Source organism: Tissierella pigra, from assembly GCF_018917845.1.
Taxonomy (GTDB): domain Bacteria; phylum Bacillota; class Clostridia; order Tissierellales; family Tissierellaceae; genus Tissierella; species Tissierella pigra.
Genome location: NZ_JAHLPJ010000001.1, coordinates 3,111,577 through 3,169,247 on the forward strand (window position 1 = coordinate 3,111,577; position 57,671 = coordinate 3,169,247).

48 protein-coding genes and 1 riboswitch (2 of these 49 only partly in view) are annotated in these 57,671 nt (G+C 31.3%); of the genes, 8 read left to right on the forward strand and 40 right to left on the reverse strand.

The window, feature by feature from the left end:
• From KQI41_RS15345 to KQI41_RS15405, 13 genes are all read right to left on the reverse strand, one after another.
• On the reverse strand, nt 1-422 hold the 5' portion of the coding sequence (locus KQI41_RS15345; RefSeq protein ID WP_154441785.1) for a lantibiotic protection ABC transporter ATP-binding protein. 286 nt of this gene lie to the left of the window's left edge; only the first 422 of its 708 coding nucleotides appear in the window; the start codon lies at nt 420-422; the stop codon falls past the left edge of the window.
• Between the two features lie 135 nt (nt 423-557).
• Nucleotides 558-1,166 (reverse strand): ECF transporter S component, encoded by a 609-nt coding sequence (locus KQI41_RS15350; RefSeq protein WP_154441783.1) that lies wholly within the window; start codon nt 1,164-1,166, stop codon nt 558-560.
• Nucleotides 1,167-1,399: 233 nt separating this feature from the next.
• A riboswitch (FMN riboswitch) is annotated at nt 1,400-1,518 on the reverse strand.
• 57 nt (nt 1,519-1,575) lie between these two features.
• A complete protein-coding gene (locus KQI41_RS15355; RefSeq protein ID WP_216585608.1) occupies nt 1,576-2,694 on the reverse strand; it encodes an ATP-NAD kinase family protein in 1,119 nt (372 codons plus the stop codon).
• Nucleotides 2,695-2,867: 173 nt separating this feature from the next.
• The gene (locus tag KQI41_RS15360; protein ID WP_216585609.1) at nt 2,868-4,025 is read right to left on the reverse strand and encodes an amidohydrolase; all 1,158 of its coding nucleotides are present in this window, start codon (nt 4,023-4,025) and stop codon (nt 2,868-2,870) included.
• A gap of 206 nt (nt 4,026-4,231) precedes the next feature.
• Nucleotides 4,232-6,331 (reverse strand): Tex family protein, encoded by a 2,100-nt coding sequence (locus KQI41_RS15365; RefSeq protein WP_154441777.1) that lies wholly within the window; start codon nt 6,329-6,331, stop codon nt 4,232-4,234.
• Nucleotides 6,332-6,392: 61 nt separating this feature from the next.
• Nucleotides 6,393-7,500, reverse strand: a protein-coding gene (gene prfB / locus KQI41_RS15370) for a peptide chain release factor 2 (protein ID WP_195838019.1) whose coding sequence is annotated in 2 segments (ribosomal slippage) — nt 6,393-7,424 and nt 7,426-7,500 — 1,107 coding nt in all. Because the reading frame shifts where the segments join, the coding sequence is not laid out codon by codon here.
• Nucleotides 7,501-7,512: 12 nt separating this feature from the next.
• The gene (secA, locus tag KQI41_RS15375; RefSeq protein WP_154441775.1) at nt 7,513-10,245 is read right to left on the reverse strand and encodes a preprotein translocase subunit SecA; all 2,733 of its coding nucleotides are present in this window, start codon (nt 10,243-10,245) and stop codon (nt 7,513-7,515) included.
• A gap of 129 nt (nt 10,246-10,374) precedes the next feature.
• A complete protein-coding gene (hpf, locus tag KQI41_RS15380; protein ID WP_154441773.1) occupies nt 10,375-10,908 on the reverse strand; it encodes a ribosome hibernation-promoting factor, HPF/YfiA family in 534 nt (177 codons plus the stop codon).
• 298 nt (nt 10,909-11,206) lie between these two features.
• On the reverse strand, nt 11,207-11,677 hold the full coding sequence (locus tag KQI41_RS15385) for a flagellar protein FlgN (protein WP_154441771.1): 471 nt from the start codon (nt 11,675-11,677) through the stop codon (nt 11,207-11,209).
• Nucleotides 11,678-11,685: 8 nt separating this feature from the next.
• Nucleotides 11,686-12,075 (reverse strand): flagellar export chaperone FliS, encoded by a 390-nt coding sequence (gene fliS / locus KQI41_RS15390; RefSeq protein WP_154441769.1) that lies wholly within the window; start codon nt 12,073-12,075, stop codon nt 11,686-11,688.
• A gap of 16 nt (nt 12,076-12,091) precedes the next feature.
• The gene (gene fliD, locus KQI41_RS15395) at nt 12,092-13,852 is read right to left on the reverse strand and encodes a flagellar filament capping protein FliD (RefSeq protein ID WP_216585610.1); all 1,761 of its coding nucleotides are present in this window, start codon (nt 13,850-13,852) and stop codon (nt 12,092-12,094) included.
• Nucleotides 13,853-13,863: 11 nt separating this feature from the next.
• On the reverse strand, nt 13,864-14,223 hold the full coding sequence (locus tag KQI41_RS15400) for a flagellar protein FlaG (protein WP_154441765.1): 360 nt from the start codon (nt 14,221-14,223) through the stop codon (nt 13,864-13,866).
• Nucleotides 14,224-14,352: 129 nt separating this feature from the next.
• Nucleotides 14,353-16,050 (reverse strand): M3 family oligoendopeptidase, encoded by a 1,698-nt coding sequence (locus tag KQI41_RS15405; RefSeq protein WP_154441763.1) that lies wholly within the window; start codon nt 16,048-16,050, stop codon nt 14,353-14,355.
• A gap of 197 nt (nt 16,051-16,247) precedes the next feature.
• On the opposite strand from KQI41_RS15405, the gene KQI41_RS15410 reads away from it, so the two are divergent.
• Nucleotides 16,248-17,492 carry a hemolysin family protein gene (locus KQI41_RS15410; RefSeq protein ID WP_216585611.1) on the forward strand — a complete coding sequence of 415 codons (1,245 nt, stop codon included), beginning with the start codon at nt 16,248-16,250 and terminating at the stop codon, nt 17,490-17,492.
• A 215-nt stretch (nt 17,493-17,707) separates the two neighbouring features.
• On the opposite strand, the gene KQI41_RS15415 is transcribed toward KQI41_RS15410, so the two are convergent.
• Both KQI41_RS15415 and KQI41_RS15420 read right to left on the reverse strand, forming a co-directional pair.
• The gene (locus tag KQI41_RS15415) at nt 17,708-18,589 is read right to left on the reverse strand and encodes a transposase (RefSeq protein ID WP_342366215.1); all 882 of its coding nucleotides are present in this window, start codon (nt 18,587-18,589) and stop codon (nt 17,708-17,710) included.
• Nucleotides 18,590-18,635: 46 nt separating this feature from the next.
• Nucleotides 18,636-19,238 (reverse strand): transposase, encoded by a 603-nt coding sequence (locus tag KQI41_RS15420; protein WP_216585613.1) that lies wholly within the window; start codon nt 19,236-19,238, stop codon nt 18,636-18,638.
• A 224-nt stretch (nt 19,239-19,462) separates the two neighbouring features.
• Between KQI41_RS15420 and KQI41_RS15425 the strand changes: the two genes are divergently transcribed.
• On the forward strand, nt 19,463-21,178 hold the full coding sequence (locus KQI41_RS15425; protein ID WP_216585614.1) for a hypothetical protein: 1,716 nt from the start codon (nt 19,463-19,465) through the stop codon (nt 21,176-21,178).
• Between the two features lie 15 nt (nt 21,179-21,193).
• On the opposite strand, the gene KQI41_RS15430 is transcribed toward KQI41_RS15425, so the two are convergent.
• On the reverse strand, nt 21,194-22,045 hold the full coding sequence (locus KQI41_RS15430) for an HDOD domain-containing protein (protein WP_216585615.1): 852 nt from the start codon (nt 22,043-22,045) through the stop codon (nt 21,194-21,196).
• Nucleotides 22,046-22,266: 221 nt separating this feature from the next.
• On the opposite strand from KQI41_RS15430, the gene KQI41_RS15435 reads away from it, so the two are divergent.
• A complete protein-coding gene (locus KQI41_RS15435; protein WP_154441747.1) occupies nt 22,267-24,264 on the forward strand; it encodes a S9 family peptidase in 1,998 nt (665 codons plus the stop codon).
• A gap of 29 nt (nt 24,265-24,293) precedes the next feature.
• On the opposite strand, the gene pcp is transcribed toward KQI41_RS15435, so the two are convergent.
• From pcp to KQI41_RS15480, 9 genes are all read right to left on the reverse strand, one after another.
• Nucleotides 24,294-24,935 carry a pyroglutamyl-peptidase I gene (pcp, locus tag KQI41_RS15440; protein WP_216585616.1) on the reverse strand — a complete coding sequence of 214 codons (642 nt, stop codon included), beginning with the start codon at nt 24,933-24,935 and terminating at the stop codon, nt 24,294-24,296.
• A 159-nt stretch (nt 24,936-25,094) separates the two neighbouring features.
• A complete protein-coding gene (locus tag KQI41_RS15445; protein WP_216585617.1) occupies nt 25,095-26,438 on the reverse strand; it encodes a TldD/PmbA family protein in 1,344 nt (447 codons plus the stop codon).
• Complete coding sequence (locus KQI41_RS15450) at nt 26,438-27,820, reverse strand: TldD/PmbA family protein (protein ID WP_216585618.1); 1,383 nt, start codon at nt 27,818-27,820, stop codon at nt 26,438-26,440. The genes KQI41_RS15445 and KQI41_RS15450 overlap by 1 nt, the downstream gene beginning before the upstream one ends.
• Nucleotides 27,821-27,834: 14 nt before the next feature.
• Entirely contained in the window at nt 27,835-28,791 is a 957-nt protein-coding gene (locus tag KQI41_RS15455) for an ABC transporter ATP-binding protein (RefSeq protein WP_154438320.1), read from the reverse strand.
• Nucleotides 28,784-29,809, reverse strand: a complete 1,026-nt coding sequence (locus KQI41_RS15460) for an ABC transporter ATP-binding protein (RefSeq protein WP_154438322.1) — start codon at nt 29,807-29,809, stop codon at nt 28,784-28,786. The genes KQI41_RS15455 and KQI41_RS15460 overlap by 8 nt, the downstream gene beginning before the upstream one ends.
• A gap of 10 nt (nt 29,810-29,819) precedes the next feature.
• Nucleotides 29,820-30,740, reverse strand: a complete 921-nt coding sequence (locus KQI41_RS15465; protein ID WP_154438324.1) for an ABC transporter permease — start codon at nt 30,738-30,740, stop codon at nt 29,820-29,822.
• A gap of 10 nt (nt 30,741-30,750) precedes the next feature.
• A complete protein-coding gene (locus KQI41_RS15470; RefSeq protein WP_154438326.1) occupies nt 30,751-31,686 on the reverse strand; it encodes an ABC transporter permease in 936 nt (311 codons plus the stop codon).
• 72 nt (nt 31,687-31,758) lie between these two features.
• Entirely contained in the window at nt 31,759-33,462 is a 1,704-nt protein-coding gene (locus KQI41_RS15475) for a peptide ABC transporter substrate-binding protein (RefSeq protein WP_216585619.1), read from the reverse strand.
• 261 nt (nt 33,463-33,723) lie between these two features.
• Nucleotides 33,724-38,691 carry a S8 family serine peptidase gene (locus KQI41_RS15480; protein WP_216585620.1) on the reverse strand — a complete coding sequence of 1,656 codons (4,968 nt, stop codon included), beginning with the start codon at nt 38,689-38,691 and terminating at the stop codon, nt 33,724-33,726.
• A 550-nt stretch (nt 38,692-39,241) separates the two neighbouring features.
• On the opposite strand from KQI41_RS15480, the gene KQI41_RS15485 reads away from it, so the two are divergent.
• Nucleotides 39,242-40,306 (forward strand): winged helix-turn-helix domain-containing protein, encoded by a 1,065-nt coding sequence (locus KQI41_RS15485; protein ID WP_216585621.1) that lies wholly within the window; start codon nt 39,242-39,244, stop codon nt 40,304-40,306.
• 76 nt (nt 40,307-40,382) lie between these two features.
• A complete protein-coding gene (locus tag KQI41_RS15490) occupies nt 40,383-41,237 on the forward strand; it encodes a YihY/virulence factor BrkB family protein (RefSeq protein ID WP_216585622.1) in 855 nt (284 codons plus the stop codon).
• Nucleotides 41,238-41,275: 38 nt separating this feature from the next.
• On the opposite strand, the gene KQI41_RS15495 is transcribed toward KQI41_RS15490, so the two are convergent.
• Nucleotides 41,276-43,312: a methyl-accepting chemotaxis protein gene (locus tag KQI41_RS15495; protein WP_216585623.1), complete on the reverse strand. Its 2,037-nt coding sequence runs from the start codon at nt 43,310-43,312 to the stop codon at nt 41,276-41,278.
• 234 nt (nt 43,313-43,546) lie between these two features.
• Here KQI41_RS15495 and KQI41_RS15500 point away from each other — a divergent pair, with 234 nt between their 5' ends.
• Nucleotides 43,547-44,107, forward strand: a complete 561-nt coding sequence (locus KQI41_RS15500) for a hypothetical protein (RefSeq protein WP_216585624.1) — start codon at nt 43,547-43,549, stop codon at nt 44,105-44,107.
• Nucleotides 44,108-44,160: 53 nt separating this feature from the next.
• Here KQI41_RS15500 and KQI41_RS15505 read toward each other — a convergent pair whose 3' ends face one another.
• Nucleotides 44,161-44,478, reverse strand: a complete 318-nt coding sequence (locus KQI41_RS15505; protein ID WP_216585625.1) for a hypothetical protein — start codon at nt 44,476-44,478, stop codon at nt 44,161-44,163.
• Nucleotides 44,479-44,585: 107 nt separating this feature from the next.
• The gene (locus KQI41_RS15510; protein ID WP_216585626.1) at nt 44,586-46,013 is read right to left on the reverse strand and encodes an aminopeptidase; all 1,428 of its coding nucleotides are present in this window, start codon (nt 46,011-46,013) and stop codon (nt 44,586-44,588) included.
• 286 nt (nt 46,014-46,299) lie between these two features.
• Between KQI41_RS15510 and KQI41_RS15515 the strand changes: the two genes are divergently transcribed.
• Nucleotides 46,300-47,163, forward strand: coding sequence for a response regulator (locus KQI41_RS15515; protein ID WP_216585627.1), 864 nt, complete (start codon nt 46,300-46,302; stop codon nt 47,161-47,163).
• Nucleotides 47,154-47,612: a chemotaxis protein CheX gene (locus tag KQI41_RS15520; protein WP_216585628.1), complete on the forward strand. Its 459-nt coding sequence runs from the start codon at nt 47,154-47,156 to the stop codon at nt 47,610-47,612. Before KQI41_RS15515 ends, KQI41_RS15520 begins: the two co-directional genes overlap by 10 nt.
• Nucleotides 47,613-47,709: 97 nt before the next feature.
• On the opposite strand, the gene KQI41_RS15525 is transcribed toward KQI41_RS15520, so the two are convergent.
• The 12 genes from KQI41_RS15525 to flgL form a co-directional block, all read right to left on the reverse strand.
• A complete protein-coding gene (locus KQI41_RS15525; RefSeq protein ID WP_216585629.1) occupies nt 47,710-47,931 on the reverse strand; it encodes a hypothetical protein in 222 nt (73 codons plus the stop codon).
• Between the two features lie 176 nt (nt 47,932-48,107).
• Nucleotides 48,108-48,473 carry a DnaA N-terminal domain-containing protein gene (locus KQI41_RS15530; protein WP_216585630.1) on the reverse strand — a complete coding sequence of 122 codons (366 nt, stop codon included), beginning with the start codon at nt 48,471-48,473 and terminating at the stop codon, nt 48,108-48,110.
• Between the two features lie 66 nt (nt 48,474-48,539).
• Nucleotides 48,540-48,785, reverse strand: coding sequence for a YjfB family protein (locus KQI41_RS15535; RefSeq protein ID WP_244971112.1), 246 nt, complete (start codon nt 48,783-48,785; stop codon nt 48,540-48,542).
• Nucleotides 48,786-48,942: 157 nt separating this feature from the next.
• Nucleotides 48,943-49,338, reverse strand: coding sequence for a DUF8042 domain-containing protein (locus tag KQI41_RS15540; protein WP_483414788.1), 396 nt, complete (start codon nt 49,336-49,338; stop codon nt 48,943-48,945).
• Nucleotides 49,339-49,469: 131 nt separating this feature from the next.
• Nucleotides 49,470-51,806 (reverse strand): flagellin lysine-N-methylase, encoded by a 2,337-nt coding sequence (gene fliB, locus KQI41_RS15545; protein ID WP_216585632.1) that lies wholly within the window; start codon nt 51,804-51,806, stop codon nt 49,470-49,472.
• Between the two features lie 74 nt (nt 51,807-51,880).
• Nucleotides 51,881-52,723, reverse strand: a complete 843-nt coding sequence (locus KQI41_RS15550; RefSeq protein WP_216585633.1) for a flagellin N-terminal helical domain-containing protein — start codon at nt 52,721-52,723, stop codon at nt 51,881-51,883.
• A gap of 61 nt (nt 52,724-52,784) precedes the next feature.
• A complete protein-coding gene (locus KQI41_RS15555; protein ID WP_216585634.1) occupies nt 52,785-53,627 on the reverse strand; it encodes a flagellin N-terminal helical domain-containing protein in 843 nt (280 codons plus the stop codon).
• Between the two features lie 61 nt (nt 53,628-53,688).
• A complete protein-coding gene (locus KQI41_RS15560; protein ID WP_216585635.1) occupies nt 53,689-54,519 on the reverse strand; it encodes a flagellin N-terminal helical domain-containing protein in 831 nt (276 codons plus the stop codon).
• Nucleotides 54,520-54,747: 228 nt separating this feature from the next.
• On the reverse strand, nt 54,748-56,295 hold the full coding sequence (locus tag KQI41_RS15565; RefSeq protein WP_216585636.1) for a response regulator: 1,548 nt from the start codon (nt 56,293-56,295) through the stop codon (nt 54,748-54,750).
• 32 nt (nt 56,296-56,327) lie between these two features.
• On the reverse strand, nt 56,328-56,552 hold the full coding sequence (csrA, locus tag KQI41_RS15570; protein ID WP_154438390.1) for a carbon storage regulator CsrA: 225 nt from the start codon (nt 56,550-56,552) through the stop codon (nt 56,328-56,330).
• Between the two features lies 1 nt (nt 56,553).
• On the reverse strand, nt 56,554-56,967 hold the full coding sequence (gene fliW, locus KQI41_RS15575; RefSeq protein ID WP_216585637.1) for a flagellar assembly protein FliW: 414 nt from the start codon (nt 56,965-56,967) through the stop codon (nt 56,554-56,556).
• Nucleotides 56,968-57,116: 149 nt separating this feature from the next.
• Nucleotides 57,117-57,671, reverse strand: partial view of a flagellar hook-associated protein FlgL gene (gene flgL / locus KQI41_RS15580; RefSeq protein ID WP_216585638.1) — the 3' portion only. The gene runs 423 nt beyond the window's last position; the window shows 555 of its 978 coding nt (coding positions 424-978); the start codon falls outside the window, past its right edge — the gene reads right to left on this strand; the stop codon is at nt 57,117-57,119.

Here is a 57,671-nt window from a genome sequence, read left to right on the forward strand (position 1 = left end):
CCAAGACCTAATCTTTGTTTCATTCCCATGGAGAAATGCTTTACTTTCTTTTTATCTGATTTTTTAAGGTCTATAATCTCCAACACTTCTTCTGCTCTTATATAAGGAAGTCCATAGAGAGTACAGGCTATTTTTAAATTTTCCATTGCAGTTAAATTATGATAGATTGCAGGACTTTCTATTAATGCACCTATATCCTTTAAATTCTTTCTAGACCATGGATTGTTTTCAAATAATATTTCTCCAGATGAAGGTTTCATAATTCCTGAAATCATTTTTAAAGTAGTAGATTTTCCTGCCCCATTTGGTCCAAGTAGACCCAATATAGAATTTTTTCTTATGGACAAGGAAACGTTATTTACAGCTATTTGAGTTTTGAATTTTTTAGTTAAATCTTTTATTTCTAGAATATAATCTGACATGCTATTTACCTCCTATTTTTTATATTTAATTTATAATCAAAGTATAATAGATAATTATAAGGAATTTATAAGGAATTAAAAAAAGGTGCTTATAACTTAATGAGTTATAAACACCTTTTTTAACTTTCAATGATTTTATTTATGAAGTATCGGTGATACTCTTTTATATATTAGTAATGTTATTGCTGTTACTATAATTCCTTTTACCAAATTAAATGGTACTACTGAAATTAACATTAAAGTTCTTAAATCTGTAATACTTTTATTTATGGCTGTTCCCATATCTACAAATACTTGTATATTTTGTCCCATTAACTTTGCATATAGTGGAAACATTATAAAATAATTTGCTAAAGTAATAACTATGGTCATAACTATAGTTCCTAAAGTAAGCCCTATTACAGCTCTGCCAAAGGTTTTTTTCTTATAATATACAAATCCAGCTGTATAAGCAAATGCTGAGCCTACTACAAAGTTTGCCATCTCTCCTACTCCGCCAGTTGTACTTCCTTCAATTAAAAGATTCAGCACATTTTTTAAAAATTGAATGATTACTCCTGCCATAGGTCCTATGGCAAAAGAGCCAATAAGGGAAGGTAAATCACTAATATCAAATTTCATAAAGGTTGGTGCTAAAAATGGCAACGGTATTTCAAAAAACATTAAAATAAATGAAATTACTCCTAGTACTGAAATCTTTACCATTGTTTTAGTGTTCCATGATTCTCTACTTAATGTGTACATAAAATCCCTCCAAATTTTTTATTTTCTCGGGATTATACCTACATCAACTCAGCTTAGTTCGCCAAGTTAGGTCATATCACGTAGTCTCACTGCACAAATTCATTTGCTCACTGCCCTTCGCATGAATTTGACGTTCGTTACGTTTGACCTACTAAAGCTCACTATCATTCGCTGTGTTAGGTCATAAAAAACCCCGAAGAAAATCTTCGGGGTACAAAAATAGACAAGGTCTATTACATCTTCTTCCATCCAGACTATAACTGTCGGCCTTGGAATCTAACCAAGTCAACCGATTACTCGGCTCGCGGGCTTTACCGCCGGTGAGGATTTGCACCTCCCCCTGAAGATATATCTTAATTTTATTATATGTCTATATATAAGTTATGTCAATAACTTATTATAGTTATTTCTAAAGCCCTTCTACCTTTTCTATGGTTTCAGAATAATAAGTGTTTATGACTTTCATATATCCATTGAACATACTATTTACCTCGTCATTTCCAGTATCTACTAAAAGAGGTCTTCCCTCTAATGATAAAATCTTATTCTTTGGTGCTACAATAAATATATTCTCTTTTCCAACTTTTTTAATTACTTCTGCACTAATTTGTTGATTTCCTCTACCAAAGATATAGCCTTGACCACCTATGACGGTGACTACTATTTTTGCCTTATGTCCATCTATTATATCTAGAATTTCTTTTTCATTTACATCAGAACCTATTAATTCTTTATTCTTTACTATATCTATACCTAATAATGTATTTGGCAAATCTAGCTTCTCCATTATAGGTCTAGTAGATGTTCCTGAACCTATGATAAAAAATGTATCAGGGTTTTCTTCCATTTCTTCTATAATTCTATCTGCAATTCCATCTAATGCCGCCTCTTCTGTACCTAATCCACCTGATTTAGTAGCCTGCATTAGTTCGGGTTCTAATGGAATATTCATATATCCATATAATTTCGCTGTAACTACTCCACCTCTAAAGGCTTCTTCATCTATATCCATTACTTCTGCTTCTTTTATTTTCATCTCTTCATTTTGAAGATATTTAAGAGCCAATTCTCCACCAGCCTTTGGATGATTTGCATATACTCCAGAGTGAATTTTTACTCCTGCTGGTATTCCTACTACTGGAACTGCAGTACCTATAGCATTATAAATATTTCGAGCCGTTCCATCTCCACCTGCAAAAAGGATTAAATCTACTTCTTTTTCTATCATCTTTTTAGCAGCTTCCTCTGTATTTTCTGGTCCGAAATCTTCTTTGTCTTTCTGTAAAACTATTGGTTGAAATCCTACTTCTATGGCTTCGTCTTCTCCCATTGCTCCAGGATAAGTATATATCTCTAATCTATCTTTAATAGGCAGCAACTCCTTTAAGGCTTTCTTTGCCTTTTCAGGAGATTCAGGTAATGCACCCAGACTTTTAGCTTTTTCTAGAACCTCTGGGCCATCAGTGCCTTTAAGTCCTACTCTACCTCCCATTCCTGCAATGGGATTGACTATAAATCCTAATTTCATACAAACACCTCCACAATAAAGTGAATAGTGAATAACTAATATAAGCAGGGTACCAAAATTGTGGTTTTCAATTTTGTGTACATCGCTTAGTTTGTTTATCTAGTGAATAGCTGAAAATATAAGGTTTCTTTAATCTTTTTAACTATTCACTATTCACTATTAACTGTTAATAACTATCTTCTATAAACTACTTCTCCATTGATTATTGTAACATAAGTTTTACAATCTACATCTTTTAATGGATGCCCATCAAATATAACTATATCTGCATCTTTTCCTACTTCTATACTTCCTATTCTATCTTGTAATCCTACTATTTCTGCTGGGTTTATAGTAATAGCTTTAAATGCTTCTATTTCAGAAAGTCCTGCATTATGAGCTAATCCTGCACATAAAGGCAAATGCTGTAAAGGAATTACTGGTGAATCTGTGGTTATGGCAACCTTAATTCCTGCTTCAGTCAACACTTTTGGAGTATCAAAAGATTTATTTTGCAATTCAAATTTTGATCTATTTCCAAAAGTTGGTCCTACTATGGCTGGTTTTTCTTCCTTAACCAATTCATCAACTATTAAATGACCTTCTGTACAATGATCCAGTGTAATATTTACATCAAACTCTTTGGCTATTCTAAGAGCTGTAAATATATCGTCAGCCCTATGAGCATGTGCTTTTAGGGGAATTTCTTTTTTAAGGACTGGTATCAAAGCTTCCATTTTTATATCATAATCTGGCATTTTTGATGCTTCTTCTGCATTTTCCTTTTTTTCCAAATAAGTCTTTGCTTTAAACAACGTATCTCTTAATATGGCAGCTGTGGCCATTCTAGTCATAGGAGTTTTATTTTGTCCATGATATACTCTTTTTGGATTTTCACCAAAAGCAACCTTCATAGCAATTGGATTCTTTATAATCATATTATCTATTCTACTGCCATAAGTCTTTATAGCTGTAAAAGTACCCCCTATTACATTGGCACTTCCTGGTCCTGTTACAGCAGTAGTAACCCCACCTTCATATGCTTCTCTAAAGGAAATATCCATAGGATTGATTCCATCAATTGCTCTCATATGTGGAGTTACAGGATCTGTCATTTCATTGCCATCGCTACCTTCAAACCCTATACCTTCTTCCCACATACCCAAATGACAATGAGCATCTATAAACCCTGGTGTTACTATTCTGCATTCTGCATCAATTATTTCTGCATCTAACGGAGCAATAATATCCTTTCCCACTTCTATAATTTTACCCTCTTTTATAAGAATTGAACCATTTTCTATTACTTCTCCTGCCATAGTATATATTGTACCATTTTTAATAAATACCATTATAAATTCCTCCTTATATTTAGTGAATAACTAATAATTAATAGTGAATAGTTGTGGAGGTTTCTAGTAAACTAGAAACTGAGCTATTATGTTTCGTTACTCTAAGTAATATTATATATATAATATTTGGATAATTCAATAATTATTTGAGGGCGACCAAAGGTCACCCATACTATTCACTATTCACTCTTAACTATTCACTGCTTTTATACTTCTTTCATACTTAATGCAATTCTTCCTCTTTCCATATCTACCTCGATTATCCTAACCTTAACAACATCTCCTACTTTAACTACTTCCTTAGGATGCTTTATAAATTTATTGGAAAGCTGAGATATGTGTACCAATCCATCTTCCTTCACTCCTATATCTACAAATGCACCAAAATCTACTACATTTCTTATGGTTCCATTTAACTCCATACCTTCCTTTAAATCTTCTATTTTAAGTACATCTTGTCTCAAAATTGGCTTTGGCATTTCGTCTCTTGGGTCTCTTCCTGGTCTTTCCAATTCCTTGATTATATCTTCTAATGTTAATACTCCTACATTTAGTTCTTCTGATATTTTTTCTATTTCTCCCTTAGTATAGTTCATCTTTAGTAGCTTTTCTGCTACTTCATAGGATTCAGGATGGACCCCTGTATTGTCAAGGGGATTATCTCCATCTGGAATACGCAAAAATCCTGCACATTGAATAAAAGTCTTTTCCCCTAACCCCTTTACTTTCAAAAGTTCCTTTCTATTGCTGAATTTACCTTTTTCTTCCCTAGCCTTCACTAAACTATTGGCAACCCGAGTGGATACTCCTGCCACATATTTAAGTAGTGATGGACTTGCAGTATTTAAATCTACTCCTACAGTATTTACACAATCTTCCACAACTCCAGTTAAAGCCTCATCTAATTTACCTTGGTTTAAATCATGCTGATATTGACCTACTCCAATATGTCTTGGTTCTATTTTTACCAACTCTGCCATCGGATCTTGTAATCTTCTTCCAATGGATACTGCCCCCCTAATAGATACATCTAAATCTGGAAACTCTTTTATACCTACTTCCGATGCAGAATAAATAGATGCTCCCGCCTCACTAACTATTATATAAGATACTTCCCTATCTATTTCCCTAAGCATTTCAGCCACAACCATTTCAGTTTCACGAGAAGCAGTACCATTTCCAATAGCAATCAAATCCACATTATATTTATTTATCAGTTCCTTTAACTTAGCCTTTGTTTCTTCTACTTTATTTTGAGGTTCTGTAGGATACACAGTAGTAAAGTCCATCATCTTTCCTGTTTCATCTACTACTGCTACTTTACATCCTGTTCTAAACCCTGGGTCTATAGCCATTACATTTTTTCCTTTAATAGGAGGCTGCATAATCAATGGCTTTAAATTCAATGCAAATACCTTTATGGCTTCCTCCTCTGCTCTTTCAGTTAAATTATTTCTTATTTCTCTTTCTAAGGAAGGAAATAAAAGTCTTTTATATCCATCTTCTACAGCTCTTTGTATATATATGAAGGAGTCTTTATTTTTATCTTTTCTCAACTTTTCAATCAACAATTCAGCTAAATCTACTCCATCCATATCTAGGCTTACCTTTAATTTTTTATCCTTTTCTCCCCTGTTTATGGCTAATATTCTATGGTTCGCCATTGATTTTACAGGCTCTTTGTAATCATAATACATCTCATATACTGTTTTTTCTTCCTTATCTACAGCCTCTGTAGTTAATATACCCTTATTATTTATGATCTTCTTAATAAATTCCCTATTATCAGCATCATCGGATACTATTTCTGCAATAATATCCATAGCTCCAGCTAAAGCCTCATCCTCATTGTTTACCTCTTTTTCTTCATCTATAAAATTAGCAATGGCTCTTTTAAATTCTTCCCCATCTAAAACTTGACTCCAAATAATATCAGAAAGAGGCTCAAGTCCCTTTTCCTTAGCAATAGTTGCTCTAGTCCTTCTCTTTGGTCTAAAAGGTCTATATAAATCATCTATTCTTTGTAGGGTATCTGAAATTAAAATATCATTTTTTAGTTCATCTGTCAGTTTTCCTTGTTCATCAATTAATCTAATAACTTCTTCTTTTCTTGATTCTAGATTTCTTAAATATGTAAGTCTATTGGATAAGTCTCTAATGACCATATCCTGTAACTCTCCAGTTTGTTCCTTTCTATATCTGGCTATGAAAGGTATAGTGTTACCCTCATCTAATAATTCCACTGTGTTTTTTACCTGAAAAGGCTTTAATTTAAATTCATCAGTAAGTACCTTTAAAATATCCATTATATCTTCTCCTTTAATTAATCTACTATATTAATATTCTTCATAAATTCAAAAATCCCTTCTATGAAAGGGATTTTTGTTTTAAATATTCATTTATAAAAATATCAATATCTCCATCCATTACTCCATATACATCTCCAACTTCCATATTGGTTCTATGATCCTTCACCATACTATATGGATGGAATACATAGGAACGTATTTGAGAACCCCAAGCTATTTGACTATAACTTCCCTGTAGGTCTTCAATCTTTTCTTTCTTTTCTTCTTCTTTCAATTGAATAAGCTTAGCTTTTAGCATATTCATAGCAGTCTGTCTATTGGTGGTCTGTGACCGCTCGCTCTGACATTGGACCACAATTCCAGTTGGAATATGAGTAATCCTTACAGCAGAATCCGTAGTATTTACATGTTGCCCACCAGCACCACCGGACCTATAAGTATCTATTTTTAAATCAGAAGGGTTTATTTCAATATTTACTTCACCTTCTATTTCAGGATATACATCAATACTAGCAAAGGAAGTATGTCGCTTTCCTGCTGAATCAAAAGGTGATATTCTCACTAGTCTATGAACTCCCTTTTCTGACTTTAAATATCCATAGGCATTATATCCTTTAATCAGAAGAGTAACAGATTTTATACCACCTTCTGTATCAGATAAAAGGTCCAAGGTTTCAACTCCAAATCCTTTACCTTCTCCCCATCTTCTATATAATCTCAAAAGCATTTCAGCCCAATCTTGAGCTTCAAGTCCTCCCGCTCCTGAATGTATAGAAAGAATGGCATTATTTTTATCAAATTCTCCAGAAAGCAAAGTATTCAACTTAAATTTATCTGCATCTTTAATTATATTATGAAGTCCTTCTTCTAGGTCCTTATACATATCATAAGCTTCTTCTTCCAAAATCAAATCCATAAAAACTTCTAAATCCTCTATGGACTTTATCAACCCTTCATATTCCTCTATTTGATTTCTAAGAGCTTTCATATCCTGCATAGTCTTCTGCGCTGTCTCCACATCTTTCCAAAAATCCTCTTCATAGGATTGCTGTTCCAAATCAAGACTTTTTTCCCTTAGTCCTTCAATGTCAAAGTGAAACACCTAATTCTATAACCATCTCTTTTATATCATGAAGTTTCTCTTTATCTAAGTAAATATCTTGCAATATACCACCTCTTTACTGTCCACAGCATTTTTTATATTTCTTTCCACTTCCACAAGGGCAAGGATCATTTCTTCCTACTTTTGATTCTTTATTTACTACAGTCGTATTTATCTGATCAACATTAGTAGATATAGGTTCTGCTACTTTCTTTCTTTGAACTTTATCTGGATTCTGAACTCCATATAATAATCTTACGGTATCTTCCCAAATACTATGGGTCATTTCGTTAAACATATCATATCCTTCATTTTGATATGCTCTAACTGGGTCCTCTTGACCATAGGCTCTAAGTCCAATTCCTTGTCTAAATTGGTCCATAGCATCTATATGATCCATCCACTTACTATCTACTATTTGAAGTAAGATTACTCTTTCTACTTCCCTAAATCTCTCTTCTCCAAATTCCATTTCCTTAGATTTATATTTCTCTTCAGCTTTTTCTACTATTTTATTTATTAAATCCTCTTTAGTAAGGCTTTCTATATCATTAAAAACTAAAAATCCTTTATTGAAATCAAATAAGTTTATTAAATAATTTTCTAATCCTTCCATATCCCACTCTTCTGGATATTTGCTTTGACTAGTATAGACCTCTACATTATCTGTTATTAAAGACTTAATCATTTCTTGAATTTGAGGACGAAGATTTTCTCCTTCCAATACTTTTCTTCTTTCACCATATATAACTTCCCTTTGTTTGTTCATTACATCATCATATTTTAATACATGTTTTCTAATGGCAAAGTTATTGCTCTCTACTTTTCTTTGAGCATTTTCTATGGCCTTAGTTAGCATTGAGTGTTCTAGTGGCTCGTCTTCAGGCATTTTCAGGCTATCAACTAAATTAATTATTCTTTCTCCACCAAATAATCTCATTAGATCATCTTCTAAAGATATATAAAACCTTGAAGAACCTGGATCTCCCTGTCTACCTGAACGACCTCTTAACTGATTATCAATTCTTCTTGACTCATGTCTTTCTGTACCAATTATATGAAGTCCACCTGCTGATATAACCTTTTTATTTTCTTCATCAGTTTTAACTTTATATTTATCGTGTAATTCCTTATATACTTTTCTAGCTTCTAAAACTTGTTCATCATCAGTATCATAGAAACTATCTACTAAACCAAGAACCTCATCAGTAAACCCTTTCTTTTTCATCTCTAATTTTGCAAGAAATTCTGGATTACCACCTAATGTAATATCTGTACCTCTACCAGCCATATTAGTAGCTATGGTAACTGAACCAAATCTACCTGCTTGGGCAACTATCTCTGCTTCTCTCTCATGTTGTTTAGCATTTAACACTTCATGAGGTACTCCTTCTTTTTTAAGAAGTTTTGAAAGAATTTCAGACCTTTCAATTGATATAGTACCAACTAGTATTGGTTGACCAGTAGCATGTCTTTCCTTTATTTCCCTAACTACTGCTCTAAATTTAGCTTCTTCATTACGATAAATAACGTCTGCTAAATCCTCTCTAGCTACTGGCTTGTTAGTAGGAATTTCTACTACGTCCATATCATAGATTTCTCTAAACTCTGATTCCTCAGTTTTAGCAGTACCTGTCATACCTGCTAATTTGTCATACATTCTAAAGTAGTTTTGGAAAGTAATAGTTGCCAAAGTCTTTGACTCAGATTTTACATTTAACTTTTCCTTTGCCTCTATGGCCTGGTGAAGACCTTCACTATATCTTCTACCATACATAAGTCTTCCTGTAAACTCATCTACTATAATTACCTCTCCATCATTTACTACATAGTCAGTATCCCTTTTCATTATGGAATTAGCCTTCAAGGCTTGATTAATATGATGAGCTATTTCCATATTATCCATATCTGATAAGTTTTCAATTCCAAAGTAAGCCTCTGCCTTCGCAGTACCCTTTTCAGTAATAGAACAGGATTTAGCCTTTTCATCTATTAAATAATCTACAGTTTCTTCCTTAATCTCTCTATCGAATGGATCTGATTTTGATTCATTTGGATCTAGTTTTCTACTAGTTAAATTTCTTACGAAATTATCTGCCATTTCATAAAGCTTAGTAGATTTATCTCCAGCTCCTGAAATAATAAGAGGAGTTCTAGCCTCATCTACTAAAATACTGTCTACCTCATCAACTATGGCATAGTATAAATGTCTTTGAACCATTTCCTCTTTATAAATAACCATATTATCCCTAAGATAGTCAAAACCAAATTCATTATTTGTACCATAAGTAATATCACAGTTATAAGCTGCTTTTCTCTCTATATTGTTTATGCCATGAACGATACAACCTACTGTAAGACCTAAAAATCCATATACCTTACCCATCCATTCCTTATCTCTTCTTGCTAAGTAATCATTTACTGTAACTATATGGACACCTTTACCTGTTAAAGCATTTAAATATGCTGGTAAGATTGCTGTTTGAGTCTTACCTTCACCAGTTTTCATCTCAGAAATTCTACCTTGGTGGAGAATAATTCCACCAATTAACTGAACTTTAAAGTGCTTTGTGCCTAATACTCTATGGGACGCTTCTCTTACTACTGCAAATGCTTCTGGTAATATATCGTCTAAAGTCTCACCATTATTTAGTCTATTTTTGAATTCTATAGTTTTGTCTTTCAGTTGTTCATCTGTTAATTTCTGCATATCATCATCTAAAGATATTATTTTATCTACTAAATGGTTAATCTTCTTTATTTCTCTATCACTATACGTTCCGAATATTTTATTAAATAGGCTTGCCATTTCAAACCACACCTTTCAACCTTCAATATAATATAACCATCATATTATTTTAACATTTATTTAATTTTCTTTCAACTATAAGATTGACATAAAAAAGGTGGGAGTATATCCCACCTTCTCATATATATGTTAAATTTCTGGTTCTATTATTCCATAGTTTCCATCTTTTCTCTTATAAACTACCTTTACATCTTCATTATTTCCATCCATAAATACGAAGAAGTTGTGTCCTAGTAGTTCCATTTGAAGTATTGCTTCTTCAGATGACATTGGCTTTAGTCCAAATTTTTTCTTTTTAACTAGCTTTGGTTTCTCAAAATCATCTTCACTTTGTAGGGGTACTACATTTTCAAATCTAATGGTTTCATTGTTTTTAAATCTTTTTTGTAGTTTTGTCTTATATTTCCTTATCTGCCTTTCTAATACGTCTACTGACTTATCAATAGATGCGTACATATCATCTGTTGCTTCTTCTGCCCTAATAATAGTTCCAGGTAGGTTTATGGTTACCTCAATAATCTTCCTATTTTTTTCTGAACTAAAGGTTACATTACCCTCAATATTTTGTTGGAAATACTTGTCCAGTTTACCTAACTTTTTCTCTGTAACATCTCTTAGTGCATCTGTTATCTCCATATTCTTTCCAGTAAATTTTAATATCATAAACCCAACTCCTTTCATATAAGCATATGCTTATATTGTTTATAGTATTATAATACCCTGAAATTTAATATAATAACAAAATATTAAATAATTTTAAATTAATCAAACTTATCCACAATATATATAAATAATTAACAGTTTGAGATTAATAATCAACAATTAACATAGGTTTTTCTGTGGATAATGTGTATAAACCTGTGCAAAACTGTCTATAATTTAAGTTTATCCATTTTTTATCTGTGGATATATTATGGACAAGTAGTGGATAAATATATAAAAAAATAGAAAGGCAACCTTTCTATTTTTTTTCATCCATAAGAATACTTTCTACATTTTCATAGTTATATCCTTTATATGCTCTTTTTGCTTCTTTTACTTGTTTTAAGTCTGATTTAATTTTATCTACATTGGATTTCATTTTTATTGTATTGTTTTTGTCTATAATTGATATATTATTCAATATAGTATTTATTTCTGAGACAATTTCTTTTAAGGCTTTTATATTGGAATATTTTTGTATATCAATTTTATCTAAGCTATCTATGTGTTCTTGTACTTTTACTTGATCATAGAATTTTAAAAAGTCTCTATCTATAATATTAATTTTATCTATTAATTTTTCTTTTTCTAAAAGCGATTGATTTAATTCTTCCATTTGTTCATTTTTGATTAAGTCCTGCTGAAACTTTGTAATTTCTAAAATTTCATTTAAAAGAGACTTCTTTTCTTCTGAAAGTTCTATCATTTTTTTTACATTATCAAATGTCATTTTTACACCTACTTAGATTGATAAACTTTTTGTTTTATCTGTTTTACAACTTCTTTCCATGTATCTCTCATTTCATTTACTATATTAAGTGCTTCATCTATGGCTTTAGTATCTTTTTGTATATTTCCATCTACTAGCTTTGATAAAACAAATTCATATAGTTCCCTTAATTCTTTGGATATTTCTTGATTCATATCTAAGGAGTAGTTTAACTCTAGTATTATATCCTGTGCCCTTATTAGTGAAGTATGCGCCTTTTCTAAATCCTTGTTTTCTATACTATATTTCCCAATATTCATAAATTTAATTGCACCATCATATAGCATGAGAGTAAGTTCTTCTGGAGTAGCTGTCATTATACTATTTTGTTTGTACTTATTTAATGCCTCATATGCCATTATTTTCTCCCCTTATTTATCTCATTAACTGCTGTCCTATCCAACTACTTTGACTATTCATTTGAGCCAACATTTTTTCCATATTTGCAAATTTAGCATAATATGATTGTTCTTTTCTTGCAAGTAAAATATTTAAATTATCTATTCTTTTATTCATCTCAAGCACTTCTTTATCTAAGTCTGATATACTTGACTTTGTAGTTACAAAATCTATTAACATATTTGATTTTACATTTCTAAATAGATCAGCCTCTTCTCCCGTACCTGATTTATCTATAATGGATTTCATTCCATCTATTAAATTATCATAAATGTTAGTGAATATACCATTGTTCTCCTTCAAATGTTTTTTATTCGCTTTTTCATATTCACGTAATTCTTTATTGTATGCTTCTAATTCCTCTTTATATTTATCCATATCCTTAGCAAATTCTTCATCTGATACTCCTTCTTCTTGAACAGGCTTCGTTCTAATACTTGGTTTATCTGGAAGAGATGATGCTTCCTTAAATAGCAACTCCATTACTCCTTCTGGATCTTCCATAATTGCTTCTCTAAGTTTTTGTTCATCTATTTGAAGCTTACCACCAACTGAACCTTTAGCATACTTTTCAGTGCTTATACCTATTTGTGTAATATGATTAAAACTGCCATCTGGATTATCTAAAGTCTTATACAAATCTGTTCTTATGTTTTGAAGAATTCTAGTAAGGTTTTCGTCTCTATTTAGCATACCTGATTTTGCTTTTTCTGTCCATAGTTTTACATCATCTTCGTGCATTGCTTTTTTCTCATCTTGAGATAAAGGCTGATAGTTTGAGTATCTTTTTTCGCCTATGGCACCACCTGCTTTATCCACAAGTTCATTATAATCATCTATAAGCTTTGTAATTTTGTCAAATATACCATCTACATTAGTATCTACTTTCATAGTTATTGAATCTGTACTTGTAGCTTTAAGCTCGATGTTTATGCCGTTGAAATTAATGTTGTTGGAAGAATAATTTAACTTTATTCCGTTGTATTCAATTTGAGCATCTGTACCTTCAGTTTTATGCCCTCTTTTTGGGTCATTAGCATCCAATCCTACTCCATTTAATGCCTCAACAAAATCTTTACTTGAACCCTCATCTACTTCCTTCAATTCAATCTTCGTGCCCAAACCCGTTGCTGTGGTTTGCATAAACAATCTTCCATTATCCTTATCATAAAAAGCCGTAACACCTAAATCTACTTCTTTATCATCAATTGTCACCTTCGCAGAACTTATCTTTTTAGCTACATCTGACATTGACTCTCCTTTTTTTATTTCTATTTCTTTAACTACGTCTTTACCATTTATAGTAGTAGTTATGCTAAATTTCGTATCATCTTCAAAGGTTTCTTTATCCTTCATATCAGCACTAGTAAAACTAGCTCCATTAGCTAACTTATCCACCTTAATACTATAACTTCCATTGACAGCATCCTTACCAGCCCTTACAGTAGCCACATTTTCATTAGATGATACAGCTTTTCTAATGTAATCCAAATTATTATAAGAACTTCCCAATACTAGTCCTGTACTAGTCGTTTTGTTTAGACCCAAGTCCTTTTTAGTATTTAATATAAAGTTAGCAAACATCTTGTTCATACTATTATATGCCTCTTGTCTCCACAAGGATACTTGCTTAGATTGTTCATATCTGCTGACCTTTAGTCTCTCTGCTTTCATCATACTTTCAACCATCATATCCGTATCCATACCTGATGCTAATCCCGGTATTCTTAAACTCATTAAAATCACCCCTATATTTTCTTATCCACTATAATCCCAGCAACCTCCCACATAGAAGCTACAATATCTAATATCTTCTCAGGCGGAAGTTCTCTAATTACTTCATCTGTTGTTACATCTATTACTTTAACCATTATCTGCTTAGTCTTTTCATGTATTGAAAATTCAAATCTTCTATCATAGATTATGAAATCTTTGTTTGCCTTTTCTATTAAACCTATTACCTCTTCTTCCGAAATACTTTTGTTTCCTCTTTGAACAAATTCTTCAGGATTCCTCTTTCTTTCTGTAGCATCTGGGCTACCATTTATTGACATACTGTTCTGTACTTGAGTAGTTCTTTGACCTGTTGATACGTTGGATATTTGCATTACCTTTCTCCCCCTTCTGTCCTCTTCTACTTAATATATCGGCTAACAAAATCCTTTCCTTTAATGAATATAGCAAAAATAACTCCGATTTTTGATGTTAAAATCAAAAATCGGAGTTATTAGGTTATATTAAAAATTACTATCGTCTACGCTGTCTAACCAATCTTTAATTGGTCCTACAACTTTTTTAATTGTTCCATTTTTAAAAGGATTTTCTAAATTAGCTAATTCTACTAATTCTAAAAAAGGCATACTTCCACCTGCTTTACAAAGTCTTAGATAATCTCCCCAAGCCTTTTCTCTATCTTCTCTAGTTTTTATCCAAAATTGGAATGCACATACTTGAGCTAATGTATAGTCTATATAATAAAAGGGACTACTGAATATATGTCCTTGCCTAAACCAATATCCTCCTTTATCTAGAAAATCGTTACCTGCATAGTCTCTAAATGGAAGGTACTTCTTCTCTATATCTCTCCACTTTGCCTTTCTTTCATCTGGTGTTGCTGTGGGATTTTGATATACATAATGTTGGAACTCATCTACTGTTACTCCATATGGTATAAATGTAACTGCTCCTGATAAATGACTAAATTTATACTTATCCACTTCATCTTGAAAGAAAAGTTCCATCCATGGCCATGTGATAAATTCCATACTCATAGAGTGAATTTCACAAGCCTCTAATGTAGGAAATCCGTATTCAGGCAGTCCAAATCCCATACTCATATAAACTTGAAAAGCATGACCTGCTTCATGAGTTAATACATCTATATCTCCAGATGTACCATTGAAATTTGAAAATATAAATGGAGATTTGTAGTCTGGTATAATAGTACAATATCCACCAGCCATTTTCCCCTTCTTACTAACTAAATCTAATAGTTCTCTATCCAACATAAATGTAAAGAATTCATCTGTTTCAGGAGATAGTTCCTTATACATTTTCTTTCCATTTTCTATAATCCAATTTGGATCTCCCTTTGGTGTTGCATTTCCTGTTGTATACTCCAATGGTTCATCGTAGTATTTCATTTCTTTAAGATCTAGTCTTTTTCTTTGTCTATCCTTTAATTCTGCCACCACTGGAACTAATTCTTCATATACTTGCCTTCTATAACTACTAACCATAGCTGCATTATAATCGGACCTACCTAATTTTTTATATCCCATTTCCACATAATCTACAAATCCTAAAGTCTTGGCCATTTTATCTCTTACTTTAACTAGTTCATCATAAATCCTATCAAATTCAGCTTCATTGGATTTGAAAAACTCTGTTGTAGTTTCTGATGCCTTCTTTCTCATATCTCTATCCTTAGATTCTAGGAAAGGCTTCATTTGACTTAAGTTTCTTATTTCTCCTTCAAAGGAAAGTTTAGCAGAAGCTATTAGCTTACCATATTCTGTTACCAATTTATTTTCTTTCACAAGATCCTCTATTATATCTTCAGAAAATGTTTGCAGTTGAAGTTCTGCCAAAGTAAATACTTGTTTTCCCCAATATTCCTCTAATTCTTTTCTAAATTTAGAGTTAATCAGTTCCTTGTAAAATTTGGAAACTAAGTTTTCAAATTTTGGCCTGTTTTCGTCTATAAAATCATTTTCCTTTACATAAAACTCATCTTCCGTATCTATGGAATGCCTAATACTTACTAAAGTTGCCATAGTATCTACATAGTTCCTTACCTTATTGATCTCTTTCATTATCTGATTTTGTTGTTCAAAAGTCTTTGATTCATTAAACTTTTGTAAAAGTTCATTAAACTTATCTGTAATCTCACTTAAGTCTGGTCTTTCATATTTAAAATCCTTAAACTTTAACATAATTTTCCCCCCTTAATGATTATAATACCATTTTACCAAATATTGTATAATTTTAATATATTAATGTTTTATTTCTTGATTTTTATATATAAAACCTTTAATATTATACTTAAATATTAAAATAGTAGATAAAGTATAATTAGGGAATAATATATCTACTATATTATTTATTAATAATAATTTGGAGTGTGATGGTATTGTCTGGTGATTTGGTTGGACAGATTATAGTTTTATTTATTCTTGTTGGGTTTTCTGCCTTTTTCTCTGCATCTGAAACTGCCCTTATTTCTTTAAGTAAAATAAGGCTACGAAAAATGGTTGAAGATAATGAAAAAAATGCAAAATTAATCAATAAGCTTGTAGATAATCCAAATAGATTACTAGGTGCTATTCTAATAGGTAATAATATAGCAAATATTGGAGCATCAGCATTGGCTACCTCTATAGCCGTGGATATTTATGGCTCAAAGGGACCGCTAATATCCACTATTGTTATGACTATATCTATACTTATTTTTGGAGAAGTGACACCAAAGTCCTTAGCAGCTCAAAACTCAGAAAGTACATCTGTAAAAGTTGCTAAACCTATAAATTTAATTACCATAGTTCTTATGCCTCTTATTACTGTTTTAACTTTTATAACCAATGGTTTAGTTAAATTATTAGGTGGTACTACAAATTCTAATCAGCCTTTAATTACAGAAGAAGAATTAAAAACCATAGTAAATGTCAGTCTTGAAGAAGGAGTATTAGAAGGAGACGAAAGACAAATGATTTATAATGTTTTTGAGTTCGGCGACTCTCAAGCCAAAGATGTAATGACTCCACGAACTAATATGGCTGTAGTAAATGTCAATTCAACCTATGAGGAATTATTAGAATTTTTAAAGGAAGAAAACTTCTCTAGAATTCCAGTATATGAAGAAGATATAGATGATATAATTGGTATAATGCACGTAAAAGAACTTATACTTTATTTAGATCATAAAGATAATTTTAACTTAAGAGATATAATTAGACCTGCATACTTTACTCATGAATTTAAGTCTACAGCGGAACTATTTGATGATATGAGGTTAAAACGTATTCCTGTGGCTATTATTTTAGATGAATATGGTGGTACTGCTGGCATGGTAACTACAGAGGACTTAGTTGAGGAAATTGTTGGAGAAATTAAAGATGAATATGATGAGGAACATGAAGAGATAGAAGTAATTCGCGAAGACGAATATTTAGTAGATGGAAGCACAAAACTTGACCTTCTTAATGAAATGATAGGAACTAGTATAGAGTCTGAAGACTTTGACTCCATAGGTGGTTTTATAATTGGAATTCTTGACCGTTTTCCTGAAGAATATGAAACTATTGAATATGAAAATATTAAGTTTATAATAGAGAATGTAGATAAAAATAGAATCGAAAAAGTAAGAATACTTACTTAATTAGGAATAATATTATTGACAAAATAATAATATTAAAATATAATGATAAAAACGGGGCTGTCGCACTAGCATAAGATAAATGCTAGTGTGTAGCCCTTTTTTCTTATGTTTTATCAGTGTATTTATAATAAAATTAGTTAATCACCTAAAAATGAACATACTTAAATAAGCCTTAGTAACTAAGACTTTTGAAACATAATTTTTTATGCTTTTAGCTATGCAACTTCTTTTAATGGAAAAAGATGTGTGCCAGTTCTTCCTGACTGTATTTTATTATGCAGCTTATTTACATTATGTGCCATTGCTAAAAGAATACTTTTCGCAAGGACATTCTGTTTTCCCCTACATAAAAATCTTCTAAAGCCCATATCCTGTTTCCATTCTCCAAAGGAGCCCTCTACTTGAATACTTCGATTCATTCTTAGTTCACAGCCCTCTTTGCTTAAAATTCTCTCAAGATCATCTTTTCTCTGCCTATTAAACAGTTTTGATGTTTCTAGATTCTTAATTCTTTCTGCCATGGGTATCTTCCAGTTCTTACCTTTTATGTAGCTACTTTTATATGTACAGTCACTGCAATCTTCACATGTATAGACGGTTTTCTCACTTTTATATCCAGTTTTACTTTTTGATGTTTTTATATTGCTTACAGTAAGTTTCCTGTTATTTTTGCATATATAATGGTCCTCATCTTTGTTATATTCCATATTTTCTATACGACTGATATCATTTTTATATTTTCTTGTTTTAGATATTTTGTAGTTTGCTGGCTTTATGAATGCTAACTGATTATTGCTTTCAATATATGTATAATTCTCTTCGCTTTCATATCCTGCATCGGCTACTATCTTTTCATATTTAAATTTAAAATTATTCTCCATACCTTTTGAAAACGGAATGATAGTTGTAGTATCCGTTGGTTGAGGTCCTACAGTAAGCCATGTGATGTATTCGGAATCTACACCGTGCTGAATATTATATGCTACCTTCAATTGTCCGTTTCCCATTGCATCTTCTTTTATCCGCATAAATGTTGCATCTTTATCAGTTTTTGAATAACTATTTCGCTTTCCACAAATATATATCTTTTTGGGTATATTCCTTTAGCTTGCTGAGATAATCCTCTAATTTTTCGATAGAGCGCTATAATGGGGTTTTTCTTTTACCAATACCATGGACAAATTCAATGTTTTCTTCGCTTTTAATTGCATAAAGCATTTTTCGTAGCTTTTTAACATTCTTTATTTTTACCTGGTTTTGATATACAAGACGGATACCATACAACTCTTTGCACTCTGCAATAAAATCAGCTAGCTTAAGCAAAAGTTTAGCTTGATTCTTTGTTACTGCCTTTTTCCAAACAAAAGTGTATTTATTAGCACATGGGGCAAAGTGAATACTTCTAAATCTCTCAAATGTTGCATGATCTGGTACTGGGGAGTCTTCACGAAGGTACATGAAATTGATATCACGACTACATGCAGTTTCCATGCCCCTTGATGAATAAATATGATTCATGTAAGAGTAAAGTACAATCTTAAGCATTTGTAGTGGCGTTGCCTGATTTCCCCGAATGCGGGAATAAGTCATATACAAATCTCTTAAATCCATCTCCTCTACAAATTGACTTAGCAAACGCATATAATCATTATCCGGGATTATACAATCAATATTTAATGGAAGTTTTAATTGATAAAAACTTTGATTAACTGTATAATTTTCATGTAAGATATTTGGTTTTCGCATACTAATATTTTACCTAAATCCCTTACTTTTCGGAGTAGATGATTTATTTTTTTACATAAAAAGGGCTGCGCACTAATTATTTAGTGCGACAGCCCCTTTTTTATTTTTACTTGAATTCAGAATTCAAAAATCAAATTTATAATTTTTCCTGTGCAATTATTATCCTAATAGTATATAATATACTTTGACAAAGAATTATTGTAAGCAAATTAGCGGGGGGAGTTATGACGGAGTTTAATTATAAACAAATACAAAAAATTGATATGTCTGCAACTAAAAAGTTGTTAAATTATATATCGGAAGAAATACAAGATGAAACTATATTAGATACACTAGAGTTTTTCTATCCCGATTTTGGAGAACAAAAACATAGTATAGCATTTAATGTATGGATAAGTATAGATTTCATAGGCAAAGATGGTAAAACTTTTATTGAAAAGTTTTTAAAGGAAAAGTCTAACAAATTAACACAGCAAGAAAAAGAAGTTTTATATGAAAGAAATAAATCTAATATATCTCTATTTGAGATCCTTGATACTAATGGGGAATTCATTGAAGTAGCTGATTTATTTGAAAATAAGATATATAATATATGGGAACCAGATCTTGTATCCAATATATCTATTGGTGACTTTGCCTTAGCCAGAGTTGGAAATCTTTTAGGTCATATTACTTTCATAGGCGATATTAGTTTCTTACCTTCCTCTATAAAATCTATATTTTTAGAGGAAGTACTTATTGACTTTAATAGGATAAGACTAAGTTCTAAAAATCTTACTATGCAGAAATATCTTAAAAAACATAGTGTAAATCTATATAGAATATATACAAATTGTATATTTAAGGCAATGGAAATGGACGAAGATATTTTATCTATTCTATATGATGAAATAGATGAATTTGAATCTTACTTAGGCTTAAAGACATCTAAAAATATGATAAAGAAATATGTTGCAAACCTAATAGATTTCTTTGAATATTACTTAGCCGATGAAGATTTGACCTTATATGATTTAGATCAAATAGACTTTAAGATTTTTTTCGAGGAAGCCATAGATGATGGATTTATAATGTCTCAAGAAGATTTGAATTCCTATATATCTACATTTAAAAACTATTTGAAATTTCTAAGTAATAAAAATATAGACTATAAAGAAGTATATAAGGAACTACTAGATATTAGTGAAACTAGATTTGATTTCATAGATAAATTGAAAATGGTTAAATCTCCCTTTGTAATAGATAGGGAATTATCTAATGTTTTATCAGATTTTCTAAATGAAGACTCCATATCTCTTGTAATGGACTATGATAAATTTATTCTCTATATGTTAGACAAGCCTTTGGAATTGACAGAAAGATACAAATACATTAAAAGGAAAAATCTTATGGAAATAAATCAAATATTAGAATTAGGTACTTATACTGATAAATCTTCACCTAATCAACAAGATTTTCCTTTAATCCATATGTTTTATAATTTTTCCATTAATCTAGGACTAATGTCTATTGATGGAAACAAACTATTTGTATCTAACAAAGGTTCTAATTATTTAAGATTAAGAGACGAAGATAAATATACTTTATTCTTCCAATACATTTGGAACAATAATTTTATATCTCAAGTTTCAGATATAAAAAATTCATCATCTTTAGAAAATATAAAGAAAAATTTAATTAAATCCTTATGCTCATTAAAGGAAAACATCAATTATGAAATAAGCAATATACTAGGAGCTTTCTCAAACTATCCTGGGTTCTTCTTTGAATATCATATGTATCTACAATTTTTAGGGATTATAAAATGCAACCTTTATCCAAATTATGAGATAAAGCTAACATCCCTTGGAAAAATAATATTAAATTTCCTAGAAATACGAAATAATAAAAAACATGAGTGTAGTATAATAAATTTAGAAACATTCAAAAAAAGCAGATAAAATTATCTGCTTTTTTTATGTCACTAAAAAACTCTCCTCATCTTTTACTAAATCAGTTACTTGAGATATAATTGTTTGAAATTGTGTTTCATCTAAGTTTAAATTATCTATTGCTATAGAAGATAAGTTATAAGATAATCCATCAAGTCCAAGACCTATTCCCATCATCATAGTAATAGCATCAGCAATATGAACTATTGAAACTAAAAGTGGATTTATATTTGCTAATTCTGGAGTATGGTGATAACCTATAGCCTCTACTAAATCCTTAGGGAAATCCCATTTTTCAGCTATCTTTTCACCTATTTCTGTATGTCCAAAACCTAAAACTTCCTTTTCAGCATTTAAAAAAGACATATTGCCCTCTTCTATTTTTGACAATACTTCCATATATTCCTTCTCCATATGTTGATTTAATATAGTCTTTCCGATGTCTCTAAGGAGTCCTGCAATATAAGCCTCTTCTGGATTAGAATATTTTATACTTTTAGCAATAAATCTTGATATTATGGCACAGGTTTGAGATTGTGACCATAGTTCATTTTTATCTAAAGAATATCCTTTTAGCTCATCCATTAGATATGTCCTTACTGTGGAAGCAAGAGCTATACCTTTTATGGCTTGAAATCCTAATAAAACAGTTGCTTGAGATACAGTAGAGATCTTTCTTGCATATCCATAATAAGCAGAGTTAGCAAGACGAAGAATCTTGGTAGTCAACACCTGATCTTGTAATATTACCTTCTCCATATCATGAACATTAGAATCTGGATCATCAGTTAGTTCTATTACTTTATTTATAATTTCAGGCAAGGCTTTCATATCGTCAACTTTATTGACTATATATTCTAAAGTAAGCTTTGTCATATTAATCTCTCCAATCAGTATGGCTTTTTATTTTAATTATACCAAAAATTATCCATATATAACATAGACTAAAAGACTCAAAATTGTTTTTATAATTAAATTTTTCCTATATAATTCATTATATACTTTAAATCTTCCATAAATTAAAAAATATTTCAAATTTTAAATTAAATGGTATATAATAAGTTTAGATACACTAAATAATTTATTGGAGGGATATGATGGAATATTTAAAATTAGATGATTTTACTAAGTATAAGTTTTTATCAGGTATTAGAATTTCACCAAATAGTAAGTATACTGGTTTTGTACTGCATGAAATGGATGTAGATGAAAACAAGTATCTATCTAATATCCATATTTATAATGAAGAAACAAATAAGGAATTTAAATTGACCTCCTTAGATGAAGAAAGGTCATTTATATGGAAAGATGATAATACTATTCTCTTTCCTGCCATGAGATGTAAAAAAGATAAAGAACGAAAAGAAAAAAAGGAAGACTTCACTGTATATTATGAAATCAATTTAAATGGTGGAGAAGCTACTAAGGCTTTTGAAATTCCCCTTAATGTAAATTCCATAGAGTTTATAGATGGAGATAATCTCTTAGTTACAGCTAACTTTAACCATAATAAGCCTAATATCAAAGAATTATCAGGAGAAGACAAAGAAAATGCCCTAAAGAAAATAGAAGAAGATAAGGACTATGAAGTATTTGACGAAATACCTTTTTGGGGAAATGGAATAGGAGTTACAAATAAACAAAGAACTAGACTTTATTTATATAATCTAAAGGATAAAAAGACTACTCCAATTACAGATGAATTTACTGATATAAGTAGTGTCAAGTTAAATAAGGACAAGACTAAAATAGTCATAGTATCCTCATCTTATACAGATAAATATCCAAAAAATAATGACTTGTATCTATATAATATAGAGACAAATTTACTAAATAAACTTAGTCATGAAGAAATATTTAACTACACCTATGGTGATTTTTTAGGGGACAAAATAATCTTCGCTGGAAAGGATATGAAGTCCTATGGTATAAATGAAAATCCTCATTTCTATGTGATGGATTTAGATGGAGGAAATGCTCATAAAATAACTAAAGATGAGTTTGACTATGGACTTTGGAACTCTGTTGGTTCTGATTGCAGATACGGTGGTAGCACATCCATAAAGGTAGACAGAGATTATTTATATTTCATCACCACTGAAGGAGATAGTTCCTATATTAATAGAATAGATGAAAATGGAAATATAGAAAAACTAATAGATAATAAAGGCTCCATAGATGGATTTGATGTGCAAAATGGAAATATAAAGTTCATAGGACTTAGAGGCATTAGATTACAAGAACTCTATAGTTTAGAAAACAAAATAGAAACTAGATTAACTTCTTTTAATGAATGGGTAATGACAAATAAAAAAATATCTAAACCAGAACATTTAAGCTTTGAAAGTGATGGAACGTCTATTGATGGTTGGATAATGAAACCAGTAGACTTTGAGGAAGGAAAAACTTACCCCGCTATACTAAATATCCATGGCGGACCTAAAACTGTTTATGGTGAAGTATTCTATCATGAAATGCAGTACTGGACAAACGAAGGATATGCAGTATTTTTCTGTAATCCAAGGGGAAGTGATGGTAAAGGCAATGAGTTCTCTGATATAAGAGGTAAATATGGTACTATAGACTATGATGATATAATGAGATTTACAGATTTAATCCTTGAAAGATATGCTTTCATAGATAGAGAAAAAGTTGGTGTCACTGGAGGCTCCTATGGTGGTTTTATGACTAACTGGATAATAGGTCATACTGACAGATTTAGAGCAGCTGCATCTCAAAGAAGTATATCAAATTGGTTTTCCTTCTTTGGTACAACAGATATTGGATATTATTTTGCAACAGACCAAAATGCTACTACGCCTTGGGATGATCCAGAAAAGTTATGGTTCCACTCTCCTATGAAATATGCTGATAAGGTAGTTACTCCTACTTTATTTATACATTCAAATGAGGATTATCGTTGTTGGTTACCTGAAGGACTACAAATGTTTACTTCTCTAAAATATCATGGAGTAGATTCAAGGCTTTGTATGTTTAAAGGAGAAAACCACGAACTAAGCAGATCTGGAAAGCCAAAACATAGAATTAGAAGGTTAGAAGAAATAACTAATTGGTTTGAGAAATACCTAAAATAAAATAATCAGGGCTAGCCCTGATTATTTTATTAATGAGTTTTTCCTTCCTGTACTTTTATATCTTCTTTATATTTTAATGCCCCTTCAATAGCTAGTCTTAAAGCCTTTGTAATATTTTCTGTACTCATACTAGGAACATTTCCTTTATCTAAAACTTGCTCTGGTAGAAAAGGTACATGAATAAATCCTCCCCTTAAATTAGGAAACTTCTTATCAATTAAATATAATAATCCATACATAATATGGTTACATACAAAAGTTCCAGCAGTATTGGAAATACTAGCAGGTACTTCTCCTTCTCTTATTTCCTGAGTCATAGCTTTAATAGGTACAGATGCAAAATATGCGTTTTCACCATCTTCAAACACTTTCTCATCTATAGGTTGATTTCCTTCATTATCTGGTATTCTTGCATCATCTATATTTATAGCAACTCTTTCTAAGGTAATATCATGTCTTCCACCAGCTTGACCAACACATATAACTATATCTGGCTTTTCTTCCTCTATTGTCTTTTCTAATTCCACTATGGATTTCTTAAAGACAGTAGGTATTTCTTTTTTTATAATTTCTGCCCCACCAATATTATCTTCTAAACCTTTTATTGCCTCATAGGCAGGATTTATCTTTTCTCCTCCAAAGGGATCAAATCCTGTAATCAATACTTTCATTTATTTACCCTCCTAAAATGCCCATACAAGCATCAAAATTATATGAATGCTTAATAAGATTAATGCTAATGGAGCTTGAGTTTTTATAAAAAACGAGTGAAGATTAATCTTCACTCGTTTTTTGTGATTCAATGCTGTATATAGAATTATATAGAAATTTTACTTTCCTGCTATAGTTAGTTTACCCACATAAATTGAAGGTGAACCAAAATAATTTGAACTTGGGTGAGAAAATTTAGTGTCATTTCCAATAATCTTAATGTTTTTCAACATTTCATATAAATTTCCCGCCATGGTTATTTGAGAAATTGGTCTTGTTATTTCTCCATCTTCTACTAATAATCCCTTAGATAATAATGAAAAGTTTCCAGATGTAGGATTGATTCCTGCATGTAGTCCGTCAATATCTGTAATTATTATACCGTTTTCCATTTCTTTAACCATATCTTCTAGAGTTTTATTTCCTTCTTTAATATACATATTTGTACTCATAGTATCAATAGAAGACTTATGGGAATTTCTAAAGCCATTTCCAGTAGAGGAAACTCCATGCTTTTCAGCAGTTTTGTTGCTATAAAGGAAAGTCTTAAGAACTCCATTTTCTATTATATATTTTTCACCAGTTAAAGTACCTTCATCATCAAAAGTTCTATAATATTTTCCATTGTCCATTAATGGATCTTCTACTATACTAAAGGACTCTACTGCTACTTCTGTATCTATTTTACCCTTCATTAAAGATAGACCTTTTTGTACTGTGTTGCCAAAAAATATTGGAAGGAAGTTACTAAACATATCTGCTGCCACATTGTTTCTAAGAATTATATTATAATTTGAGGATTCTGCCTGATCTGAACCTAGCATACTCAAAGCATCTCCCACACTATCTTTAATTAATATATCCTTATATTCTTCTTTAAGATCATTAAATACAATATGGGAGTATCCTGTTTGCATATTTTTTCCTTCTTCTGCAACAGCACCAAGATTTATTGTGCCTATGGTATGACTACTTTCAAGTTCTAATCCCTTAGTGTTTCTAATATATACAGAATTGGTTGACTCACTATAGCTACACCCACTTATGGTTTTCACTCTTTTATCTACACCATATGCTCTTTTTTCTAGGTCTAGTAAATAGTTTATTTTCTCTTCTTCAGTATATTTGTTAAGTAGGTTTTTCCTCGGAATAAACTCACTCTTTTCTCCTGCTAGTGAAGCTATCTTTTCTACTGTTTCACTATGATTATTTTCAGCATACTGAATTAAGTTTTTTATTAACTCATCTAAGCTTTCTTCCCATAACTTTTCCGTATAGGAATAGCCCATTTTCCCATTATAAATTCCTCTTAGAGATAATCCTGTTTCTTCTGCAACTATATATTTTTCCAATTCTCCTTCATATATGTTAAAATCTACTGAGGAATTTTTATTTATATAGACTTCCATTTCTTCTATATTATATTCCTTACCTTTTTCAAACAATAGATTTATTAGATTCATTATTCTCTCCCCCCAACAGTCATATTCTTAACTCTAAGGGTAGGTTGTCCTGCTCCTATGAATAATGCACCTGATGCAGCATAGCAATAACCTTGTCCAATGGAAAGATTATTTCCTACCATATCTATATCTTGAAGGAATTTAGTTCCGTTTCCTATTAGAGTTGCACCTTTAACTGGCTTAGTTATTTTACCATTTTCAATTAAATATGCTTCTGATAGAGAGAAGTTAAAGTCTCCAGTAGCTGGATTTACAGAACCTGCTGAAATATATTTAGCAAATAAACCTTTTTCTGTATTTCCTATTATTTCTTCCTTTGTACTTGTTCCATTATCTATATAAGTATTAGACATACGAGATGTTGGAGCAAATCTATAGTTTTGCCTTCTACCTGAAGCAGTAGGAGATGTATTCATTCGTCTAGCATTTAATTTATCTATCATATATCCCTTAAGGATACCATTTTCAATTAGGACATTTTTTTGAGTTCTCATACCTTCATCGTCTACTCCAAGGGAACCCCAAGAGTTAACTATGGAACCATCATCTACTAAAGTAACCACATCTGATGCAATTTTCTCTCCTATTCTATTTGAAAAAACTGATAGACCTTTAGCTACAGAAGAAGCTTCTAAACTATGACCACAAGCCTCATGAATCATAAGACCACCAAAGCCATTATCTACAACAACTGGCATATTTCCAGCAGGACAATAGTCAGCCATTGCCATGGTCTTAGCATTTCTAGCAGCTTCCCTTGCATAATCTTCTATATTTATCTTTTCATAAAACTCAGTACCCATTAAAGCTCCAGGTCCTATATATCCAGTTTCTATTTGTCCATTATGTTCAGCAGCAGCTATGATTAACATTCTAGTTCTTACTCTTTTATCTTCTACATAGACACCTTCTGTATTGGCTATAAGAACATTCTGCTCTTGGTCTAAGTAGTTTACTGTCATTTGAACTATTTTCTCATCATAATCCATTCCAGCTCTATATGCTCTTTTAGTAAATTCTACTTTCTTAGATAAATCTACTGTAGATGGTAGATTTACATAAGGATGATTTACTGGACTTACATTTTTATCAAAGTTAAATACAATATCTCTTTTATTACCTTTAAAGGATTTTGTTATTCTTCTAGTAATATTTATAAGGTTTTCATGAGATAAATCATTAGTATATCCATATACGGAGCTTAGTCCTTTAAAAACTCTAATGCCTATACCAAAGTCCCTTCCACTCATTCCTCTTTCAATATTACCGCCAAGTGTGGCAATTTCTGTGGAAAAATTATCTTCCATAAAAACCTCACAGAAATCACCGCCACTTGATAACGCTTCAAAAAATATATCTTGAATTATTGATTTATTTAACATCAAATTCCCCCTTTCTAATATAAGTGACAGGCAACAAAATGATCCTTTTCTACTTCTTTTAATTTTGGGGTTTCTTTGTGACATATATCCTTTGCATATGCACATCTTTTAACAAATTTACATCCAGGTGGTGGATTAATAGGGGATGGAACTTCTCCTTCTAGTTTTATCCTATTTCTTGTTTCCTCTGCACTAGGATCTGCCACTGGTATAGCTGATATTAGTGCCTTTGTATATGGATGTAATGGATTGTCATATAAGGCTTCATTACTTGCTAATTCTGCCATGGAACCTAAATACATTACCCCTACTCTGTCTGATATATGTTTTACCATGGAAAGGTCATGGGATATAAAAAGATAAGTTAAACCCATTTCCCTTTGTAATTTTATAAGAAGATTTACTATTTGAGCTTGAATAGATACGTCAAGGGCAGAAATAGGCTCATCACACATAATAAATTGTGGTTCTACTGCTAAAGCCCTTGCTATACCTATTCTTTGTCTTTGTCCTCCTGATAGTTCATGGGGGAATCTTGAACCATGTTCAGGATTTAATCCTACTTTCTTCAGTAAATCGTGTATTTTTTCTTGTCTTTCCTTAGAACTTAAATTTAAGTGAACATCCATACCTTCACCTATAATATCACCTATGGTCATTCTAGGATCTAGGGAAGCATATGGGTCTTGGAATATAATCTGAGCATTTTTCTTAAATTCAAGTTTTTCTGCTCTATTCATTTTATGAACATCTTTTCCATTAAATAAAACTTGTCCTGATGTAGCTGGATAAATACCTAAAATCGTTCTACCACAAGTAGTCTTTCCACATCCAGATTCACCAACTAAACCTAAAGTTTCCCCTTTTTTTATATTAAAGCTTACATTATCTACAGCCTTCAAAGTTGCATTTCTTCCTACCTGGAAGTATTTCTTTAAATTTACTATTTCTATTAAGTTGTCCTTACTCATTTTTTCCACCTCCTAAGTTCCTTACTCTGTCTACTTTAGGAGCATCTGGATGCTGTAGCCAGCAATTTACTTTATGTGTATCTGAAAGACTAGTTTCTTCTGGTCTTATTTCCTTACATATTTCCATTGCATGTTCACATCTTGAAGCAAATGGACAACCTGGTAATGGAAGAATTAAATCTGGCGGTGTACCTCCTAAGGAATAGAGCTCTTCCTTACTCTTTGTATCTACACTTGGCACAGAGTTAAGTAATGCCCAAGTATATGGATGTTGACTGTTATAGAATATCTCTTCCTTTGTTCCAGTTTCTACAATATTTCCCGCATACATAACCTGAATTCTATCTGCAAAGTTTGCAACAACTCCAAGGTCATGGGTTACAAGAATAATAGCAGTGCCAAATTTATCCTTTAATTCCTTTAATAAATCCATAATCTGTGCTTGAATAGTTACATCAAGGGCAGTAGTGGGCTCATCTGCAATTAATACCCTTGGATTACAAGATAGGGCAATGGCTATCATAACCCTCTGTCTCATTCCACCTGATAATTCATGTGGATATTGCTTTATTCTTTCTTCTGCATTTGGTATATTTACTAGTTTAAGAAGCTTAATTGCCTCTGCTTCTGCTTCTTTTTTAGTAATTTTTTTGTGAATTTGCAAAGTCTCCATTATTTGCTTACCTACTGTCATAGTAGGGTTTAAAGATGTCATAGGGTCTTGGAATATCATAGCTACATCTTCTCCTCTATAGGAAAGCAGTCTCTTTTTATCCATTTCCACAACATTTTCACCATCAAATAAAATCTTAGACCCTTCTTTTATCTCTGCTGGTGGAGTCTTCAATAATCTTAGAATAGCCTTTGCTGTAACAGTTTTTCCACATCCAGATTCTCCAACAATGGCCAATGTTTCTCCCTTTTTGACATCAAAGCTAATACCTCTAACAGCTTTAACTTCTCCTGCATAGGTATGAAATGATATATTTAAGTCTTTAATTTCTAGTACTTTTTCCATTTTCTTCCTCCTATTGTCTTAGTTTAGGATCTAGAGCATCTCTAAGTCCATCACCTAGTAGTGTAAATGACAACATGGTTAAAGCAATCATAAGGGCTGGGAAAAACAATTGATGAGGATAAAATATAAAGTTCTGCTGTGCAGCTGATGCTAAAGCACCCCATGAAGTTGCTGGTGGCTGAGGTCCAAGTCCAAGATAGGATAGGAATGACTCAGCAAAGATATACCCTGGAATATCAAAAGTAATAGATACTATAACTATACCTAAAGAGTTTGGAATTAAATGTTTTGTGATTATTTTCCAAGGACTAACTCCTAATGCTTCTGCTGCCATAATATATTCCTGTTGTTTTATTTGTAGCATCTGTCCTCTAACAAGTCTTGCCATACCGCACCAACCAGTTAAAGTCAAAGTTAAAAGTAAAGTTCCTATATCTCTTGATTCTGTAACTATTGAAATTATAATAACTATTATTAAATAGGGAATAGAAGTTAAAACCTCAACTATTCTCATCATAATATTGTCTACTTTTCCCCCGAAATATGCAGCAAAGGCACCATAAATACTTCCTACTATTGTAGAAATAAGTGCACCTACTATACCTATTATCATAGATGTCCTACCTGCTTGCCATACTCTAGAGAAAACATCACGTCCTAATTCATCTGTACCAAACCAGTGCTCACTATTTGGCTTTAGGTTAATCTTTGATGAATCTACTTCCTCATATTTGAAACCATTTATATGTGGTCCTATTACAGTCATTATACATATGGTTAAAAGTATTACAATGGCTAACATTGCAACCTTGTTACTTCTAAGTCTTCTCCAAGCATCCTGCCAATAGCCAACTCTAGGACGTGCCATGGCTTCATTTGATGATGGATCTATACCAATTTTTCTAAATTTATCTTTTGAAATGCCTTCCATTTTGGACCTCCTATTTGCTATTTTTTGAAACTCTAATTCTAGGGTCTGCAACACCATAAAGTAAGTCTACTAACAATTGAGCTATTACAAATAATGCTGCATAGAAAACTGTAGTTCCAATAATCATAGTATAATCCCTATCATTAATGGAAGTAATATAATATGAACCTAATCCCGGAATACCAAATATCCTTTCAATAACGAAAGAACCTGTAAATATTCCTGCAATTTGTGGTCCAAGTATAGTAATAGCAGGAAGTATTGCGTTCCTAAGAACATGTTTTCTCACGACATTAAATGGACTAACACCTTTTGCCTGAGCTGTAAGAACATAGTCTTGATTTATTACTTCTAACACGTTTGAACGCATATATCTTCCATAGGTAGCTATGGAACCAAAGCACATTGCTATGGTAGGAAGAACCGTATGCTTAAATTTACCCCAACCAGTAGTTGGTAAAAGCTCAAACTTAACGGATAATGTATATTGTAAAAGTGCAGCAATAATAAATACTGGTACTGTAATACCTAGAATGGCTATAAACATAACTAAATAATCTGGCCATCTATTTCTATTTAAAGCAGCTATTACTCCAAGAGTAATACCTATGGTAATACCTATGGCTATTGCTTGAAAACCTAATCTACCTGATACTTTTGCATTTGTTAGTACAGTTTCTGTAACTGATCTACCTGGGTATCTTAGGGACTCTCCTAAATCACCCTTTGTAACTAAATTTTTCATAAACTTTCCATATTGTACTATAACGGGCTGATCTAAACCATATTTTTGATAATAGTTTTGTTTTATCTGTTCCGGTAAATTCTTGGCCATATGTGCCAAGGGGTCACCTGGTATACTGTGCATCAAGAAAAAAGTGATAGTTACAACTATCCATAAAGTAAGAAGCATATATCCAATTCTTTTCATTATATACTTTCCCATAACGTTCCTCCTTAGCTTATTTAGAAATATAGCAGTTTATAGATATATCTATAAACTGCTATATACATTTAATTATCTACCTTCAGTATAGCTATATTTATATCCTTGAGTACCAAATGGAGTAACTCCTAAGTCATGAACATATTTATATCTAAATACATGTTCTCTTGGATATACTACTGGAGCTACTGCTGCATCTTCATATAATAATATATTTTCTGCTTCTTTAAAGTACTCTAAACGTTTAGCACTATCCATCTCTGAAGAAGCTAAAGTTATAAGTTCATCAAATCTTTCATTTACCCATCCCGTACCTATAGCTGGTGCATCTGATTTAAATAGGTTTAACATATTAATTGGGTCATTGAAATCTGCTCCCCATGCCATATAACCAATTTGGAAATCTCCTTTTTTTACATTACCATCAAATACTGGCCATTCCATTTGTTCAACTTCAAAATTAATTCCCAATGTTTTAATATAAGTTTGTTGTAAATATTCTCCATATGTTCTAAACCATTGATCTGTTCCACCTAAGGAAATCTTTACTGTTAATTTAGATGGGTCTGTATCCATTCCTAATTCTTCTAACCCCTTAATTAAAAGTGCTTTAGGGTCTTTGTTTTCATCAGCTAATTTCTTAATTGGTGACTCTGCAACTTGTCTATATTCATCATCACCTATATTTATACTTGGTGGTACCCAACCATAAGCTGGAGCAGGTACTCCATAGAATACAGTATCAGCTAATTCTTCTCTGTTTAAAGCTATTGTAAAAGCTTTTCTTATATTGGCATTTTTAAATACCTTATCTTGAGTATTAAAGAACATGAAGTTAATACTTGGATTAACTATTTCTATATGATTTAAATTCTCATCCTTCATGAACTTTTCTTTCCATTCTCCCTTATTAACAGTTGCTGAATCAAATGAACCATTTGCTAAGGAGTTATAAATAGCATTTTGGTCTGAAATAATTTTCAGATTTATATTTTGTAATTTAACAGTATCTTTGTCCCAATAATTATCATTTTTAGTTAAAACTATTTCACTATTATGAACCCAAGATGTTAAAGTAAATGGTCCATTATATACTAAAGTATCAGGTTCTGAACCATATTTATCTCCTTGTGCCTCAACTATATCTTGTCTTTGAGGGAACATTACTCTTTGATAAGTTAATTGCTCAAAATATGGAGTTGCTGACTCTAAAGTTATTTCAAGAGTATTATCATCTAAAGATTTTACTCCAAGTTCATCAACAGTAAGCTCTCCACTATTTACTTTTGACGCATTTTTAATTGGCATCAAAATCCACGCATAAGGTGATGCTGTGTCTTGATCTATTGATCTTTTTATACCATATTCATAGTCTTGAGCTCTTACTTTAACTCCATCTGACCATGTATTTTCTCTAATTTTAAATGTCCATACAGTACCATCTTCACTATGCTCCCAACTTTCTGCTCCTGCTGGTGCTAGGAAGTTATTTTGATTCTCATCTTCTTCTAATCTAGTAAGTGGTTCTAATACATTATTAAGTACTCTATTTGAATACATATCTGAACCTTTAGAAGCATCTAAGGTACTTGGTTCAGCAACTAAATAAAGATTTAAATATTGTTCCTTATCAATAGTTGCCGCCTCATCTGTTTTTCCACCATTATTATCTGTTGGTGGCGTAACTTCTCCATTGTCTTTTTTTCCACAGCCTGCTACAGTAAGTAATATTAACACTAGTGCTAGTGATAATGCTAAAAACTTCTTGCTTTTCATCTGTGAAGCCTCCTTTTTGTTATTAAGTATGTTAATTTTATATTTATAGTATATAATATATTCTAATACGAGTCAATGTTTATCTAACTATGTATTAGAAAGATTTCTAATAATGCATAAATTTATTGTTTAAATTATTTTCATAGTTGTACTATGTGCCATCTTAAGAATACCATTTCTACCCTTATAAAAAGAATATGTTAAGGCTATACCTAAAAATAGCATAGCCTTAATATCATAAAACATCATTTTTGATATCTGTTATCTATTTTCTCCAATAGCTTGTACAAATCTCTGTAAAATAACAGATACTTCAGCACGAGTAGCCATCTTAGTAGGCTGAATCATACCATTATTATTTTCTGTAATAATTTCATTAGCCACACACCAATTCATAGCCAGCTGTGCCCAGTTGCTAGTATTATTAATATCTACTGCAAACTTTTCCAAATCTTCATTGCCTTTAAAGCTATGATCATAACCATAAACTTTAGCATATCTATAAATTATCGTAGCTAATTGCTCACGACTAACAAATGAATCTGGAGCAAATTTTCCATCACCAGTTCCAGATATGATTCCATTTTCTGCAGCCCAGCTAATTGCCTCAGAGTAGTAAGAATTTTTATTAACATCAGTAAACATTTGTTTACCCTGTGACTTTTCTTCATTTTCTAAACGATTAAGAACAGTTACAAGCATTCCACGATTCATAAAATCATTAGGTCCAAAGTTTGTCTGAGATTTTCCCATAAACAACTCACGAGCTGTAACAAAGGATATTGCCTCTTCTGCATAATGATTCCTAATATCGGTGAAAGTATCTTCTTTTTGTAAGATTTTCACAGTACCTAGTTCAGATATATTTGCATATACATCTCCATTAGATAAAACTATACTCTTACGTAATATTTTTTGGTCCCCATTTGGATATTGTAATACTGCAACGAATTTTTGACTAGTGGCTCCAACAGGTAAAATAATTTCTAATCCTCCTGGAATATTTCTCATTTCCGTACCATTAATCTTTACTGATATATCTATACTATCTCTTTGAATACTCAAAATTTTGATTTCCATTATACCATCGTTAAAAGCTGCTAACGCCTTATTTGGTAAAGTAATAGTACTATTACTAGTCTTGATTACCAAATCAACCCCAAATTTGGCAAGTTTTAGATGACCATCCTTAGGTAGTTGTACCTGAACAAAATCCTGGTCTCCCAATCTTTGTGGAATAATAACTACATTATCAGCCTTGTGCTCAGCTAATATTTCTATCATCTTAGTTAATTGTTTGTTATCCACATTAATTAAAGCAATACCATCTTTTATTGTAGGTTCAAGTTTAAGCTCTACCCTACCATTACTGTATGTCGGTTCTGCTTTTGTAGTAGTTTTATTGTCCTCCTTAGGTGAATGAATATTACCCGATCCTGATTCCGTTGGTGTACTTCCACCTGGTTCTGTTGGTTCTGTTGGTTCTGTTGGTTCTGTTGGTTCTGTTGGATCTATTGGGTCTATTGGCATCTTTTCATCATTTATTAATGTAACATTAATCTGTCCCATATTTGCTGCACGATAAGCATAGAAATACATCCATGGCACTAGATTTTGAGTCTCCCTTGGCGTCACTCCCATATAAGACAACTTATCTGGGCTAAAACCTTCAACTGCCTGATATTCTTCCCATGCCAACTCTTGCCCAACGGGTAAGAAATGGTCTCCATAGTATACAGTAGCCTCACTAATTTCTATGTTAGATGGCATTCTAATAGTAAACTTACCATCTGTTTCAATTATGCCCCGATAAAGTTTATCATTTGCTTCTACAACTACTATATTATCTTGTTGGCTAGTCTTTCGTCCAAATAGACGATAATTCATTTCTGAATTGATTCCCGCTTCTTGCATCGTCTTAGTTCCCTGGTCGAAAATCTTACCACTAAGAACTAACTCTTCTCCATCAACACTATAGTACCAATTTTCATCTATAGAATTATTAAAAGTAATCTCTGGTAAAGTATTATCTACTACAAAATCCATTGAGAAAAATGCTTCTTCACCATTTAAATTTTGAGGATGAAGTACGAACTTATAGTGTCCCTCTGGTAAAAGCTCCATCTCATTAGCTAAAACTTTTTTACCATCCCTTTCTATATATGGATAGTACCAGCCTGTCATAAGACCCCAATAATACCAATTTCCCCCAGTGCTAGTATCATTATACTTTTCCTTATCTACATATCCTATAATATTCCCTTTAGAATCTGCTATTAAACAATCAAAGAAATCGAAATCTCTAATAAATTGATAGTGAACAATGGACTCAGAACTTTTGTGAGGTGATAACTCTTTAATTTGACGATCTTCCCCGTTAGAAATAGCTGCTACCTGAACGAAAGTTAATTTGTCATTATAAGCTGACTCATCCTTCCATTCATTATCCACATAAATAGCAAATGGCATATAAAGGGTAATAGGATTACTAGTTCCTTCCTGAGTTAGCTTTAAATATCCTTCATAGATTCCAGGCTCCGCTGCTGAAGATACATTAGCTATTATATCAATAGTTTTCTCACCATTAGAAGATACTCTAATATTATTCTCAGAAGTTTCTACAGTAACATTTCTATAACCGCTCATCTCTATCGTAACATTAAACATTTCATCTCCTATTCCGTCGTTATTTAATGTAACAGGAATTGTCTTAGTAGAATCTTTACCAGACTTAACTAGTCCAAAACTAATAGTAGTACCTTCTGTGTTCTGCATATCAATGTCACCTGTAGATGTACGATAGTAGGCATTATAGTTAGTTGCCGTAGCATAAAAATTTGTATTATCTAATGCTACATGAGGTTGTATCATACCAGAACCTTGAGTATAAACACTTTCAGCCATAATCTTAGGATCTGCCGTATTGGCTAAATGGGCCTTAAGTTGCAACGCATTCCAATTAGGATTCTGCTGTTTAAGTATAGCTGCAAAAGCTGAGATATGAGGTGTTGCCATAGAAGTACCTGTCATTGCAGCATAAGAATAGTCATAATCATTTACACCAGCATAAAATTGAGGCACAGTAGATAAGACGCTAGTTCCATTAGCTGTAATATCTGGTCTTACATCATAAGTTGATTTAACTGGACCACGAGAACTACTGCTATTAATTTCTACCTCTCCCAAATCTTCCATATTTGTAAAGCTAATTTCATATTCCTTTCCAGCTTCCATTCCTTCAATTAATTTCATACCTTCTTCATAGCTAACTGTGAATACAGGCAAATAATTATTGTAGGATTGTTGATAGAAGGAGATATTACTATAATCCTGTCCAGGATTATTAATAACAATAATTGATCCTCCATGAAGATTGCGAAGTCTTCTTACAGTATCATCGAAAGATTGTCCACGCTTTAAAACCACAATAGTATTTTCCCAATCATTCTTTTCTTTATGGGTTTCCTTATATGAATTAAATTCTTCCTCTAATCCAACCCCTAAATTATCCCAGGTGCTTTCTACAATTCTCTCTTCTTTTATTTTTTTCCCTTCTACCTCTTCTATCTCTTCTACTTTTTCTGACTCCTTTACTTCTTCTGACTCCTTTACTTCTTCTAACTCCTCTACTTCTTCTAACTCCTCTACTTCTTCTAACTCTTCTACTTCTTCTAACTCCTCTACTTTTTCTAACTCCTCTACTTCTTCTAACTCTTCTACTTCTTCTAACTCCTCTACTTCTTCTAACTCCTCTACCTCTTCTACCTCTTCTACCTCTTCTATCTCTTCTACTTCTTCTATCTCTTCTACTTGGTTTATTGACTGAGTTTTCTTTACTGTTGGCAACAGTAACATTTTATAAGTACTGTCTTGTGTAGGTCTTAGATAACTTCCTCTTAATTCATATAGACCTTGTTTCTCAATCACCTTATTCTCCCACTCATCTCTAATTAAGTTAATTTCTGCCCCTTGACTTTCTATTTCTTCATCATTAACTCTAACAGTAAATTTCTTATCTACTGATGGGAGCATTGCATTAGCAACAGTCATTACTAGCGGGGAAGTTGAAGGAGACCAAAGGGTACTACTATTAGGCCCTGTATTACCAGCACATACGACAAAAAGTACATCAGGATTAATTAAAGCAAGGTTATTTATAGCTACAGTAGTAATGTGTGATGGCCCATTTTCTCTACTCCATCCTAGAGACATATTAATAATCTCACAACCATCTTCCACTGCATCCTCCATGGCGCTAATAAGCCAACTAGCTTGGACACTGTCGTTTTCATTGATTACCTTATAACTAACAAGGGTTGCTTCAGAAGCAATTCCTAAGGCAGATATTGGACTATTGACTCCTCGTCCAACAACTGTACCTGATACATGAGTACCATGACCTTGATCGTCCATAGGATCATTTTCTCCCCTACCGTTATTAATGTAATTTCTTCCAATGAACTTACCATTAAGAAGTTCTTCTACTTGTGGAATTCTCCCGTTTGGAAGTGTGTCAGAAAAAGTATCTTTTAGGTCAGGGTGATTATAATCAACACCGCTATCGATAACTCCTACAGTTACACCTCTTCCCGTGAATCCCTTTTCTATTAGCTTATTCACCTCATAATACTTACGGCTATCCCCCATTCCAACCTGGATAGTTTCTCCTGTACCGCTTGAGATTCCAAATAATTCCTTGCTTATATCATCGTAGTCTACCTCAGGCAGGTCTACCTTAATCTCTTCATCTGGATAGATAGCGTACACACTTTCAAGCTCCATCAACTTTGGAATAAGTGTATCTGATACTGTTAAGGCAAACCCATTGATAGCACTTGTATACGTGGCATTTATATTATAAATACTAACAGCTCTTGATTTAAAGTTCGATGATTGACCAGATAACTCATCTAATGCTGTTAGAAAATCTGCTCTATCACGCTCCGCATTCATTGCGGCATTAAAGGTAGAAAATGTTTTTCTATCTTTATACGTTCCTACTACGTGTTCCAATTCTTCTGGTTGATTAGTTAACTCTACAATAATTGAAATCTGCCTTCCATCACCTTTAAGGGCATATTCCCCATCAAATCCAATTAAGCCACCAGAATGTCTCGTTTTCTGGGTGCTTCCAGATGTGATTTGTTCTGCAAAACTTCCTGGGGTCATTCCCAATACAAGAGAAAAAATTAATATAAAACTAAGAATCCTTTGTCTAACTAGTTTCACTACTTTCACACTCCTTATATGATATTAGCCATTTAAACTTAGGCATTAAACCCTATTCCAAGATGGTGAAAAGCAAAGATGATATGCTATAGGAAAGGTTAGTCTTTGTACTTTGATAAGGTTATATAGTCCAATAAATTTAAAATATAGTCTATATCCTAGTTGAAAACTAAATTGATTAAAAATTTTATGAATATATATCGATTAATCGCTTATACCTTGCTTCACCTCCTTAATTATGGAATTTATCGCAATAAGAAATATTCTTTATACGTGATATTATTTAAACAGATAATTAATTTGGACTATTAAGTCTTAATACTTATTGTAAAAATATAAAACGAATAATAGTTTAAAGTATCTTTTCATTTTCTTATTTACAGAAAATTGCAAACCTTATCTTAAGACAAACTATACCATATATTCCTTTATGTTACAATATAATTATCGAAGTTTATGTTAGAAACTTTTCTAATGCATTTTTGATTTAGTATTGAATTAATTTTCAGTATATTGTATCATTTATATAAGACTAATTAGGAGGGGTCAAATGGAAAGCATAATATCATGTAAAATTGAATATAACAAAGCAATCGAATTTATTGTATCTATTCTGAAATATACTAATAGTAAAACTCGTCAAATTTATTGGAATACTCCAGACTTGGAAAAAGACATTGCTAAAGGAATTATGGATTTTTCTCCAAATAAGGAAGTAAAGGATTGGTTGAAATATATAGATGATAATATTTCTCCTTTTTTTCGTAATGACTTAATATTTGTAACAGATGAAACCTATAGATTATTAGATGTTTGTCTAAATCTAGTGATGATGGAAGATATAAAAGATCCTTTGGAATTAATAGAATCTCTAAAGACTTTAGATACTTCTACTATGATTGAATTCTCCTATAAATATTATGAGCTTCCAGCTTCACTAGATGATGATATAGCGTTAAAAGACACCTTAACTGAAGCTTATTCCCCTGAAATAGCATCAGCCTTTATGCAAATGAAAATTCATCCTTTAGAATATAAAAATAAGTTAATAGATGTATTGCAAACTTTTTATAAGGAGTTTTATGAACCTTTTGAGGACAGAGTTTATAATTATATGGATGAGAGACTTATTTTTCACAATGATCTATTTAAAAAAAATCCTACTGATTTCATAAATACTATTGGAATTGGAGACTATTCTAAAGCTATAGAGCTTCACAAAGAAATGATTATTTATATGAGTTTTTATATGGATGTAGGAGTAATTTATTTTACCTTTGAAGATATTCTAGTCATGTCCTGTGGGCAAACTGTAGAACATAGATTTGAAAACAGAAAGAAACGTGACACATATAAGGCATTATTTAAAGCATTATCTGATGATAAGAGAATAGAGATATTAAAGTTAACTTCTAAAAGACCTTGGTATAACAAGGAACTAGCGGATTATTTTCACTTAACTACAGCTACTCTTTCCTATCACTTAAACTTACTTCTAGACTTAGAAATATTAAATTTTGAGCCTAGTATTATAAATAACAGATACTACTACACTACAAATAAAGAAAGTCTTAAAGAACTTTTCAATATGGCCTTAGAGGATTTATTAGACTAAGAAACTAACTCCAACTAATGTTTAAATATGTATTTCTATGGTAAAATACTAGTATATATAGTTGGGGGGTGTTTTTTTGTTAAATTGGCTAGATAAGTATAATAATAAATATAGTCGATTCTTAAAAGAATTATTGTTCAGAATAGGAGATGATAATGTAACTGCAATAGGTGCCCAATTGTCATATTATTTAATATTATCCATATTCCCATTTCTAATATTTTTTCTAAATATATTAACGTATACACCTATTGCACGAGAGGATGTATTACATAGTATAATAGTTTTGCTACCAATGGATACTCAAAGGATAATATATACTTTGCTAGTAGAAACCATAACAACCAGTAGTGAAACTCTTCTTTCCCTAAGTGCTATAACTGGTCTTTGGGCTGCTTCTAAGGGAATAATGGCACTTATTCGGGCGTTGAACAAAGCATATGATGTAAATGAGACAAGGAATTATATAGAATTAAGAGCCATGGCTATATTATTTACCTTAGCACTTTTATTCTTGTTACTTATTGTACTTTTAACTTTAGTCTTTGGAGAAGTCCTTGGAAATCGATTATTTGATTTTCTAGGAATTACACAAAAGTTTATTTCCTTTTGGCGATATTTTAGAGTTATTATATCCTTAGGTTTTATGATTCTTATATTTGCATTATTATATAGATTTATACCTTCCATAAGAAGTCATGGGAAAATTAGCTTAAAGAGTGCTATGCCTGGTGCCATATTTGCATCTATTGGTTGGATTTTTACATCTACTATATTTTCATATTATGTAAATAACTTTGCAAACTATGGAAAGACCTATGGTAGTCTTGGTGGAATCATTGTTTTACTTATTTGGCTTTATATGAGCAGTATTATAATAATATTAGGTGGAGAAATAAATGCTACATTGTGGTATGTAAAAAATAATTAAAATAATAGGTTAGACCAATTGGTCTAACCTATTATTTTTTACATTTCAAATTTTGCTACTAAATCCCTCAATTCTATTGCTAATTGGGACAGAGACTCTGATGAGGATGCAATTTCTTCCATAGAAGCTGTTTGCTCCTCTGTTGCTGCAGATATATTTTGAATACTGTCATTTATACCTCTACTCATACTTTCAATAGCTACTGCCCCTTTTACTGCATTTTCTGTTCCTTCTGCTACTTGGTTTATAGCCTTAGTAATATTGTCTACCTGTGTTGTTACTTTATTTATAGATTCAGAAATTTGATTAAAGTATTCTGTGGCTTCCTTTACAGTAACCATACCTTTGTTGATTTCAGAATTGCTTAACTCCATATTATAATTAGCTTTTTCTATTAAATCATGGTTTTCCCTTATTATACTGTCTATTCTGCCAGTGGATACTGATGTTTCTTCAGCTAATTTTCTAATTTCATCTGCTACTACAGAAAAACCACGACCAGCCTCACCTGCTCTTGCTGCCTCTATAGCAGCGTTTAATGCCAGTAAGTTTGTCTGTTCTGCTATGGACCTAATTACATTTATAATTTCATCCATTTCATTGGAGCTATTATCTACTTCTAATAAAGACGTTTTTACTTCTTCAGAACTCTTTACAATATTATTCATTTGAACATCTGTATCAACCATTTTGGACTTACCTATATGAGTTTTATCTGCTACCTCACTGCTTAAAGTATCTATGGATTCTGCATTGCTACTTATTTCTTGTATTTGGGCAGAGATTTCTTCCATATAAGACGTAACATTTAATAAATCGTTTAATTGATTTTCAGAGCTTATAACAATTTCAGAAGAAGCCTCTGCCATATTAGTAGAAGCAGAAGTAGATTCCTCAGATACAGCAGTTAGCTCTTCAGAAGAAGATGCCACCTGCTCTGCTGACACATTTACCATACTGGCAAAATCCCTTAGATTCTCAGTTACAATCTTATTTGCCTTTCCTATTTCTCCTATTTCATCTCTCCTATTTAAAACCTTCGGACTTATATCATTTTTAAGATTTAACCTTGCTAATTCCTTCATGTTTTCGGTTATTTCTCTTATGGGTTTAATAATGGAGTTACTAAATAAAACTGAATATATTACACCTACTACTAATGCTGATATTGTAATGATTATCATGAATTTTCCTAAATCATTTAAATCCTTTGCCATTTCACTTACATCTATGGCAACTGCCACAGACCAGCCTTTGCCCCCCACTGGTGTATAACTAGCATATCTCATTTCTCCATCATAAAAATATTTGTCTACACTTGACTCACCGGCAACCATTTTCTCAAATACATTTACTAGCCCATCGTATTCAGGTATTGTTTTCATATTTTCAATGGTGATTTCTCCAGATTCAACTACTTCTTGAATATTATACGCTATTAATTCTCCATGTTCATTGACTAAATAAGCATCACCAGTTTCTCCAAAGCTTATTTCATTTATAATTCCATAAAGTTCATCGACAGATTTAGAGCCTAATAATACTCCAACTATTTTTCCATCATGTTTAATAGGCGCGGAGATAGGCAGTAGATTTTCTCCTGTTATTTGACTTTTAATGGCTTCCAGTAAAACACTTTGTCCACTTTTTGCTAATTTAAAATCAGCACTGTCAGAAAGGTCTAAAGTACTTCCATCTTCCAATTGTACAATTCCATTTAAATCTGCAATGTATAATTCTGTATAACCTAGTCTTTCTTTCTCTTGTCTCATAATATTAAACTTTTCTTCCATATTTATTTCTGGATTAGATATAATGTCGTGACTAGCAACACCTTCAATACCGATTAAGAACTTGTCTATCTTTTCATTAATTATTTTAGCTGAATCATAAGCTTTATTGGATAAAATTGTATCCATATGTCCATTTATACTCTTAGAAAAAAGTATATATGATATTAAAGCCATAGATAAAGACACTATTAGTAAAATCAATACGTTAGATATAATCATTCTTGTTTTTAAACTTCCAGATTTACCACTAACCCTCGTTTCATCTTTTTTTGTTTTTTTCATTACAGCATCTCCTTATATTTAAATTAGATATATATGTATAATATATGTCAAACTATGTTATATGTTACCATATTTTGTCAATATCTTCTACCTATTTATTAGAATTTAGGGAATTATTCCTACATCTATAAAAAAATATAATCATAAATAAAATCATATAAAGTTTCCAAATTTTACATGGAAAAATTTAAGGTTTTTCTAAATCTACCGATAGATATATTAGAGGTGATTATAATGAGAGTTGAAAATATTCAAAGAACTACACCTGTGGCAACGACAGATAAAATAGAAGCTGAAAAGAAAATAGATTCAAAGACAGAAGCAAAGGATACTCAAACAACTAACGAAACTCCAGCAGCAGTCTATGAGAAGACAGAGCAAAAGGAAACATCTCATGTTTATGATAAAAATACTATTCTTAAATTGAAAAGACAAAGTCAAGAAGCTCATTCCCAATTAATAAGACTAGTACAAGAAATGCTTAAACGTCAAGGAAAGAGCCTTGAGTTGTTAGGTGCTGATGAAATCGTAGAAGTAGATGAAACAGCAAGACTAGAAGCTAAAGCATTAATAGGTCCCGATGGTCCTCTTGGAGCAGAAGCTGTAAGCCAAAGACTAGTAGATTTTGCCATAGCCATATCTGGTGGAGACAAGTCTAAAGCTGAAACCCTTAGATCTGCAATTGAGCAAGGATTTAAGGAAGCAGAAAAGATATTAGGAGAACTACCTGATGTATCTAAAGAAACCTATAAATTGACTATGGAAAAACTTGATGCTTGGGCTAAAGAAGAATAGTGATAAAAATTCCCCCTATATTATCTATAGGGGGATTCTTCTTTAGTTATATTTCATTTTTTATTTTGTAGGTGGAATCTACTTCTTTTGCTTAATATTTTGTCCATTACCTCTGCTAATCTTTCCTCATCTATTTCTTGTATCTTGTTGTCTACATAGGAAACAAACCCTTCTTCTACTAAACAATCGATACTTTTAAGAGTAACACCAGTTGCCGCAATAATATCTAAAATAGTAGCATCAGGATATTTCCTAACATATTCTATAACCAAATCATGTTCTTTTTCAATTATTTCAAAGCAATCATCACAGTAGAGTCTACCATTTCTTTGGAACATCTTGCTACATCTTTTACATACCATATATGACATAAAGACCACCTCCATATAATTATATCATATGGAGATTAAATTGATAGTATGTTCGTATATTTAGTCCTATAAGCCTAGATGTAAATATAGACCACTTCTAATCAATATTAATTTTCATAAAAAGCATTATATCCTTTATAAGTCATATATACATCTGCTTTACTTGCAATCTCATAAGGAGCATGTACACTTAACAATGGAACTCCACAGTCTACTACTTCCATTCCATATTTTGCTAGAATATAAGCAATAGTACCTCCGCCACCTTGATCAACTTTTCCAAGTTCACCCATTTGCCATACTATATTATTATCATTGAATATCTTTCTGATTTTCCCTAAGTATTCAGAGTTAGCATCATTACTTCCACCCTTACCTCTAACACCAGTATATTTTACTAAAGTTATGCCATTTCCTATAAAGGGTGAATTTTTCTTATCTAAAACTTCAGGATAATTAGGGTCAAATCCTGCCAATGTATCTGCTGAAAGTACACAAGAATTTGCAAGTGCTCTCTTTACCATAAGCTCTGAATAGTTTTCTTCTGTAAGATTGATTAATTCTGAAACAACGTTTTCAAAGAACATAGACTCCATACTAGTATTTCCTACACTTCCGATTTCTTCTTTATCTACAAATAAAGCAACTGCCGTTTTCTTTGGCTTCTCTATATCAAGTATAGCTTTAAAAGAAGTAAAGGCACAAACTCTATCGTCTTGTCCATATCCTCCAACCATACTCCTATCTATACCTACATCTCTTGATTTACCAGCAGGTACTATCTCAAATTCTGCTGAAGTAAAATCTTCTTCAGTTATTCCATATTTCTCATTTAGTATATTAAGCACATTTAATTTAACTCTTTCACTTAAATCACTATCTGCATAGGGAATACTACCAATTAAAACATTTAATCCTTCTCCTGTAATTCCATCACCCATTTTCTTTTCCATTTGATCTTTAGCCAAATGAGGAAGTAAATCAGTTATAAAAAATACTGGATCATTTTCATCTTCACCTATTACAATATTAACCTTCTCTCCATTGGATTTTATTGCAACTCCATGTAAGGCTAATGGTAATGTTACCCATTGATATTTTTTAATTCCACCATAATAGTGAGTTTTTAATAAAGCAAAGTCTGAATCTTCATAAAGAGGATTTTGCTTTAAATCTATTCTTGGAGAATCTAAATGGGAACCAATTATATTCATTCCTTTTTCTAAGCTTTCTTCTCCTATTACAAATAATGCAACAGCCTTGTCCTTATTGTTGGCATATATCTTCATTCCTGTAGTTGGCTTTATTCCCTTTTCTATAGCTTCATCTATGGATATATATCCATTTTCAGATGCTACTTTAATTATTTGTTCTGCTGCTTCTCTTTCTGTTTTACCTTTATCTAAAAAATCCTTGTACTCTTCATTTATAGCAAAAGCTTTTTCTCTTTCACCATTATCTAATGTTTCCCATACATTTTTCCATTTGTGCGTTAATTTTTCTTGTAATTCTTTTCCACTTAACTTACTATCCATTTTTATCCCTCCAAGAAGTTATTTTGTTTATTCATAGCCATTTATACTTCTTCTACAGTTTTTACTATGAAATAATTAATCTATCTTGATTATATTCCAATACATGGATAAATTCAAATATAAATATATTTAGAATAAACATTATAGGGTATAATTATAATAAGGATAATAGGAGGCGTTCCTTTACATAATCAGAAAAAGTTATTTAATTTAACTAAATAAATATTCTTTTTATAAATAAAAGAGTAGTTTATGCTTAAGAATAAAATCTTTAGGGGTGATTATTTTGACTAAAAAAAGAGTAGTTGTAGTTGATGATTCTTATTTCTCAATTGTACTTATTAAAGATATTCTTGAAAAAAATGGCTTTGAAGTAGTGGGACAAGCTAGTTCCCTTGAAGAAGTAATTTCAGTAGTATCGGACGCCAAACCCGATATAATTACTATGGATGTAACTATGCCTGATACAGATGGATTTCAGTGTACAAAGGAAGTCTATAAAATTGATAAAAATATTAAAGTTATAATGGTAAGTGCTATGATGGATGAAGAGATGTTAAAAAAAGCTAAAGAACATCATGTCGATGCCTATGTTCAAAAACCAATTGATGAAGATAACCTTATACTAGCTATTAATCGAATCATGGAAGACAAGGAGCAATTTAAAACTTTTCAAAACCTATACTTACCTGTATTTAAAGAAGCATTTGCTGATGCTTTAAACAAAATGACAAAGACAATTCCTAATTTTACTGATGAACGTCTTTCTAACGATTTATTAAAATCAAAAGGCATATCTGTAGTCGTTGGTATTATTGGCAAATACTCTGGCAGAATGATATTAGATATGTCTATTGAAACAGCTACTACTCTATCCAGCAAAGCCCTTAGAAGAGAAACCAATAATTCTAATGAAGTCATGGCAGTTATAGGAGAGTTTACAAATATTGTATCGGGTAATGCTTGTTCTATACTTAATAGACAAAATAAAGTATTGGGACTAAGAGTGTCTCCTCCTTCAATATTTTCTGGTGACAGCTTAACAGTATCATCAGTAAAATTTAAAACATTCTTGGTGAAAATCAATACTGATTTTGGAGAAATGGTTTTAAATATAGGATTCAGTGATGGTGATGCACAATGGATGTAAAATATATTAACCCATTTTTAACATCATTTAAAAATGTAATGCCTCAAATAGGATTTGAAAAGGTTGAAAAAGGCAAAATTAACATTAATGAAGGAGAACTAGTTACTGATGGTGTATTAATAATCGTTGGAATTGTAGGAGATTTGAAGGGCAATGTTATTTATTCCTTAACTACAGAAGATGCTAAGAAGATTGCTTCTAAAATGATGATGGGTATGGAAGTTGCTGAATTTGATGAAATGGCTCAGAGTGCCATATCTGAACTTTCCAATATGCTTACTGCCAATGCTAGTATCGAATTTTCTACTATGGATATAAATATTAATATTTCAACTCCTACTCTTATGTATGGAAGTAATATTAAAACCAAATTCAATACTCCGAAGCTTCTATGTATTGAGCTTTTAGTAGATAATATCCCTATTGAAATAAATATAGCTATAAATTAATTAAATATCCTTAAATAAGAGTTAAACTCTTATTTAGGGATATTTAATTTTATTTGATTCTTCTTAAAATTATCTCCTCATGTTTAGATACTTCCTTCTAGATTCTATCTAATTGTTCTGAATGTTGCCTATGCCCATCAAATAAAATAGTAGTCTTAGGCATAAGCTCATGTTCAATTTTTGTATTTATTTTTGTTACATCCTCTTTTAATGTACTCATACCAGTCTTTAATATACCAATGTCATTTTCAATGTTATCAAATCTCTTACTAAATTCAATATACATCTTTTCCATCAAATCAAACATCTTATCTTCCAATTATAATCACCCCCTATTATAAATTTCATTGTTTTTGCCTGATTAATTGTTATGTATGTATTATAATGATCTTCACCTTTTCCAACTTCTTGAACTTTACTAGTATAATTATATCATATTGAATAACAATAGAATAGATTTTATAGTTATAATACTTTTTTTATCCTACTTGAATACTATACAATAAACTCTACATCAAAATTTATATCTGTAACATAAAATAAGGCATCTTCAATTAATTTTATATATCTTCCTTCAATAATTTCTTTATTGAACTGATTTACTATTCCTAGCTTAAAATTACTCTCAGCAATTTCAATAGGAACTATGCCTTTAATCCAAGTATTATACGAAACTTCTGTTAGCTCTACCTCCATAAGTTTACATGCTTTATCCCATATTTCTTTAACATCTGGATTCATAGAATAATTTATATTATCTCCGCTTTTATGTCTTAGTTTTATTAGATATAATAGCCACTCCAATGTATTATTATCCATAGTATCTAATAATGAAATTATCTCTTGCTTTTTGTTATCCATAGTAATTTCTCCTTTAACCAAATATCCAATTCTTATTTTAAAAAAGACAGATTTTGAAATCTGTCTTTATAGTTTGATATCTATATTCTGCCCTATATGTGGAGTTATTGATTGCTCCATTACTTTAGTATTAGCTTCTAACATTTGAGTTAAATCTACAGCTTGTACTTTTGATATATCCATTGCCATTTTCATTACTGAAATACTGGCTTCTTGAGCCAATTTCATTTGGCTTAGTTCTGTTGATAATGCTGCTATATCCATTGGTATGCCTCCTTTATATTTAATGTTTTCTCTTTTATTTTTGCTCATTTAGTCTTTCCTTTTTTATATAGGTTGCTGAACTATGTTATATGTGAGTATCATATAATATTATTCTATATGTAAATTGTATTTTTATGAATCCTATTAAGTTCGGTAATCTTACTAACTGCTTATTAAAGATCTAATCCCTATATAGCATCCCAAATTAAGATACTATATAGGGTAATAATGCCTTTTCTAAAGCTTCTTTCCAATGGTTGAATGTAATCAATAATCCTTCTCCTATCAATTTCTCTAGTTCTACTTCTTTTCTATATTTATAAATACTTATTATCTTATTAAGATTATTTAACAACTTGGTTTCTAATTCTAATATATTGTTTTTAGACAAATGCTGTAAAATTGGTTGCATAGCATCTTTAATACTAATTATTCCTAAAGTTATATCTTCTAAAATTTCTTTAGCTTCTTCATACTTCAGTTCTTGTACTTGTTTTTTTGAGTAAAGTATACCTTCTTCAATAGAATCTAACAACGGCAGTAATCTTTGAATTACTTCTATGTATCTTTCTATTATTATTACCTCCTTTACCTTTAGAATATTATTTGGTTTCCTATTATATTTATGCTGTAATTAATAACCCCATTTAAACAATTTAGAAGTCCCCAAAATATCTTATAATACATAATCTCTAATTTCTACTACTGCGATTTATAAATCAATTCTCCTCCCTAATTTTTAACTAATATAGTCATATAAGCTAAATTTCCATACCCTTTATCTTTTATCGCTTTTATAAGTTCATAAATATATTGATCATTATGCAATACTATTTTTGAGAAAGATTGTATTAATTTCAAAACTAGTTCATCAGTCATTCCCTTATGATAGCCAGACATACCTATCATATGGAGTTTTAACATGCTATATAATACAGATAAAAATATATATGAATCCCATATTGATTGGTATTTACCAAAAGGCATTAGTTCTTTAAAATATTCATTTACTAAATAATTCTCTAAAATATATTCTTTCTCTTCAAGATATGGTACAAGGTATTTCCTATAGTTCTCTTCATACCTTTTTATTATGCTTTCTGATTTTTCATCTACTTCCTGTCCTATAAATCCTATCCCCTCCAATGTCTCTTCAATACATTCCTTATATCTATTATTCTGTATTCCTTGTATCAATTTTTGATTAATCATTTTTTGAATCAATATTATCTGGGTCTGAATATTTGTTGGAACATTATCTAATTCCTCTTTTAGCAGACCTGCGTCTATCATATTATTTATACTTTCCAGAACTAATGGTATTTCACTTGTTTTATTGCTCTTAGAAACTTCTTCAATTCTCTCATATGCTATTCCTAATAGAATCAATCTTTCACCTAAGCTATAGTTTCTGTTTTGTAGTAATGATAGGCTAAATATCCTAATATCCCAAAAGTATCTTTCAGGTTTATTTATATATAAATGCCCTTCTGTATCAAACACTTTATGAATTTTAATTCTATCACTATATTCTTCTATTTGTTCAAAATAGATTCCTCTTACATCTAATAGTGCAAGTCTTGCTATTTCAGGACAAGACATCACAGCTGCTCTTTCTAATTTTCCATCTATCTTATTAACATGTCTTGGATATAATGCACAAGTATCAGAAAGATATTCTTCTCCCAACTTTCCATGAATCTTACATAGGTTATTTTCGTTTAAAAAAGGACATCTACCATCTTTCATCATCTTTATTCTACCATAAGAGGAAAAGTCACTTTGACTACGTTGTCTACCTATCATTTTATTAAAAATAGGTCTTAAATCTTTATCTTGAATCTTTTTATACTTTAAATATGTTTCCTTATCTAAAGTTACTTTCCATCCAACACAACAACTATCTTCACATTCTGCTCCAATACATTTAAAAGATTTCATGTAACTAGGAGTTAGGACTATCTTCTTTCTATTCTCCAAACTATTTATTCTACTATCTCCAATTTTTTCTTTATTATTAATATTTATTTCTTTTAATCTATCCTCTGCTAATTTATATTTTCCACATCTACTATAGTATTTTTGTGCTATATCTATATCACCTGAAACTTCGTATATAATAGCAATATTATAATTAGGTAAGTACGAATTAACTCCATCTATTCTTCCCTCTTTATTTCCAATACAACTTTTAAATCTTTCTATAGCCTTATCAAATTTGGCATTATTCATATATATCAAACCCATGATGAAATTATAATCTGACGATTCTTCAAAATATTTATTATATGCTTCTAATTCTAAAGCTTCATTATATCGTTCACAGTTAACTAAAGAATATCCATAGCTAACTATCAAATCTTCAACATAAGGATATTTGAAGCTATCACATAACTCCAAAGCTTTATCAAACACATCGCAAGCAATATCATATTCACCTGCCAAATAGTATGTCTTACCCAACTGATAACATAGATATAAATCGTTAGGATTTTTTACAATTTCTTTCATTAGAAGATCTTTATTTCTCTGAATTTTGCATTTAATCTCAATAATTTCTTTCTTATATCCTAAATGTTCTACATTAATTCCTATTTTTCCCACTTTATATTGTTTTTTTGATTTATGTGTGATTTGTTCATGAATCACTCCTTCATAATAAAACTCCTTCTTATTAAAAAATCTGCTTACCCATTCAGTGGATTTTATATTAGTTTGTTGACTATCAATAATATTCGTAATCTTTATTCTTCCAACTTTTAGATTGTCATCTTTCATGAATTCTTTAACTTTCACAGCATCAAAAGATGTTACCATCTCATCCGCATCAAGAACTAATATCCAATCATTAGATGCCTTTGATATAGAAAAATTTCTAGCTGTAGCAAAATCATCACACCATATATAATCATATACATTTTCCGTAAATTTCATTGCTATATCTTTTGTTTTATCTTTTGAACCTGTATCTACAATAATAATTTCATCAACATATTCATGAATACTATTTAAACAATTCCCTAAAAAATTTTCCTCATCCTTCACTATCATACATAAACTTATTTTCATAATAGATACCTCCTAATAAAAAAAGCCAGAGGAAATATTCCTCTGGTCCTCTATTATCTCGCTTAGAGATTTAATTATCTTAATAATTGTAATACAGTTTGTGGAGCTTGATTAGCTTGAGCTAGCATAGCTGTTGATGCTTGTTGTAATATGTTTTGTCTTGTTTGCTCCATCATTTCTTTTGCCATATCTACATCTCTAATTCTTGATTCAGCAGCCTGTAAGTTTTCAGCTGCATTATCTAGGTTCTTGATTGTATGTTCTAATCTATTTTGATATGCTCCTAATAATGATCTTCCTTTTGAAACTGTCTCAAGTTGTGTATTGATTGTATCAACTAATGCTGAAGCCGTAGCATGGTCTGTTACATTTGCTACTGCTAATGTTCCCACTGCTGTTACAACAGTATCTAGTTTTATTCCATCAGTTGTAAAATCTAATTCCATCTTTTGATCTTTATTTGCTCCTACCTGTAAACTAACTGTACCCCCTGAACCTGCACCACCATTAAGAAGTTTTTGAGTATTGAATTCAGTATTATCTTTTATACGTGTTATTTCTGCACCTAATTGTGTTAATTCGTCTGCAATAGAACCTCTATCAACAGAAACGTTAGTATCATTTGCAGCTTGTACTGCTAATTCTCTCATTCTTTGAAGTATTGAATGCACTTCATCTAATGCACCTTCTGCCGTTTGAATCATTGATATACCATCTTGAGAGTTTTTAGAAGCCATATTAAGTCCTCTTATTTGACCTCTCATTTTTTCTGATATTGATAGACCTGCCGCATCATCTCCAGCCCTATTAACTCTAAATCCTGATGATAGTTTTTCCATTGATTTTGCACCAGCATTTGTTGATATACCTAGTTGTCTATGTGTGTTCATTGCCATCATATTATTATTAATTCTCATCTTTATTCCTCCTTGAGTTTTGTTTTTGGCATCCTTGCCATTTTATAAATTAATTTATTAATTATCTTAATAATTGTAATACAGTTTGTGGAGCTTGATTAGCTTGAGCTAGCATAGCTGTAGAAGCTTGTTGTAGTATGTTTTGTCTAGTTTGCTCCATCATTTCTTTTGCCATATCTACATCTCTAATTCTTGATTCAGCTGCTTGTAGGTTTTCAGCAGCGTTGTCTAAGTTTTTAATAGTATGCTCCAATCTATTTTGATATGCTCCCAATAATGATCTTCCTTTTGAAACCGTCTCAAGTTCATCATTGATTGTTTTTACTAAAGCTGTCGCTTTTGCATGAGTGTCAACATTATCTTTAGCAACTTTAACAGCATCATGAACATCTGATAAATCTATACCTTTAGTAGCAAAATTTAATTCCATTTTTTGGCCATCATTTGCTCCTACTTGTAAGTTAACCTTACCATCTCCCGCACCAGCTTTACCATTAAGAAGCTTTTGAGTATTGAATTCAGTATTATCCTTTATACGTCCTATTTCCTCGCTTAGCTGCTCTAATTCGTCTGCAATAGAACTTCTATCAACAGTAACATTAGTATCATTTGCAGCTTGTACTGCTAATTCTCTCATTCTTTGAAGTATTGAATGTACTTCATCTAATGCACCTTCTGCTGTTTGAATCATTGATATACCATCTTGAGAGTTTTTAGAAGCCATATTAAGTCCTCTTATTTGACCTCTCATTTTTTCTGATATTGATAGACCTGCTGCATCATCTCCAGCTCTATTAACTCTAAATCCTGATGATAATTTTTCCATTGATTTTGCACCAGCATTTGTTGATATACCTAGTTGTCTATGTGTGTTCATTGCCATCATATTATTGTTAATTCTCATTTTTATTCCTCCTTGAGTTTTGTTTTTGGCTTCCTTGCCATTTTATAAATTAATTTATTAATTATCTTAATAATTGTAATACAGTTTGTGGAGCTTGATTAGCTTGAGCTAGCATAGCTGTTGATGCTTGTTGTAATATGTTTTGTCTTGTTTGCTCCATCATTTCTTTTGCCATATCTACATCTCTAATTCTTGATTCAGCAGCCTGTAAGTTTTCAGCAGAGTTGTCTAAGTTTTTAATAGTATGCTCTAATCTATTTTGATATGCTCCTAATAATGATCTTCCTTTTGAAACTGTCTCAAGTTCATCATTGATTGTTTTTACTAAAGCTGTAGCATCAGTATGATTACCTACCTTTGTAGAGGCTACTCCAACATTTGTAGCAACAGTAGTAAGATTAACACCAGCAGTAGCAAAATTCAATCCCATGTTTTGACCATCATTTGCTCCTACCTGTAGGTTTACTGTACCAGCACTACCATCAAGAAGCTTTTGAGTATTGAATTCAGTATTATCTTTTATACGTGTTATCTCTGCACTTAATTGTGTTAATTCGTCTGCAATAGAGCTTCTATCAACAGTAACATTTGTATCATTTGCAGCTTGTACTGCTAATTCTCTCATTCTTTGAAGTATTGAATGCACTTCATCTAATGCACCTTCTGCCGTTTGAATCATTGATATACCATCTTGAGAGTTTTTAGAAGCCATATTAAGTCCTCTTATTTGACCTCTCATTTTTTCTGATATTGATAGACCTGCCGCATCATCTCCAGCTCTATTAACTCTAAATCCTGATGATAGTTTTTCCATTGATTTTGCACCAGCATTTGTTGATATACCTAGTTGTCTATGTGTGTTCATTGCCATCATATTATTGTTAATTCTCATCTTTATTCCTCCTTGAGTTTTGTTTTTGGCTTCCTTGCCATTTTATTAAGAAGATTCCTTCTTATAAGTATTATCGACTATATTAAATAATACTTTAATATTTTATGGAAGTTTTTCATAATTTTTATAGTATGAAAGAATTAAAACTAATTGAATTAAACTAGTTTTAAAATGCCTTAATTTTATACATATTACTTATAAAAAAGCAGAGCATATCTCTCCCGTTATTTACAGTTCCGAGCTTTGCTCGGTTATATCACTATATTTCTCTCTTATTTCTAAGAATCTATCTAAGTTTTCAAATAATATATCCACTAATTTAGGGTCAAAATGTTTACCTTTTTCTTCTATAAAGTAATTTAATATATCATTCATTACCCAAGCCTTTTTATATACTCTTGAGCTGTCTAGGGCATCGAATACATCTGCTATGGCTGTGATTCTGCCAAATATATGTATTTCTTCCCCAACTAATCCCCTTGGGTATCCCTTACCATCATATCTTTCGTGATGTTCATGGGCTACTATGGCTGCTGCCTTTAAGATTTCTCGTTTTGAATTTCTTAGTAGATTATAGCCTATGGTCGTATGACTTTTTATTATATTGAACTCTTCTCCTGTTAGTTTCCCAGGTTTTAGTAATATATTATCTGGTATTGCTACTTTTCCTATGTCATGTATAGGGGAAGCATGAGTAAGTAGCATAATATCCCTTGGGGATAATCCATACTCCTCTGCTAATATCTGACAATATTTAGATACCCGCTTTACATGAGATCCTGTTTCTTCTGATCTAGCCTCTGTTACTTCTCCTAAAGTATATAGTATTTCTTTTTGGGTTTCTTCAATTTCTAAATTTAAGCATAAATTATCAAAGGTTGCTGATACAGATTTATAAAATATATCCAATAATTCAATATCTATATAATTATCTTTACTTTGATTTTCTACAAGTAAAATAGCTTCACTTCCAGAGGTGCTTTTATATCTGGCAATATATACATTGTCAAATAATTCATGCTCTCCCTCATTATATATTTTATTTATTTTCATCAAATCAGTAGCTGATACTGACTCTCTTATTGTCTTGTTGATACAATCTTTATATTTTCCTTTTCCATCTATTATCCTAAATATATTGCTTGTCCCTTCCCTTGCTGCTGCAAAGGAATTTATATTACAGTTTTCCTTCCCCATTCCTTTACATTGATTAATCAAAGCGCTTAGGTGGCATAAGCTAGATATTAAAAAATCACCTATTGCATCTTTTTCGTATAAATTTGATATAGAGGATACTATTCTTTCCATAGATTTTCTATTACTTTTTATACGACTAATATCTCTAAATGATCTTATGGATGATAATATAACTGTACTAGTTTTTTTAGAGAGAAGTTCAGACTTTTTTTCATACCCATTTATATCATAATCAAATATTATATTGCCTTCTAGTCCATTAATATTTTTCTCAGTCATTAAAAGTATTCTAATATCTTCATTTTTTATATCTTCTCTAATGTATTTTACTAAATCTAAACTTGAATCCTCTTTTTCTAAAAAAGCTTCTAGCAACACAAGTACAATATCTCTATTATCTTCTAAGACTTCAATGGCTTCCTTAGTATTATATGCACTATGGAAATTTACAGTTCTTCCTTCAAAGGTAAAGTCTTTATTCATTTCCTTTATTATCTGATGTATAAAGTTATCGTTGTCTACAATCAATATATTCCATTTATTGGATTGTTCATTGTAATATTGTACTGTACCATCCATAGTTGTCCTCCTTAGGTTCTTTTGTTTAGATTCTATTTACCTAAAAGCCTTTTTATATCTTCTATCTTAGATTTATTATTTATTGCAGCCAAGTTTTCTTCTTCCACATTTTTATATATTTCTTTTCTAAGAATTTCTATATTTTTAGGTGCTTCTATGCCTAATTTTATCTTCCCATCTTCAATTTCCATTATCTTTATTTCTATATTTCTATCTATTATTAAAGCTTCTCCCTTTTTTCTTGTAAGTATAAGCATACTATTTTACCCCCTTTTGGGAGTATTTGTCAAATATAAAATGTTTTGTATTATATCTTTTGTCATCTAATATTACTTGCTTTCCCAACATTTCTTTTGTATTTATGACTATAGGACCTAGCAAATTTGTTGTAGTGTTTTCCACATCTTCTGGAATTACTACTATAGTATATATCATTATATCTTCTTGTTTTTCTATTTTGAGTCTATTTTTAGCTGTTTCTGGAATCAGAATATCATAGTCACTAAATATTTCAAAAGGGTTTATGATAATGAATGATAGGTTCTCATTTTTCACTGATTGTAAATAACTGAAAGGACTGTCATGATTTAATATAATTACAAATTCCTTTTCTTCTTCAAAGGCAGGAATTCCTTCTGGGAAATGAATTATTTTTTCTTTTTCTATTTTCAACTATAACTCCTCCAATTTTAAATTGACAATCAATATTTTTATATTCTATGTTTTATTCAAGAATATTATACAATATTTGCCAAGATTCTTCCATAAGTATTTGTACCCAGAAAATGGAATATGGCGTACTTATTAAGTACGCCATATAATTATCTTAAAAAGTCCATTAAGCTTGGTTGAATTATTCTTCCACCAACCGATAAACTTGCTCTGTATACGTTTTCTTCTATAGCTAATTTCATATATGCTTCTGGAAGACTTACATCTTCGTTAAAGGATAACAGCTCTTTCAAGCTTATTACTTGATCTTCTAACTTATTCTGCGTAAGCTCCAATCTATTCATCTTTGCCCCTATTTCCGCTGTAACCGATAGTACATTATTCATTGCGCCTTCTATATTTCCTATGGCTTTTTGAAGTTTATCTGTATCTTTACTCTCAAGTGCATCTTCTAGTTGAGAAAATATTGCTACTAAGTAAGGTGTGTTTCCACCAGTAATATTATCTCCATATCCTGGCCCACCAGTAATGTCTGAAACTGGATCAGTAGTTGTATATGTTGCTTTACCAAAAACCTTATTACCTAAAATATTTATTTTAACTGTTTCAGCTACTCCCACATTATATTCAAATATTTCTTCCTTACCAGTAACAGCATCTTTCTCTAAGTCTATGTTATATGTTCCATCTGGATTTAATAATTT

Bases quoted from the DNA above. Each gene is read 5' to 3' on its own strand.
- KQI41_RS15470 (WP_154438326.1), bottom strand. From the start codon at position 31,686: ATGGGAAAGTATATAATGAAAAGAATTGGATATATGCTTCTTACTTTA.
- KQI41_RS15400 (WP_154441765.1), bottom strand. From the start codon at position 14,223: ATGCAAATATCCAACGTATCAACAGGTCAAAGAACTACTCAAGTACAG.
- KQI41_RS15460 (WP_154438322.1), bottom strand. From the start codon at position 29,809: ATGGAAAAAGTACTAGAAATTAAAGACTTAAATATATCATTTCATACC.
- fliS (WP_154441769.1), bottom strand. From the start codon at position 12,075: ATGGCATATGAGGCATTAAATAAGTACAAACAAAATAGTATAATGACA.
- KQI41_RS15495 (WP_216585623.1), bottom strand. From the start codon at position 43,312: ATGAAAAAAACAAAAAAAGATGAAACGAGGGTTAGTGGTAAATCTGGA.
- KQI41_RS15430 (WP_216585615.1), bottom strand. From the start codon at position 22,045: ATGACAAAGCTTACTTTAGAATATATAGTCAATAAAGTTGACGATATG.
- KQI41_RS15475 (WP_216585619.1), bottom strand. From the start codon at position 33,462: ATGAAAAGCAAGAAGTTTTTAGCATTATCACTAGCACTAGTGTTAATA.
- KQI41_RS15520 (WP_216585628.1), top strand. From the start codon at position 47,154: ATGGATGTAAAATATATTAACCCATTTTTAACATCATTTAAAAATGTA.
- KQI41_RS15530 (WP_216585630.1), bottom strand. From the start codon at position 48,473: ATGGATAACAAAAAGCAAGAGATAATTTCATTATTAGATACTATGGAT.
- KQI41_RS15405 (WP_154441763.1), bottom strand. From the start codon at position 16,050: ATGTTAAAGTTTAAGGATTTTAAATATGAAAGACCAGACTTAAGTGAG.
- KQI41_RS15560 (WP_216585635.1), bottom strand. From the start codon at position 54,519: ATGAGAATTAACAATAATATGATGGCAATGAACACACATAGACAACTA.
- KQI41_RS15425 (WP_216585614.1), top strand. From the start codon at position 19,463: ATGACGGAGTTTAATTATAAACAAATACAAAAAATTGATATGTCTGCA.
- KQI41_RS15385 (WP_154441771.1), bottom strand. From the start codon at position 11,677: ATGACATTTGATAATGTAAAAAAAATGATAGAACTTTCAGAAGAAAAG.
- csrA (WP_154438390.1), bottom strand. From the start codon at position 56,552: ATGCTTATACTTACAAGAAAAAAGGGAGAAGCTTTAATAATAGATAGA.
- KQI41_RS15350 (WP_154441783.1), bottom strand. From the start codon at position 1,166: ATGTACACATTAAGTAGAGAATCATGGAACACTAAAACAATGGTAAAG.
- KQI41_RS15360 (WP_216585609.1), bottom strand. From the start codon at position 4,025: ATGGTATTTATTAAAAATGGTACAATATATACTATGGCAGGAGAAGTA.
- KQI41_RS15535 (WP_244971112.1), bottom strand. From the start codon at position 48,785: ATGAGCAAAAATAAAAGAGAAAACATTAAATATAAAGGAGGCATACCA.
- KQI41_RS15445 (WP_216585617.1), bottom strand. From the start codon at position 26,438: ATGAATCTAATAAATCTATTGTTTGAAAAAGGTAAGGAATATAATATA.
- KQI41_RS15420 (WP_216585613.1), bottom strand. From the start codon at position 19,238: ATGCGAAAACCAAATATCTTACATGAAAATTATACAGTTAATCAAAGT.
- KQI41_RS15455 (WP_154438320.1), bottom strand. From the start codon at position 28,791: ATGAGTAAGGACAACTTAATAGAAATAGTAAATTTAAAGAAATACTTC.
- KQI41_RS15365 (WP_154441777.1), bottom strand. From the start codon at position 6,331: ATGGATATTTTAAAGGTACTTACTGATGAATTTAAATTAAAGCCTTTT.
- KQI41_RS15510 (WP_216585626.1), bottom strand. From the start codon at position 46,013: ATGGATAGTAAGTTAAGTGGAAAAGAATTACAAGAAAAATTAACGCAC.
- fliB (WP_216585632.1), bottom strand. From the start codon at position 51,806: ATGAAAATAAGTTTATGTATGATAGTGAAGGATGAGGAAAATTTTTTA.
- KQI41_RS15485 (WP_216585621.1), top strand. From the start codon at position 39,242: ATGGAAAGCATAATATCATGTAAAATTGAATATAACAAAGCAATCGAA.
- KQI41_RS15550 (WP_216585633.1), bottom strand. From the start codon at position 52,723: ATGAGAATTAATAATAATATGATGGCAATGAACACACATAGACAACTA.
- KQI41_RS15565 (WP_216585636.1), bottom strand. From the start codon at position 56,295: ATGGATGGTACAGTACAATATTACAATGAACAATCCAATAAATGGAAT.
- KQI41_RS15555 (WP_216585634.1), bottom strand. From the start codon at position 53,627: ATGAGAATTAACAATAATATGATGGCAATGAACACACATAGACAACTA.
- KQI41_RS15500 (WP_216585624.1), top strand. From the start codon at position 43,547: ATGAGAGTTGAAAATATTCAAAGAACTACACCTGTGGCAACGACAGAT.
- KQI41_RS15450 (WP_216585618.1), bottom strand. From the start codon at position 27,820: ATGTTAAATAAATCAATAATTCAAGATATATTTTTTGAAGCGTTATCA.
- hpf (WP_154441773.1), bottom strand. From the start codon at position 10,908: ATGATATTAAAATTTACTGGAAAGAATATGGAGATAACAGATGCACTA.
- KQI41_RS15355 (WP_216585608.1), bottom strand. From the start codon at position 2,694: ATGAAATTAGGATTTATAGTCAATCCCATTGCAGGAATGGGAGGTAGA.
- pcp (WP_216585616.1), bottom strand. From the start codon at position 24,935: ATGAAAGTATTGATTACAGGATTTGATCCCTTTGGAGGAGAAAAGATA.
- fliD (WP_216585610.1), bottom strand. From the start codon at position 13,852: ATGAGTTTAAGAATACCGGGATTAGCATCAGGTATGGATACGGATATG.
- secA (WP_154441775.1), bottom strand. From the start codon at position 10,245: ATGGCAAGCCTATTTAATAAAATATTCGGAACGTATAGTGATAGAGAA.
- KQI41_RS15465 (WP_154438324.1), bottom strand. From the start codon at position 30,740: ATGGAAGGCATTTCAAAAGATAAATTTAGAAAAATTGGTATAGATCCA.
- KQI41_RS15505 (WP_216585625.1), bottom strand. From the start codon at position 44,478: ATGTCATATATGGTATGTAAAAGATGTAGCAAGATGTTCCAAAGAAAT.
- KQI41_RS15435 (WP_154441747.1), top strand. From the start codon at position 22,267: ATGGAATATTTAAAATTAGATGATTTTACTAAGTATAAGTTTTTATCA.